Raw genomic sequence first — 57671 nt, forward strand, 5'->3', positions numbered from 1 at the left:
CCCTCATCCCTTCACCCCCCTCATCCCTTCACCCCCCTCATCACTTCCCTTCCGTCACAGCGGGTACCTACCCGCTGTGACATAGGCGCGCCCAGTACGCCGCGTTACAATGTCGCACGATGACAGTGAGAAGGCAATCCGTGAGCACAGCGAAGCAACAGCATCAGTCGAAGAACAACCCGTCCTCGCGCAAGCGACGCGAGGCAGGTTCCGTGAACAACGGCTCGCACGCCGGCGTCACCGTGTCCATCCGCAAGTCCGGCCGGAAGAACGCCACACGCGGCGGCGCGGCATCGCGCAATCGCAACACCACGACCACGCGCAACACCTCGACCTCACGCAACACGGCGGCCAAACGCAACACCACAGCCAAACGCAACACCGCAGACCGCAAGCGTCGCGACGGAGCCGTCACCCGTAACGGCGCACGCCGCCGCATCACGCGCAAACGTTCGTCCAGCAAACGCCCCATGACGCGCGGCAGGCGCATCGCGACGGCGCTGACCATGCTCGTCGCCGCATGCTGCGCGGTCGCGCTCGCCTGGGTGACCACGCAGTTCGTATCCGGCCGCATCGCCCTGGCCGACGCACGCAACCGGCAGAGCCAGCTGTCCTCACGCTACGGCTTCGACCCGGGCGACATCATCTCGGACGGCCAGTTCTTCAACGGTTATGCCATGAGCGAAGCCGAAGTGCAGTCGTTCCTCGACGACCACGGCGAGGCCTGCACCGGCTCGGCGTGCCTGAAGTCACGCACGTTCGACACGACGACCATCAAGGCCGACGCCTACTGCAACGGATACCAGGGCAGGAAGCGCGAGACGGCGGCCGCCATCATCGACAAGTCGGCGAAGTCCTGCAACGTCAGTCAGAAGGTGCTGCTCACCGTCATGCAGAAGGAGCAGCAGCTGGTCACCGCCGCCAAGCCGACCGACTTCCAGTTCAAGGCGGCGATGGGGCTCAGCTGCCCGGACGACGCCGACTGCGACCCTGAATACGCCGGGTTCTTCCGCCAGGTGTACGGCGCCGCGAACCGGTACCAGTACTACGCGCATCATGAGGAGCAGTACGGCTACCATGCCGGCAAGCTCAACTATGTGAAGTTCCATCCGAACGCGAGCTGCGGCGGCGCAAACGTGCTCATCGACAACAAGGCGACCGCGCTGCTGTACATCTACACGCCGTACCAGCCGAACGACGCGGCGCTGGCGGCGGGCGTGGGCGAGGGCGACTCGTGTTCCAGCTACGGCAACCGCAATTTCTCGATCATCTACCGCGGCTGGTTCGGCTCGGCGCGATAGATGACGTCAGCGTTCGACGGACTTGCCGACGTACGGCTTGAGCAGCGTGGTGGTGCCGACCGCCAGCAGTGCGAACAGCGCGCCGAACGGACCGAGCCAGGTCAGGCCGAGACCGTCGTTGACCATGCCGCCGACCGCGGAGCCGACGGCGATGCCGATGTTGAACGACATGGAGTTGAGCGAGGCGGCGAGGTTCATCGAGCCGGGGTGCGACTGGGCGGCGACGTCCATGTACAGCACCTGCGATGCCGAGTTCTGCAGGTACATGAACATGCCGAGCACGACGAGCAGCACGGCGCCGTACACGGGGACGACGCTGGCCAATGCGAGCGAGGCGAGCAGCAGCGCCTGCGCGATGTAGATCGGCCTGATGTGCGTGAGCGGCTCCACACCGCGGCCGCGGTCGGCGAGCTTGCCGCCGTACAGGTTGCTCCACAGGCAGGCGGCGCCGTAGATGACGAGGCCAAGGCTCAGGTACTGCTCGGGCACGTGGATCTCGTCTCGCATGATGGGCGTCAGGTATGTGTAGAACACGTAGCTTGCGGCGGCGCCGAACACCACGTCGAGCACGCCAAGCTGGATGCGGCGGTCGAAGAACAGTCGGAACTGGCGCAGGAAGCCGACTTTCGCGAGATGGCTGTTGCGCGGCAGCACGGTGAGGACAAGCGCGATGACGATGACGGTCATGATGTTCACCAGATGGAACGCCCATCGCCATCCGAACGTGTTCGCCACCCAGGTGCCGACCGGCACTCCGACGACCGAGGCGATGGAGAACCCGGAGAACACCCACGCGATGAACTTGGTGCGGAACCTGTCGACGGTCACGTCGGGCGCGTAGGTCATGGCGATGGCCACGAGCGTGCCGGAGACGAGCGCGATCATGATGCGCGCCACGACGAGCACCGCATAGTTCGGCGCGAACGCGCACAGGATGTTGCCTACCAGGAAAACGGCAAGCAGCGTCAGGTGCGTGGCGAAGCGCGGGAACCGTGCGGAGATGGCCGAGCCGAGCGGCGTGACGGGCGCGTAAACGAACGCGAACAGGGACACGAGATTGCCGACCGTCACCTCGGAGACGCCGAGCCCGTGCGCGATGTCCGGCAGGATGCCGACGACGATGAACTCGCTCATGCCCAGGATGAAGCTGGATGCGATGAGCGTGACGACCGGCAGCGTGAAGAACCGCTCCCCCTTGCCCGCCGGCTGCTGCGGTTTGGCTCCCTGCGACCCGTCGGCCGGGACCGATGACGACATGACCACGCTCTCCTCCATGCACTGTGCCTTCCCTGATGCAAACGATTGATACCTTAGCCGCACCACGTGTCATGACACGCGACGCGAGACGCCATGCGGACACGTGCCGAAGCCCGGCCGCGGCGGCCTGTCCCGTCGCAGTCTGAGAGGATAATCGGTGATACGCCGCGACGTCCGGATCCGGACCGCAGAATCCGAAAGCGGCATACGGCAGTCACACATGGACGAGGGGGCACGGCATGGGGTTATTCGGCAAACACGATGACGGGTACGTATCGCCGTTCGACGTCGACGATGCGCCGGCGTATGTCGACTTCAGTTCCGCGGATGGCGTCAGCGACGACACGCACGACGCCACTCATGCCACCGACGCCGCGTCCCGTCACGGCAGCGTCGACGCAAGCACGTCCGCGCGTCGAGACCGTGCGCAGCAGGCCGCGTCCGTCTCCCCGAACCAGCAGACGTCGGACCATCAGACGCCGTATCAGCAGACGCCGGCCGAACCGTCACGACGCGAACGGCAACGCACGCAACGGCAGTCCAATGTGGCGCAGCAGGCGGTGCAACGCAACCGTCAGGCGGTCAAACAGGCGTCACGGAACCGCACGACCGGGCACGGCGGCACCCGGCAGACTTCAGCCTCGTCCAAGCGTAACGGCAAAGGCGTGTGGATCGTGGCGCTCATCGTCGTCATCATATTCTCCACGAAACTGCCGCAGCTGGTCATCGGCAGCCTGTTCGGCGGCGGCTCGGATTCCGACTCGTCGTCCTTCTCGTCGTCCGCGTGGAACGGGCCTTCGCATGACGACAAGCCGACCAAAGAGAAGACCGGCCGCGTGGCCACCTACGACGGCGACAGCGCAGAGGTCACCATCGCCAAGGCGGCGGCAGGACCGAACGACATCGCCGGGCAACCCACGGTGATCGTCACCTACCATTGGCGAAACACCGGCGAGAAGACGACGACGTTCAGCAGCTTCGTCATGGACCGCAACGTCTTCCAGCATGGCGAGGGGCTGATACCGACGACCCTGTACAACACCAAGGACTCCCCCATCGCCGGCTACGACCCGCGATCCACTGACACCAAGGTGCGGGCGGGCGAGGAGCTCGACACGACCATCGCCTACCGGCTGATCGACAAGACGACCGACCTGTTCGTGGAGGCGAACGAGGCGGATTCGCTCTCGGAGGGCATCGTCTCGGCGTTCGCTATCTCGAACGACGGGACCACGTTCACGCAGATCGATTCGACGCCGCTGCGCAAGGCCCCGCAGGCCAGCGCCGAGGAGCGCAAACCGCTCAAACCGATCCACAGCTACAGCGCCGACGTGCTCGCCTCGATTACCAACGTGACGCGCGGGCCGAACGACTACAACGACAATCCGACCATCATCGTCACCATCGACTGGGTGAACACGTCGGAGGCCTCCGAACAGCTGACCAGCGCCGCGGACCTGACCGTCACCCAGAACGGCAGGGAGCTGGACGCCAACTACTACATGGCGCCTTGGCCGGACGGCTACGAGGAGCTGAGCGACACCCGTCGCGCCCAGCCGGGCGCCCTCGCCCGGTCGACGGTCTCGTACAAGCTCGACGATGCGAACGCGCCGGTGAAGGTGACGCTGAAAAGCCGGTACGGCGGGCACGACACGGTAACGCGGACAATCAAACTGCCGAAGGAGTGAGACTCGGCGAAGAGGGCTGAACGCGGGTGGCCACCCCCAGTCAGCTCCGCTGACAGCCCCCGCCAGCGGGGGCGACCCGGTGCCGCTCCCGCTGGCGGGAGCTGTCGAGCACAGCGAGACTGAGGGTGGTCGGCGCGAGAGCAGTCAGCATAAAGAGTGCAGAGGCCCCGACTCGTCGACCGCCGCCCTCAGCGCAACAAAAAAATGTCACAGCGGGTGAACACCCGCTGTGACATTCCGCTATCCAATATCCTGCGCCAAGCCGCGCGTCACAGCTTCGGCAGGTACTTCTTCAGCTCGTACGGCGTGACCTGACGACGGTACTCGTCCCACTCCTGATGCTTGTTGCGCAGGAAGTACTCGAACGCATGCTCGCCGAGCACGCCGGCCACGAAGTCGGACTTCTCCATGATCTTCAACGCGGCGTCCAGCGAATCCGGCAACGGCTCGATGCCCATCGCCTGACGTTCCGCGTCGGTCAGCTCCCACACGTCGTCGCTGGTCGGCTCGCCGAGCGTCATCTGCTGTTCGATGCCGTCGAGGCCGGCGGCCAGCAGCACCGAGTACGCGAGGTACGGGTTGGCGACAGGGTCGAGCGCACGGAACTCCATGCGCGCCGAATTGCCCTTGCCCGGCTTGTACTGCGGGATGCGCAGCAGCGCGGAGCGGTTGTTGTGGCCCCAGCAAATGTAGCTGGGCGCCTCGTTGCCGCCCCACAGGCGCTTGTACGAGTTGACGTACTGGTCGGTGACCGCGCAGATCTCGGCCGCATGATGCAGGATGCCTGCGGCGAACTGGCGCGCGGTGATCGACATGTTGAACTCCTGGCCGGCCTCATAGAAAGCGTTCGCGTCGCCTTCGAACAGGCTCAGGTGCGTGTGCATGCCCGATCCCGGCGCGTCGGCGAACGGCTTGGGCATGAAGCTCGCATGGATGCCGCGTTCCAGCGAGATCTCCTTGACGACCGTGCGGAACGTCATGATGTTGTCGGCCGTGGTCAGCGCGTCCGCGTAGCGCAGGTCGATCTCGTTCTGGCCGGGGCCCGCCTCGTGGTGCGAGTATTCGACCGAGATGCCCATCTGTTCGAGCATGTTGACGGTCGCGCGGCGGAAGTCCATGCCGGGGCTGCGCGGCACATGGTCGAAGTAGCCGCCTTCGTCGATGGGCGTGGGCGCCTTCGACCAGTCGGTCTGGTTTTCGAACAGGTAGAACTCGATTTCGGGGTGCACGTAGAACGTGAAGCCCTTCTCCTTCGCCTTGGCGAGCGCACGCTTGAGCACGTGCCGCGGATCGCCGAGCGACGGCTCGCCGTCGGGCGTGAGAATGTCGCAGAACATGCGGGCGGTGCCCTGCGGGCCGCCGCGCCACGGCAGGATCTGGAACGTGGTGGGGTCGGGGCGGACGATCATATCGTCCTCCGACACGCGCGTCATGCCCTCGATGGCGGAGCCGTCGAAGCCCAGTCCCTCTTCGAACGCCGCCTCCAGCTCGGCCGGGGCGATGGCGACCGATTTCAGTGTGCCCAGCACATCGGTGAACCACAACCTGATGAAACGCACGTCGCGTTCCTCGACCGTGCGCAGGGCGAACTCTTGCTGCTTATCCATAACATCCCATGGTTTCACGGTCGTGTTACGAGAGTCGTTAACACAGGTGGCTGGCGGACCGCGTAGCCGGCCTCCGGCAGCCGGCGCCAAACCGGCCGGCCGAGGCCACGGTGTCGGCCGGCGCGGCCAAACGCACGCCGTGACACGCATCGGACGCCGGCGTGGCGTGCGCGACGGCAAGGCGTTAAGGTGGTGTTCATGAGCGATAATCACCCAACCATCGATCTGTCTTCGTGGCATCAGGCCGACACCGCACTGGGGCGGGCGCGCGCGGGCATCGCGCTGCGCAAGTCGACGCCGCTGGAGAGCCACGCCCTGTGGAAGATCCGTTCCGGACGCCGTGACGTGATCGCCCTGCTCGAGGAGCAGTCGGCGCAGCGCGTGCCCGACCTGATTCCGCTGCGCTACTACCGGATGAGCGACTCCGCGTTCACGTTCTACCGCGGCACGGCGCTCATCATGGCCAACGACCTGGCCCGCACCCCCACCACGGGCATCCCCGTGCAGGCGGTCGGCGACGCGCACATCGGCAATTTCGGCATGTTCCGCTCCCCCAGCTCGCGCCTGGTCTTCGACATCAACGACTTCGACGAGACGACGACCGGCCCCTGGGAGTGGGACGTGAAACGGCTTGCGGTATCCGTGGAAATCTGCGGGCGCGCGAACGGCATCAAGGAGAAGGACCGCCGTGCCGCGGTGGCGCGTTGCGTGCACTCGTACCGCGACCATATCAAGCAGTTCTCGCAGATGGACTTCCTGGACGTCTGGTACGACCATCTTGACGTGGAGGCGGCGCTCGACCATTACGAGAGTACGGTGAACGGCAAGCGCAACCGCACACTGCGCGACGCGGCGATGCGCGCTTCGGTGCGCGATTCCGACCATGCGGCCGCCAAGCTCACGTATCTGGACAGCAAGGCGGGGCGGCTGCGGTTCCGCGCCAAGCCGCCGGAGCTGGTGCCAATCAGCGACCTGAAGGACTACGCCGACCTGAAGGCGCTTGAGGAGCGGCTGGACACGCTGTACGACAGCTACCGCGACAGCCTGTACGAGGACCGCCGCTACGTGCTGAGCCACTACCGGTATCACGATACGGCCCGCAAGGTGGTTGGCGTCGGCTCGGTGGGCACGCGCGCATGGGTGTCGATCCTGACCGGCCGGGGGCTTGACGACCCGCTGATGCTGCAGATGAAGGAGGCCAACGAGTCGGTGTTCGAACGGTTCGTGGGCCGCTCCCCCTATGCGACGCACGGCGAGCGCGTGGTGCAGGGGCAGAAGCTGATCCAGTCGACGGCCGACGTGCTGCTCGGCTGGGCGAGCTTCATGGCAGAGGACGGCCGCAAGCGCGACTATTACGTGCGTCAGTTCTGGAACGGCAAGGGGTCGATCGACATCGACCATCTCAACGCGCTGGGACTGTCCGATCTGGGCCGCATGTGCGCCTGGTGCCTGGCCCACGCGCATGCGCGCACCGGCGACAGCATCGCCATCGCGAACTACCTGGGCGGCACCGACGAGTTCGACCAGGCGATCGCCACGTTCGCTCAGGCGTATGCGGAGCAGAACGAGGAGGATTACGCGCTGTTCCGCAAGCTCATCAAGAAGGGCGAGCTGCCCTGCTCGAAGAAATGAGCCTCAGACGCTGTTCCGGTTCACGATTTGCGGGCCTGCGCAAATCGTGAACCAGAAACGCACAAAAGGGAACAAGAAGCCCGGAACTCCTTGGCGGAATTCCGGGCTTCTTCCTGTTCATATGAACATCGTCACCGTTCACGATTGGCAAGTCCCCGCAAATCGTGAACGGTCGAGCGCCTTACCGGGCGACCTCCAGCGCCTCCTGAAGCGTGAAGGCGCGCGCATACAGCGACTTGCCGAGGATGGCGGAGTCGACGCCGATCTCGGCCAGCGTCCTGATGTCGCGCAGGTCGTCGAGCTTGCTGATGCCGCCGGACGCGGTGACCTTCGCATCCGTGCGTTCGGCGACCTCCTTGAGCAGCGTGAGGTTCGGGCCGCTCATCATGCCGTCGCGGGCCACGTCGGTGACCACGTAGCGCGAGCAGCCGACCGAGTCGAGGAACTTCATGGTCTCGAACAGGTCGCCGCCTTCGCGCGTCCAGCCGCGGGCCGCGAGCGTATGGCCGCGCACGTCGAGGCCGACGGCCACGCGGTCGCCGTACCGCTTGATGACGGAGGCGGTCCAGTCGGGGTTCTCGAGCGCCGCGGTGCCGATGTTCACGCGGGCGGCACCGGCGTCGAGCGCGGCCTCCAAGCTGGCGTCGTCACGCACGCCGCCGGACATCTCGATGTTCACCTTGTCGCCGAGTTCGCGCACGATCTCGCGCAGCTGGGCGCGGTTGTCGCCCGTGCCGAACGCGGCGTCCAGGTCGACCAGGTGAATCCATTCGGCGCCGGCCTCCACCCACGTGCGGGCGGCCTCCAACGGGCTGCCGTAGTCGGTTTCGGAGCCGGATTCGCCCTGACGCAGGCGCACGGCCTTGCCGTCGCGCACGTCAACGGCGGGAAGAAGGGTCAACGACATGTCAACCTGCCTTTCTGTGATGGTATGTAGAGTTCGGAATATGGTCGTGCCTGATCGCTGACCGCGACGACGCTCCCCCAGTCGGCTCCGCCGATAGCCCCCTCCACCGAGGGGGCCGAGAAAGCACGGCCGGCCAAGCTCGAATCTGTTCTAGAACGTGGCGATCCAGTTGCGCAGCAGCTGCGCGCCGGCTTCTGCCGACTTCTCCGGATGGAACTGCGTGGCGAACAGGGGTCCGCGCTCGTAGGCGGCGACAAATCGGCTGCGCCCGTAATCGCACCAGGTGATGTGCTCGTCCGGACCGAGGTCGACCTGTTCGGCGGTGAGGTCGGCCGGTCGGGCTGCAGTGGCCGCGTAGGAGTGCACGAAGTAGAACCGCTCCCCTTCCACGCCGTGCAGCAGCGTGGAGCCGGACGGCGCATCGACCGTGTCCCAGCCCATGTGCGGCACCACGTCGGCGTCGAGCAGGTCCACCGACCCGTCGATGAGACCGAGGCCGTCGCAGGGCTCGCCATGCTCGGTGCCGTGCGCGAACATGATCTGCTCGCCGACGCACACGCCGAGCACCGGGCGGCCGGCGCGCAGCCGGTCGAGGATGACGCGGTCGCCGGAGACCTGCTTGAGGCCGCTCATGCAGGCGGCGAACGCGCCGACGCCGGGCACGACGAGACCGTCGGCCTCGAGCGCCTGCCGGTAGCTGGAGGTCAGGGTCGTGTCGACGCCGAGGTTGGCGAGTGCGCGGACCATGGACCGGACGTTGCCGAATCCGTAGTCGAATACCACCACCGAGGTCATAACTGCTCCTTCGTTGTCGAATGGGTGACGAGTTTGGTGCCGGGTCTGCCGACGTCAGCCGATGTGTGACGAGCCGCGGCCGAACCGCGTGTGTTTGGCGATGACGGCCATGGCCTGGTCGTGGTCGAGGTCGGCGGACCGGCTGACCGTCATGCCCTGGGCGATGATGCCGTCCTCGTCGGTGATGCCGAGCATCAGGTCCTCGACGAACGGGGCAGTGGACGAGAAGAGCAGCGGCGGCGCGAGCTGCTCGCCCGGCTTGCCTTGCAGATACACGGTCGACTCGAGCTTGTCGGCGCGGTTGACGGCCAGGACCAGCGAGAGTCCGGAGACGACGATGGTGAGGTCGCGCGCGGCGGCTTCCGGACCGTCGCCGTCAAGGTTGTGCAGGATGGCGACTGCGCCTTGGGCGGAGCCGATGCAGTCGGCGGAGATGTCGGACAGCTGGCAGAACGCGGCGAGCAGTTCGGCGGAGGCGAGCCGGGTGATGAGCACCGCGGACTTCGCCTTGTTGCCGAGCAGCCCCTGCAGTTCGTCGTCGAAGCTCATGCCCGGGTCGGCGGCGTCGCTGGACGCCTGCGGCTGGCCGGTGGAACCGTCGGCGTCGGACGGTGTCGCGGCTGTCGAGTCGGCCGACGTGCCGGACGTGACCGTGTTGCCGGATGCGCCGTCGAGCGCGCCGTCCTGGAACTCCTTCTCGAACCCGTCGAGCGCGGCCTGCAGCTCCTCGTCGCTGAAATGCAGGTCATCGTTGTTGGGATCGTCGTTGTTGGAATCGTCGCCGCTGGGGCCGTCGTTATACAGATCGTCGTCGTACAAACCGTCGTACATCACAGCGATCCTTTCGTGCTGGGGATCAGCCCCTGGATGCGCGGATCCGGCTCGATGGCGAACCGCAGTGCGCGAGCCAGGGCCTTGAACTCGGCTTCGGCGATGTGGTGGGGGTCGCGGCCTGCGAGCACCTGCATGTGCAGGCAGATGCCCGCGTGCAGGGCGATGGATTCCATGACGTGGCGCACGAGCGAGCCGGTGAAGTGGCCGCCCATCATGCAGTATTCGTAGCCTGCCGGCTCGCCGGTGCACACCACGTAGGGACGGCCGGAGATGTCGACGACGGCTTTGGCGAGCGCTTCGTCGAGCGGCACGGTGGCATCGGCGAACCGGCGGATGCCGCGCTTGTCGCCGAGCGCCTGCTTGAGCGCCTCGCCGAAGACGATGGCCGTGTCCTCCACGGTGTGGTGCACGTCGATGTCGGTGTCGCCGTGCGCGTGGATCTTCAGGTCGATGAGCGAATGCTTGCCGAGCGCGTTCATCATGTGGTTGTAGAACGGCACGGAGGTGTCGATGTCGGTTTTGCCGGTGCCGTCGAGGTCCAGTTCGAGGTCGATGCGCGATTCGCTGGTCTCGCGGATGATGTGGGCGGTGCGTGCCATGGTTGTGCTCCTTACTGCTGCGGGGGTGGCCGTCGTGCGGGGTGGCAGTAGCGGCCGGCCTCACCCGTTCGTGACGCCGCCGCAGTCGATTCCCTATACCGTTTACTGTAGCGCCTTGCGCGTCATCTCTCCTGTCACAGCGGGTAGGTACCCGCTGTGACAGGAGAAGAAGGCTGTGACGCTGCCGGTGCTTGGCTTATCGGGGCCTACCGTGCTTCCACGGCGCGCATGGATTCGACGAGCGCCTCGCGGAAGCGGGCCATCTCCTCGTCGGTGCCCATGCACACGCGCAGCCAGCCGTCCGGCCCGACGACGCGGATGAGCACGCCGCGTTTCAGCAGCTCGTCGAAGATCGCGTCGCGATTGTCGAAGTGGCCGCCGAACAGCAGGAAGTTGGAGCCGGATTCGGCGACTTCGAGCGGCTGGCCTTTGTAGGTCTGCGTCTTGAGCCATTCGGCGGTGGCTTCGCGGGTCTCGCGCAGGTGGCCGACGCGGCTGAGCTGTTCGTCGGTGTGCTCGAACGCGGCGAGCGCGGCGGCCTGCGTGACGGCGGACAGATGGTACGGCATGCGCACGATGCGCACGCAGTCGATGATGCCTTTGCTGGCGGCGAGGTAGCCGACACGCGCTCCGGCGAAGGCGAACGCCTTGCTCATGGTACGGCTGACCGCCAGGTTCGGGTGGTCCTTGATGAGGCTGACCGCGCTAGGCGTGCCAGGTTTGCGGAACTCGACGTACGCCTCGTCGATGACGAGGATCGGGTGGACGCCCTCCCCTGCCCCCTCGACTTCGGCGGTCTCGCAGGCGGCGAGGATGCGTTCGATGTCCTCCATCGGCAGCGGGGTGCCGGTCGGGTTGTTCGGGCTGGTGAGCAGCACCATGCTCGGCTTGACCTCATGGATCGCCTCGATGGTCTTCTCCACGTTGAGGGTGAAGTCGGCGTTGCGGTGGGCGAGCTTCCAGCCGGTGAACGTGTCGCGCGCGTATTCGGGGTACATCGAGTACGTCGGGTCGGCGCCGAGCGCGGTGCGGCCGGGGCCGCCGAACGCCTGGAAGAGCTGGAGCATGATCTCGTTGGAGCCGTTGGCGCCCCACAGTTCGTCCACGTCGAGTCGTGTGCCCGACTCGCTGGCGAGATAATCGGAGAACGCCTGCCGCAGTTCGATGTGCTCGCGGTCGGGGTACCGGTTGAGCGTGGGCGCGATCTCGCGCACGCGGCGTGCGATCGTGTCGCATACGGCCGGGTCCGGCGCGTACGGGTTCTCGTTGACGTTGAGGCACACGGGCACGTCGAGCTGCGGCGCGCCGTACGGCTCCTCGCCGATCAGGTCGTTGCGCAGCGGCAGGCTTGCGGGGATGGCGCTCACAGCAGACCAGCCTCCTTCTCCTGTTCGCGAAGCGTGGCCTTGTCGTACGGGTCCTTGACGAAGCGGGAGAGGACGCATTCGCCGTGGGCGGGCAGGTCTTCGGAGACGGCGAACGCGTTGATGCGCGCGGCGAGCTCCTTGAGGCCCTCCTCGTCGTATTCGATGACCTCGACCGGCTTCATGAACGTGTGCACGCCGAGGCCGGCGGCGAAGCGCGCGGTGCCGCCGGTGGGCAGCACGTGGTTGGAGCCGGACATGTAGTCGCCGAGCGGCACCGGCGAGTAGGGGCCGCGGAAGATGGCGCCGGCGTTCTTGATGCGGGGCACGACGGCGTCCGCGTCGGCGGTCTGGATCTCGAGGTGCTCGGCGGCGTAGGCGTTGGCCGCGTCGATGGACTGGTCGAGGCCGTCGGTCAGGACGATGGCGGACTGGGTGCCGGACAGCGACGTGTGGACGCGTTCGGCGTGCTCGGTCTTCGGCACACGATAGTTGAGGTTCTCCTGCACCGCGTCGGCGATGTCGGTGGAGTCGGTGAACAGGACGGAGCCGGCGAGCTCGTCGTGCTCGGCCTGGCCGATGAGGTCGGCGGCCAGCAGGCTCGGGTTGGCGGTCTTGTCGGCGATGATGCCGATCTCGGTGGGGCCGGCTACCGCGTCGATGCCCACGAACGCGGACACGAGCGACTTGGCGGTGGCGACGAAGATGTTGCCTGGGCCGGTGATCTTGTCGACCGGATCGCACAGCACGTCGCCGTCCTGCGGCTCGCTGCCCTTGGCGCCGTATGCGAACATGGCGATGGCCTGTGCGCCGCCGACCGCGTACACCTCGGTGACGCCCAGGATGGCGCAGGTGGCGAGGATGGTCTTGTTGGGCAGCCCTTCGGCGTCGTCACGCGCCGGCGGGGTGGCGATGGCGAGCGATTCGACGCCTGCGGCCTGGGCCGGTACGGCGTTCATGATGACGGAGCTCGGGTAGACTGCCTTGCCGCCGGGCACGTACAGGCCGACGCGCTGGATGGGGACCCAGCGTTCGGCGACGCGGGCGCCGGGCGCGAGGTCGGTGTGGAAGTCCTTGGGCACCTGGTTGGCAGCGACTGCGCGGGCGCGGCGCACGGATTCCTCGATGGCGGCGCGCACCTCGGGGTCGAGCGTCTCCAATGCGGCGGTCATGGCCTCGGCGGGCACACGCAGGTGCTTGGGGCGCACGTGGTCGAATTTCTCTTCGAAGTCGCGCAGCGCGGCGGCGCCGCGTTCCTTGACGTCCTCGAGGATCGGACGGACGAGGTCGGTGGCCTCGGACGTGCCCATGGCGGCACGCGGCATGGCGGCCAGCAGTTCGGCGCGCGACAGCTTCTTGCCGCGCAGGTCAATGATTCGCATGATGTGTTCACCCATAGCTTCTCATCGTAACAACGTCGTATGTCGTACATCGAACGGAATCGCCGTATCACCCGCATCGTGAGAAAAATCAGGTTCTCGGACCCACGGCGACCATGATGTTGTCCGCATCGCGGACACTAGCACCGCTCCCCCGTCGTGGTTGCCGACCGCCTGCGACCCTGCGCTGATCGTCGTTTCGCAAGCCTCGTTTCGGATCCCGTCCCGCAATCCCGTCTCAGAATCCCCAGTGGCCCTCATGCGCATCCTGCACGACGTCGAACCGCACTGCCGGCTCGGCAGGCGGCGCGGCGACGAACCGTTCGATGCCGTCCATCTGCTGCCGGCTGATGCCGATGCGCGAGTCCGGGCCTACCGCCAGCACGGGGGCGGCGGGCGCAGCATCGGTGATGTCGAGCCCGGCGTCGTATGTGGTCTCCTCGTCGTCGATCCAGACGATGGGCCGCCCGGTTTTCAGGTGGCTCAGCACGGCCCGGCGTTTGCCGGTCAGCCGGCCTTCGCCCGTGTACGGGTCGTACCAGTTGATGGTGTCCCAGTCCACGTCGAGCGCCATGTTGAGCGCGTTGGTGAACGGCTGCCAGGTGCTCAGCCACATGATCTGCGCCGGCAACGTGCGCAGGCGGTCCACCAGTTCGCTCGACCACAGGATCCGGTAGCTGCCCAGTCTGCCGGCGGACACGTACCGTTTGCTATCGGGCACGAACCAGCGGGCGTGCTCGTAGAGCGCGATGCGTGGGTCGCCCGGTTTCATCCAGTCGGTCGAGTTCTGCCGGCAGCGCACCTTGTCGTCCGGGAACTGGTTGATCACCCCGTCGAAGTCGATGAGCACCAGCGGTGTTACGTCAGGGGCGTGGCGCGGCGCAGGCCTTTGCGCGGCGGTTGCGTCCTGCCTGCCGCTGCTGCTGGCTACGCCCCCGTGATTGTCGTTGGTGACGTGGCCGACGCCGCTGTGCAAGACGTCGCTGTGGCCAACGCCGCCTGCATGTTTGCCGGTCGCCGCCTGTCCGTCGCCGGTCGGTATCCGCTCACCGTTCGCTGTCTGTTCTGCCATGGGATGACCTTACCGCTGTGCCGTAACCGTGTAGTTGCGGTTGGAGGTGACGCTTCCACTGTCCGCATACGTGGCGACGGTCGGACGCCCCTCATTCGCGAACGGATTGTCGCCGCCCAGTTCGGTGACCGGCCTGCGCATGTCCGCATCCTCGTCCTCGAACTCCTGCACGTCCTCAAGCTCCGGCGGAGTGTAGTCCGCGTCCTCGTCCTCGGACGAGCCGACGACCGTAATGAGCATGGGCAGCCCGTAGAAGAGGAGGAACGTGGGGATCAGCCACCAGTTGCTCCAGTCGGGGTAGTCCTGGACCGCGTACATGGCGAACGCGGCGACGGGCATATAAAAAATCAGGCCGACGACGATTCGGACTCCCCTGTCGTCGATCTTGAGGATGCCGTTGACGATGGCAGCCTGCAGCGCGAAGGGGATGCTGGCGAAGAGGCCGAACACGAGGATGCTCCCGACGAGCGCGGGCAGTTCGCTGGTGGTCCAGTTGAACGTGTTGGTAAACGCCTCGCCGAGGGACGAGCTGAAGAAAGCAGCGAGGACGAGGATGACGAGCGTGGCGATGACGCCGAAGGCGTAGAGGACGATTTCGCCGAGTTTTTCGAGGAAGTTCATGGTTGTTGCCTTTCCTGATGTGCGGTTTGCTTTGTTACCTTCTTCAACCGGACAACTCCGCCATCGTCCCCGTCATCGGCGTGTCGCGTTCATCGCCGGCACGTCACCGCGCGTCATCGACTAGTCTCATCCGGTACGGCCGACCAGTCGATGCCATCCTCGACCAGATAGTAAGCGGTCTCGTCGCTGGGCGCCGGCGTCATCGCGAACTCGCTGCCGCCCGGAAGGAAGGCGTTGCGGAATGTGTCGCCGTCCGCTGATGCCGTGCGCGACGGCAGGGCGTCGTTGTCCCGCTTGAGGATGAACGGACGGTCGGTGTCGACGGCCTTGCCGGAACGCGTCTGGGCGAGCGCCTGCGCCGAAAAGTACCCCGACTGTTCCAGACTGTCGATGTCCGCGCCGACCGGGAAGAACATGAAGAAGTAGCCGGCTGTCCACTGCGCCCCGGTGCTGTCGTCGTCACCAGCCATGGTATCCCAGTCGGTGAGATACTTGCCGTGGTCACAGATACTGCCCACGCCCGGCCGGAACATGCGCGTGGTCCCGCACATCGGGGTCTCCGAATCGATATCGTGCATCTCGATCACTCCGGACGGTTGGTTGTATTGGAAGTCCTTGGAGAAATCATCGGTAGAATCATGCTCGACGGGGCAGCCGAACTCGCCTGCATAGCACATGCTCCACCACCGAGTCTCCGCCGTCGCCTTGTCGTCCGTATCCTCGATTCGCAAATAGGTATATTCATGATCTCCGGCGACCTGCTGCAGGGTCAGGCAGTGTTCGTCGTCGGCCGTGCAGTACTTGCCGGCAAGTCCGATGGGATCCTGCTCATACGCGTTCATCTCCGGAACGAAGCCGCTTTCGGCCAGCACGTCGCTGCGTCCGGTGACGTCCACGCCCTGATACAGGGTCACCTTCTGCCCGTCGTCGAGCGAGGCGCCGAGCGCCGGTTCGCTGCCGCTGACCTTGCCGACGTACCGGCGTGACGAGAACCGTTTGACGACGGTCACCGTATGGCCGTGGGATTCAAGCGCCTTGCGCACGGTGTCGACGTCCTTGCCGAGGATGTCGACGGGGATGGCCGACCCGTCGTCCGGTTGCGCGACGCCGACGTGGATGCCGGCGTTGGTGTCCTTCACCGGTTCGCCGTCGGCAGGCGAGGTGGAGATGACGGTTCCGGCTTTGACGGTTGAGTCTTTGCTTACCGTGACCTTGCCGTAGTGGACCGGCACGCCCATGTCGTCGAGTCGTTTGCGCACGGTCGAGACGTTACTGCCGTTGGTGCCTGCCGGCACGCCTGGGCCTTTTGATTCGCGGACGTGCACGGTGACGCCTTTGCCGATGCGCTGCCCGGATTGCGCGTTGCGCAGGCCGAGGTACGTGCCGCTGGGCTTGCCGGAGAACTCTTGCACGGTCTGCGTTGCAATGCCTTTCTGCCGGAGCCGTTCCACCACGCCGCTCGCCTTGGCGGTGCCTTTCGGCGACGGCAGTTCGGGGACGGTCACACCTCCCCACAGCTCGTTGCGGTACGTGACGTACGCGGTCAGGCCTCCGGCCGAAAGGACAAGCAGGACCGTCAGTATCGCGGCGATGACGACCTTCGCCCGTTTGCGTTGCGGAGCTGCCGCAGTGGCATTGCTGGCCGGCGTGGATGGAGGTGTCGGAAGAGGAGGCATCACAGGAGACATCGATGCAGACGGCACAGGAACCGTCGAAATCTGCGTAGGAGACATCATCGCGGGCGGCACCGGATCCTGCAGCGTCGCATCCCACGCTGCCGGCATGGCGGACGGCGGCAGGGGAACCTGCGGGTGAGCACCCGGCATTGCGTGGGCGTTTGAAGACGACGGCGGCATCGGCACTTGACCCTGCGTCATTGTCACGCGAGGCTTTCCGCAGCGTGCGCAGAATCTCGCGTCGGCTGGATTGCCGTTTCCGCAGTATTGGCAGAGCCACATTGTCGTCTCCTCTCCTCACCTTCGGATTCTCACGCCACGAATCCGCCACTATTCATGCCGCGGAAACGGGCGGGACCGCTCACGTTCACATCGTAGAACGGTTCCGCCCGTCACACGCTGCCGGATTATCGGCTCGGCTGCGCCAAGCTGTCAGAGCTCAGGCTCGTGACCGTTCGCGACGATCATGCACCCTGACGAACACGCATCCGGCTCCTGCCAGTGCCGCGATCGCCATGACGCTGAGCGGCAGCGTCGCGTCGGCGCCGGTGCGGGCGAGGCCGCGGCCGTTCGCCGCCTGCTTCTTCGTGTCGCTCTTGGTCGCCGACTTGTCGGTTCCGAGCGTCGTACCGCCCTTCGCTGCGGCTTCGAGCCGGGCCGCCGCGGCCTTGGCGTCCGCGAGCACCCGGTCGGCGTCAGCCTTCGCCTTGCTGGCCGCATCGTAGTCGCGCTGCGCCTTGTCGAGCGCGGCCTTGGCGGCGTCGTCCGCCGACTTTCTGTCAGCGAGCGCCGTTTCGGCCTGCCGGTAGGCGTCTTCCGCATCCTTGAGTTCGGCGTTCGCCTTGTCGAGCGCGGCCTTGGCCGTCTCGGGGTCGAGCGCCTGCTGCGCGGCGACCGCCTGGTCGTATCGCTGCTGCGCCTGCTTCACGGCGGCTTCGGACTGCTCGGCCGTCTTCTGCTTGTCGGAGAGCGTCTTGGCGGCAGCGTCCGCGGACTGTTGCGCCGCGTCGAGGGCCTGCGTGGTCTTGGCGAGCGCGGCCTGGGCGTCGGCGAGCGCCTGCTGCGCCTGCTTGAGCGCTTCGGACTTGTCGGCGTTTGCGGCCACTGCGTCGTCGTAGGCCTTTTGGGCGGCGGCGAGCCGCTTGTCGGCTGCGGCGAGTGCGTTGTCCGCTGACTCGCGTTCCTTGGTCGCGGCGGCTGCGGCGGTCTTGGCTTTGGCGAGTTCGTCGGCGGCGGTCTTGGCCGTTGCCGCGGCTTCGTCCGCCTTCTTCTTGGCTGTCTGGTAGATGGATCCGGCGTTCTTCAGCGAGCTGATATACGCGGCGAGCTTCGTGTTGTACTCGTCGACGGTCATATCGGCGTTCAGGCGGAAGCTGAAGTTCTGCGAGTCGACGCGTATGATGCCGGTTCCGGAGGCGACGGCGTTGCCGATGGCCGTGCTGTTCGGGTTGATGATGTTCTGGTAGTGGCCGGTTTCCATGTAGTCGTGGTTGCCGGAATCCCAGATCTTCTTCTCCTCGTAGTACCAGCCGTCGAGCGGATCGTCGTAGCCCCATGCGAGGTTCTGCGAGCCGGGGCTGGGCACGAAGTCGTGGCCGAACCCACCGTCGAATGCGTTGTAGTCGGCGATGACCTGCGCCCATGCGGCGATCTCGGCGTTGTAGCCGAGCTCCTTGAGGCCGATGCTCTTGCGGATGTCGTTGGTCTCCTTCATGACCGCGCCCGCCTTGACCATGTTGTCGAGGGAGGTGGCGGAGCTGGCTTCGCCGAGTTTCATCCAGCTTTTGCCGGCGACCTTACTGTCGGAGTAGACGGCCACGGCGGAGTCAAGTCCCAGTGACTTGAAGAATCCGGGGGCGCCTTGCTTTTGGCGTTCGGCGGCGGTGTCGGCGTCCTGCTTCTTGGCGTCGGCGTCCTGCTTCGCCGCAGTCGCCGCGGCCGCGGCCTTGTCCGAGGCGGTCTGCTTGCTCGCGACCTCCTTGTTGGCCGCCTGTTCCTTTGCCCCGGCCTGCTGCTGACGCTGCTTCGCCTGGGCTTGCGCCTGCTTGGCGGCGTCGAGCTCCTTGGTGAGGCCTTCGGGGATGCCGAGCGCCTTCTGCGCGTCATCGACCGCCTTCTGTGCCTTGTCGCGGTCGGCTTGCGCTTGGGCCTGAGCGGCCTGGGCGGCGGCGAGACGGGTCGCCGCGTTTTCGGCCTGCTGACGGGCCTCGTCCACGGCGGCCTGCGCCCGGCTCAGCTTGTCCTTCGCGGCCTTCACCGCAGCCGCGGCGTCGTCCACGGCCTTCTGGGCCTGCTCCTTGGCCTGCGGGTCGGAGGACTTGTCATAGTTCTCCTGCGCCTTGCGCTGTGCCTCCTGCGCGGCGTCGAGACGTCGCTTCGCCGCGTCGTGACGCTGCTGCTCGTCGCGCAGCGCCTGTGCGGTCTTCTGCCGTTCCGCCTTGGCCTTGTCCAACGCCTGCCGTGCCTGCTGCAATGTTGCCGCCGCCGCGTCGGCCTTCTGCTGTGCCGCGGGCACGCCGGCCAGCTTCTGCGCGTCTCCGGCTGTCGTGATGCTGCGCGACAACGTGGCCTGGCTGCCGGTATCGGCATGGTTCGTTTCGCCTTCCGCAGCCAACGCGGTCTGCGGCATCATGATGCTGCCTGCGACGATGGCTCCGGCGATCAGCGTCGTGCCGATGGTGCTTCGGCCTGTCCTGTTCGTCGCTCCTGACTTGTTCATCGCTCCTGACTTATTCATCATTGTGTGCTCCTTGCTCTGCTCCGGGACGTCATATTGTCCAGAGCGGGGCCGCCGTCCCGTCTCTCACGGCCCCGCCTGCACAGGGTTCAACCGGACAACTTGCCAACACCGCCGAAAACCGTTGGAAACATCGGCGTGTCGCACTATCCAGCGTACTGTACTGGAGGCGTTTATCAGATCGTGCCGTGACCGGCGTAGATCACATCGCCCACCTGTTCGGCGGCCTGCTGCCGGTCCGGGAACCAGACCCCACCGTCTATGCTGCACTCGCCTCGGAGTCCCTTGACCTCGAAGGTGCGTTCCACGAACCGTGCGCATTGCACGCTTTTGTCGCTGACGTACATGCAGGTCCATTCGTCATCGGTGCGGCCGCCCCGGCGGAATTCGGCGACGGTTCCGGTGACCTTCGCATCGTAGGTGATCAAGAAGCGTCCGTCATCGTCCGGGGACTTCTCATAGGAGGTGATGGTCGGCTGAACGTCCGACACCTGATATCGGCAGGCGTAGGGAATGCTGTCTCCGACGATCAGCGCATAGGATTCGCCGTCGAGATACAGCTTGTTCAGCTGATTGCACATATCCAGATCGTCAATGTCCTTGGCGATGCCTTTGTGTATGTCCCCGTCGGTCTTGATGCGGTCGTCCGCCGTGAAATCGCCGAGGTGCTCGGCGATCGTCTCGTCCAGATAGTCGGCCGATGCATCGCTGGCGGTCACCGTGAACTTCCACGAGCCGGAATACCAGTTCCCGCTTGTGTGCGCCCGGTAGACGCCGGGTGCCAGAAGATACCCTTGACGGTTGACGTCGGTCTTTTTCCCGCCGACGGTCACCCCATCCGTCATCACTTTGCGGAACAGCTTCGGATTGATCGCCTTCCATGTGCCGTCCGCATCGCGGCTCATGTTCAGATCGGTGCGGTACTGCTTGCCGGCGAGCGTGTACGAGACAGGGACCGTGCGCATGTCCCGGTCGCCTTCGGATTTGCCGACGACGACATCGGCGATCGGAATCTCCGGCTTCGCGTCGAGAAAGTCGTGCTCGGCTCCTCTGTTCAACGCGCTGGTGTCGAGTCTCGCCTTGACGCTGCCGACGTTGCCCGATTGCGCGGCGTCCATGATCATGCGGGCGCTCGCCTGTGCATCGTCGCTGCCGCATCCGGCAAGCGGCATCACCATGGCGAACGCCGCAGCGGCGGCGACGATCATCTTGCGAATGTTCATGACAGTCTCCTTCCCTCGTGCCACTGCACTGTGTAATAGTGTGTGTTGTGCAGTGGTGTGTGCTGTCATCAGGTTCAACCGGACAACTCACACCGCGACACGCCGATGGCCACAAGAAGGAAACGGAAGGTCGGCTACAGGCGTCCGCCGCCGCGGCCCAGATCCTGGGAGTAGCGGCACAGCGGGAAGCCGGTGCACCCGTAGAAGCGGCGTTCCGGGTCATTGTGCGCGGCACGCACGGCCAGCGCCTCGCCGCAGAGCGGGCATTGCGGCTGCAACGCCACACGGCGGAAGATGTTCGGGCACACGTCATCGCGCAGCTCGTACATGAACCGTGACGGCCGATGCTGGTCCACCACGATGAACAGCTTCTTGACGCACCGGGTCATGGCCACGTAGAACAGGCGACGCTCTTCGGCGTGCGGGTAGCTTTCGGATTCGGGCAGCAGCAACGTCAGCAACGGCTCGTCGGGGATCATGCTGGGGAAGCCCTTCACACCGCCCGACGTGCATAGCAGGAACACGTAGTCGCGCTGCAGTCCCTTGGCCGCGTGCACGGTCATGAACACGATGTCCATCTCCGGTTTCTCGCGGAACGTGACGCTCATGCCCTTGCCGTCGGCCGCCTTACGGATGTCGAACAGGCCGCCGCCGTATCGCGCGATGAGTTCGAGGTCGCTGCGGTAGCGGCCGAGCAGCATGACCGACGCGGCCTTCGGCAGTTTGCGCAGCTGCTCGACGACCGCGTTGAACCGGTCTTCATCGGTTTTGCCGGCGAGCGCCTTGATGGAATGGTCGGTCTTGTCGCTCGTGCTGACAAGCCGCTTGCGGTAAAGGTGCGGGTCCTTCATGATGAACGCGCCGCTCGCCTCGATGAGGCTGGTCTTGAACCGTCTGGTGGTGGTGATGCGGAACATCGTCGTGGCGCCCCACTGCGACCAGATACGGTCGAAGCCGAGGATGAGGCTGATGTCGCTGCCGGCGAACCGGTAGATCGACTGCCAGTCGTCGCCCACGCAGAACAGCGAGAAGTCGTGCTGCTCGCGCAGCGCGCGGATCAGCTCGTAGCGCGGGCGAGACATGTCCTGGTATTCGTCGATGAGCACGTAACGGAACCGGTGATCGTAGCGGCCTTCGCGCACGCATTGCGCGGCCTGCGTGATCATGCCGGGGAAGTCGATGCCCTGCGTCTGCGCCATGCGCTGCAGGTACGCGTGGTAGAGCGGTTCGACGAGGTCGAGCATGTCGCAGTTGCGGCCGGTGTGCTCCGCTCCGTAGCGGCGGTTGAGCTCGCGCATGGCGGCGATGTCCAGCCCGTTCGAGCGCATGTGCCGGATGATGGTCAGCGCCGTGGACGTCAGCTGTTGCACGCACTGTTCGTACGCGCCGCCGGCGAGGTGCTCCGGCTGGGACCTGCCGTCGCGCTGGCTGTCGGCGTGCAATTGCTCGCCCATGTGCTTGAGCGCGCGCAGGCGGTATCGCAGGTCGTTATGGCACTGCGCGTCGAACGCCTGCCTGATGACCTGGTTGGCGTCGCCGTCGCTTATCACGTTCGTCTTGGCGAGGGACGCGCTGCGGCAGATTTCGAGGCCGAGGCTGTGGAACGTGCCGGAATGGACGTCCTCGCCGGTCTGTTTGCGGATGCGCGCCGACATTTCGTCCGCCGAGGCGCGTGTGAACGAGAGCACGAGGATCTCTTCGGGTTTGGCGCGTTTCGTGGCGAGCAACCATGCGACGTATCCGGTGATGGTGGTGGTCTTGCCGGTTCCGGCGCCGGCGAGCACCAGCGTGTTGTGTCCGGCGCCGACGATGGCCGACAGCTGTTCGTCGCTCAGCTCGTGGCCTTCGACCTTGCCGAGGATGCCGCGCGCCGTGGCGAGCACGTTCGTCGGCAGTTGCGGCTGCGACTGCAGCGTGGGCGTATCGACGTCGGCCATGCGCTGCCGATGGAACCGTTCGGCTGCTGCCGCTGCGGCTTGCAAGGCTTGAGCGGACCTCGCGGAGGAGCCGGCGTTGCGACTCGCCGTTGTCTGCGCGGTGGGACGCCTTGGTCGCCACGCCGCGTCTGCAGTGTGCTGCGGCTTCGGTGAAGGCGTTGTGGTCCGTGGCGCTGCCGCTGTAGGGAATGTCGTGGCGAGAAACGCGGCATCGGACGGCGCCATATCCGCCGACGTCCGCACGACCGGCGTTGCCGACGTCCTTTGACGGGACCTCTGGGCCGTGGGTTCGGAAGCCGACGCCGCTTGCTTGGGAACATCCTGCGGTTGTGCGGAGAACAACCCTCGCAGCCGATCGAACAGTCCCATGCCCACGCCTCCCTGACTTCCCGTCGCCGAGCTCATTGCCGGAGGCCATTGTACCCGACCGCAGGCCGGGCGCAGGCGACGCCGTACCCTGCGGTCAGCCCCACAGGTGCACGGGGTCGGCGATGTGCATGGTGCCGCCGTCGGCCTTCTGCTGGGCGCGGTTGACCTTCTCCCACGCCTTCTCCCAGTTGTTCTCCTCCGCGGCGTAACCGGGGTACGGTTCCCTGCCGTAGGCTTCCCAGTCGAAGATTTCGTCTACGCTGACCGGCCGGGACGGCTGGAACGTCTCGGTGAGGCCCTCGGGGATGGGGACGGTGTAGGTATCAAGATCGCTTTCCATTTCGGTCGGATCATCGAAGATCACCGTCGACTTCTTGGGCGCCCGCTTCCCGTTCTCGGCCTGACGCGACATCGCCCTCTCCAGTGATTCCCGTGACATGACAGTCTCCTTTCGCTGTGCCGGCCGCCCGTTGCGCCCGGATCGTTTTCGCTGTCACCAGGTTCAACCGGACAAGTCGCTCCGCGACACGCCGAAGACGGGAATCAGTTGCGCACCATGACGAATTTGGCGGTGCCGAAACGTCCGCTGGCGCTGCTCGCGGCGCTGACATACGTCGGCAGACCATCGGTATCCTCGACAAGATCCTCCACCTTGCAGGTATACGAGGAGCAGCCTCCCCCGACGGTATTCAGCGCCGCCCGTTCGACCGGCATCGTCGAGACATCGTATTCCACGCGGCCATCCCAGTATGCGCGCAGCCTCGGCACATCCTTGGTGTCGTAATACATCATCCAGCTGCCTGGCTCCAGCAACGGCGCCAATCGACGTACGATGACCGCCCTCGACGCACGAGAATGCCTGTACAGTCGTTGCGCCCATCGGGCATTGGCGTTGTTATCCCGCGTGTCTTCCAGCAGGGAATCCGGCAGCAGGGCCTTGGACGCGAACATGTTGCACGCGGTCTCCTCGGCCTCCTTGGCCTCTCCCCGGTCGGTGAACAGGCACAGTTCAACGCGCAGATCGTCTCGCTCACGTTGCAGGTAGTGGCCCAGCTCGTGCAGCAGCGTGAATGTCATGCGCCGATAGAAGGCGTAGGCCACGACGAGTGTGGCGCGGCCGTCCGCCCTTGCCTTGCACGGCAGATACAGGCCGGACAGATCGCCGCCTTCATCCACTTGCGCACTATCGCTCGTATACCCTTCGCTGTCGCTCAGCCGCTCCACCTTCTGCACTACAAGACGGCCTCGCCAGTGGCTGGCGATTCTCGAAATGCAGTTTTCACTCAGGCAATCGGCCTCAAACGTCTTGGGATGCGAGGAGCGGGCAGCCTCCAGCATCCTATCCGACTGCTCCGCCGCCCATTGTCCAATCATCTCGGTCTCAAATGCCATGCGCCGCCTTACTTCCGTCCGGTGTCGCCGTCAGCCGCCTGCATCAGGGCGCCACGCCACGACTCCCGTCCATGCCCCGTGCGTCGCGCGGCAAGCGCGAAGGCGGACTGCGCGAGGTTGAGCCGTGCGTCGCCTTCCATCCTGGCCGCGTACTGGTCCGCTTCGGCACGCCACCTTGGCTGCTCCACTTCGATGAGCAGATCCTTGGGCAACGTGGACGTGCGCGCAGGGATGTCGTCCAGACTGATGCCGATTCCGGCGAGCGTGCGACGCTGCTTGTCCGTGGCAGGCGTCGTGCGGTCGACGACCGCGGCCGCATCTTCCAGGCTCATGCCCATTTTGCGCATCAGCTCCTTCATGGCGGCGACGCGATCCAACGACACTCCGGCTGAAGCCTTCTGCGGCTCCAGCTGCGGCAGCTCGGCGCACATGTCATGCCAACGGCGAATATGCGCGACCATCTCGTCGTATATGGCCTCATCCATGGAGAAGCGCGGCGACGCTCCCTGCTGCACACGAATCCCATCTGGATGGCCCGAAACGAATATGCGCATGTCGGACTCGGCGAATTCACCGGCCGGCTTGGCCAGCAAGCGTACCGGAATCTCGGTGGTCAGCGCCGGCCACGCGACCATCGGCAGCCCGAGGGGCGTATCATGCAGCATGATGAGCGAATCCCGTGTCTGCACATCCAGGTCGCCATCCATCGGCATGGCGACAACGGTGCGCTCATCGGCGCCGACACTCACGATCGCGACGTATGCCGCATACCCTTCGTGCCGTGCGACCCACAGCTGGTTCGGTCTGACGCCCTCTTCGAATACCTGCCGTCGATAATCGTCGGAGTTGTTGCGGATCATCTGCTTGGGGATGACGAAATCGCCCGCGATCGCGCGGAAACGCTCGTATGCCTGTTGTTCCTGTGCTGTACGTGTCATCATGTCCTCACTCGTCATCCTCGCCGGAGACGCCTTGCAGGGCGCCCCATCCGGTTCCGTCACTGTTCATCAACGCTTCCCATCCGTCCCCGGACACCGTGGTCTCCGAGACGACGTATCCTTTGCGTCTGGCGACTATCCGGGTCAGATCCATGAGCGTCAGCGTGCCCTGTGCCGCAAGCAGCACTTCGTGGAGCAGATGCTCGACCTCGCCGGGCGCCCCGATGTTGGGAGCCCTCTTCGACCCGTACCGTTCCTTGTACTCCTTGAGCGGGCATTGCGCCGCCACCTGCTCCAATCGCAATTCGGGCGCAGTGGAGGGTGATGTTCCGCCGCCGGTAAGTCCCCACACGTTGTTGCCGTGCAGCACGAACCTGTCATCGTCCTTCAGACGGCGTCTGACGGATTCTGACAGCGGCTGCAACGGATTGCCCGCCATCAGGTGGCCGTGCATCCATTTGATCATCATCGTCTTCAGGTAGGCGAACAGCTCCTCGTCCGTTTCGCACTTCTTGTCGATGATGGCGTTCACTCGAGGCGTGGGATCGATGACCGTTCCGTCCTCGCCAAGGGTGGGGCCTAGCTTGTCCGCCCAAAACTCGCCGATGCAGTCCTCGGCGTATTCCGCCGGAGTCCGCCCATGCAGCTCGATGACCTGCTTCTTCACCACGGAAGTCATGAGTCGAAGCAACGCAAAATAGAGTTCTTCCTGGAAACGAGCTTCCTTGCCGCTACGCCACAGTTCATGCAGTGTCATGTCGTCCCCTGCCAATGCCCCTCCTTCGTGAGCCCATATGCCCTCGAGTGTAGCACGGGAGTTGGCGGCGGATCCGACATGGCCGCATGACACCGCGGCCTGGCGCGTCAGGCGCGAAATCGCCGGTCGTCTGCGCAGACCATGACCATGCAGCGTATCTGTCATCGCGGCTCCTTTCCAAGTCGGCTGTCAGGTTCGCGTGGCATCGATGATGCCGCGCCTGTCTCATGGTGTTCACTGATATCAACCGGACAAGTCACCGCGCGACACGCGGTAGGAGCCGCCGTCTCACACAGCCAGCACCCAGTACAGCAAGAGGGCCGGCCCTTTCGGGAGCCGACCCTCTTGTCCGTCATGCAACGATCTGGCTGAGCCGCCCTCGGCTTGTCAGCCCGTCAGCCCTTGACGTAGCCGCCGTCGACGATGAGGTTCTGGCCGGAGACCGCGCGGGAGAGCGGGGAGAGGAAGAACAGGGCGGCGTCGGCGAGCTCCTGCGGCGTGGTGACGTGGCCCAGCGGCGTGGACTGGGCGATGATGTCGAACACGGCGTCGGGCGTGGCGCTGCTCGCGTCCGTGGTGCGCAGCAGGCCGCCGGAGACCATGTTGACGGTCACGTTCCTCGCGCCGAGCTCCTGGGCGAACGTGCGGGTGACGGCGAGCAGCGCGCCCTTGGCGGCCGTGTAGTCGTGGTAGGGCACGACCGGGTTCTGGAACAGGTTGGTGCCGATGTTCAGCACACGGCCGTAGCCGGCCTCCTCGAAGCCGGGCAGTGCCTGCTGGATGACCGTGACCGAGCCTTTGACGGCGCCGAGCAGCTGGTGCTCGAAGTCGCTCCACGTGATGGTGTCGGCCTTCGGGCGGTCGTCGCCGTTGAACGAGAAGCTGACGAGCGCGTTGTTGACCACGCCGGTGATCGGACGGCCGAGCGCGGCGCGGGCGTCGGCGAACAGCCGCTTGACGTCCGCCTCGTCGGTCACGTCGGCCTGGATGGCGGTGATCTGGCCGGGGAACTCGGCTTCCAGCGCCTTGGCTCGCGATTCGCTGTGCAGGTAGTCGACGACCACGTGGGCGCCGGCCTGCACGGCGGCGCGCGTGATGGCCTCGCCCAGTCCGCGGGCGCCGCCGGTGACGAGGATGGTCTCGCCGTTCAGGAAGCCGTTGATGGCGCTGCTGGTGTTCGGATCGGTCATGGTCATTCCTCCAATGGGCCGTACGGCCCGGCCGGTTCGTTGTGTTCCGCTGGCGGGAGGGATGGCGTGCGTCTGGACCGTTCCGTCGAATCTGGCGGTGGCTCGCGGTGTCGCGCATCGCTTCCCTACGCGAGCATTGCCTCACAGGTTCGAAGGGTCCCACCACGTGGTCTCAGCGATCGCATCGCTCCCCCAGCTGCCGCCCAGTCTATCGAAGGACGCGGCGGAAAGGAAGAGCCGGGAACACAATGAGACATGCGTCACATGGCCAAACGGCAGGTGGCAGCCGGCCATTGACATCGTCTGGTACCGTCGCGAGGAATGGCTGCCACGTAGTTATGGGCATTCGCTCACTCGCCGATGCGACCCCATTCCTGGATGGCGAAGCGGGGCGGGATCTCGCCGTTGTTGAGGTAGCGTTCCATCTCGTCCTCCGGGCTCATGCCGGTCATCTCGTCGACGAGGAAGCCGAGGTTGAGCGCGAAATGACGCGGGCAGTAATAATACGTGTCCACCTCAAGGTTGCCCGGATCTTTCGGCAGCGCCTTGATGTAGTACTCCGGCTGTTCGCGGCACCCGTAGTCACGCCGCTTGCCCACGCCGTACACGTTGGCGAAGTCGTCGTCTTCGTCCGCGTAGCCGCCCTCCTCGTACACGCAGTGGATGCCGTCGCCGTGGTCATCGTCGTCATCGTCGATGGGCGGCAGTCCGGTACCGTCGTCGGAGAACGTCTGCAGCACGTCGTCCAGATAGACGACGCCCGGCAGTTTCATCTCGAGCGGCGCATGGTCGCCGAATCCGGTCGCGCGGCGGCGAGTGACCGCGGTCGGACCGCCGAACATCGCGGTGTCCGTCAGTCCAGCGTCCGCCGGCATGACGTCCAGTGCGGTCAGCGTGTTGCTCATCAGCGTGGTGCTCATCATCGTAGTGCCCATCAGTGCAGCGCTCATCGTTATCGTGTCCTTTGCTTGTGTGTGATTGTGTGTGATATGGAATGTGATGTTGGTCGTCTCGGCTCAGTCGTTCCAGCTGTCCTCTTCGGCGGTGATCGCGCGCAGCCGTTCGATCACCTTGCGTTCGCGGTCGAACTGCGGGGAGTCGCGGATGCCGATCTGCTGCTCCAGGTCGGCGCTCCACCGTTCGATGTCGGCCTGCAGCCGTCGCTCGTCGATGCCGTCCGGAGTGTCGTAGCGTTCGTATCCGGTCGAGCTAGGCGCATCGTCCGTCGGCAGCGTGGGCATGGACCTGTTGGTCGGCGTCACGCGGATCATCATGGCGTCCTCCCCACCGTCGACGATGAACTCGATCGTCGCGCCGGGGCACGCGGGCAGCACAATGCCTGTCGTATGTTCGACGAGCGCGTAGCCGCCGCGCAGCGACTCGTCCATGTCGTCGGTGAGCAGATTGTCGCGGCGCAGGGTCTCCAGGTCGAGCACATCCCACAGCTTGGCGATGCGCGTGACAACCGGCGAATCCTCCATGCCGTCGAACGCGTCACGGAACTCCACCTTCATCAGCGGACGAATCAGCCCCGCGCTGAGCCGGTACTGCAGGAACCGCAGGTTGAACTGCAGCCGCTTCGGATACCGCTCGTCACGCACGCGGCATCCCGACAGGTCGGTGTATTCGAACCGTTCCATCGAACGGTTGCTCCACGTGCCGTCGGCTGCCTGCCGCGGGAAGCGGTAGTACATCACCGAAAAGTCGAGCGGCGTCTCGGCGGTGCGCGCGTGGATCATCTTCTCGATTCCCGTCGCGTTGTTCGGATGTCCGATGTGAATCTTCGCGTACATGCGATCCACGCCCGTGGGGACCTCGCCAAAACGCCAGTTCTTCGAAATGTCCATGATGATGCCTCCTGCATTCGTTCTCTTCGGCCTTCTGTTCAATGCCGTTCTTGCTTACACCCGTTTCAACCGGACAACTCCATGGAGTGCGGGCGATATCGGTGTCTTCGGCGTGTCGTGCTGAGCTGCACCGGCCAACCGTAGGCCCCGGACTCCGCTCTCTGACCCGCTTTCGACTGCCGAAACGGGCCCATTCCCGGAGTAACCGGCGAACTCGGCGGCAGTCGGCGGCGGGTGACAATCTGATGCACAGCAATCCGGCGCACCCGGACCAGAACCGATGAAGGAGGCCGTCATGCCCGCATCCCGCAAGCCGTTGATCGGTGTGACCCCGCTGTGGGACGACAAGCTGGAGAGCCTGTGGATGTTGCCCGGCTATTTCGACGGCATCACGGAGGCGGGCGGCATTCCGGTGATGCTGCCGCTGACCGACGACGAGGCGTCCATCGAGCAGCTCGTCGGCTCGCTGGACGGCGTGCTGGTCGCCGGCGGGCACGACATGGGCCCGGACCTGTACGGCGAGGAGCCGGGACCGAAGACCGTGGAGCTGTGCCCCGCGCGCGACCGCATGGAGATGCGGCTGATTCCGGCTGCGTTACGCCACGACAAGCCGTTGCTCGGCATCTGCCGCGGCATCCAGTCGCTGAACGTCGCGCTCGGCGGTACGCTGTGGCAGGATCTGCCGTCCCAGCATCCCGGTGACGTGGAGCATCACGGCAAGCCGCCGTACGACGAACCGGTGCACACCGTGCGCGTGGAACCGAACTCGCCGCTGGCCGCCGCACTGTGGCCGGACGGGGACGGCGATGAACGTTTCGACCGGTTCCACCCGGCAGCCGACACGCTTGCAGTGAACAGCTTCCACCATCAGGCAATCCGCCTGCTCGGCGACGGGCTGAAACCAATGGCCATCGCCCCGGACGGCATCGTCGAGGCCGTCTATGCGCCGGATCGTCGCTTTGTGTGGGCGGTGCAGTGGCATCCCGAGTTCGCGCACAAGGTCGATGCCAACCAGCGGGCCATCTTCTCGGCCTTCGTCGAGGCGGCCGCCAATCAGACACGCTGACGAGAGGAGCCGCGTACGCCCAACGCATCGCGTACCATGGAACGCACGACGGCACACATACCGACACGACGCACATACCGACGACGAGGTGACCGATGAGCGTTCCCCAGCATATTCTCGACATCATGCACTCCACCGACCTGTACATGTGGGAGAGCGGCGAGATCGACGAGGCGCAGACCGCGCAGATGCGGCTGCTGCACCGGCTCAACCTGAGCGAACCGGGCAGCGAGGAGCGTGAACGCCTCATGCATGAGTTCTTCGCCGAGGTGGGCGAAGGCACGCACATCGAGCTGCCGATGCACGCGAACTGGGGGTGCAGCACGCATTGGGGCGCGCACTGCTACGCGAACTTCAACCTCACGCTCGTGGATGACGGAGAGATCCATATCGGCGACCATGTGATGATCGGCCCGAACGTGATCCTGTGCACGACTGGACATCCGATCCGCGCAGACCTGCGCGACCGGTACGCGCAGTTCTCCGCGCCGATCAGCATCGGCCGCAGCGCCTGGCTAGGTGCGAACGTGACTGTGATGCCGGGTGTGACGATCGGCGAGCGCGCGGTGATCGGCGCGTGCAGCCTCGTCACGCATGACATTCCCGCCGACACGGTCGCGTACGGCACGCCATGCCGGCCGGTTCGTGAGATCGGCGAGCGTGACCGGGAGTACTACCGGCCGGGCATGCGGATTCCTGAAGGGATGTAAGGGTGTAGGAGTCGATTCCCCTGGCGGGTGACGCTCCCCCAGTCGGCTCCGCCGACAGCCCCCCTCCACCGAGGGGGCCAAGGAAGCGGGACAGCCGGACCCGCCGACAGCGTCCTGCAATTGCGGACGACCTCGGCCGGCTTAATGCCGGCACTGTTGGGACCGTCATACAGCCGAATCATTGCGGTGCGACAATATCCGGCATGACCACAGCACAGCAGAACACCAACCCCGCACGCTCCACGGAACCGTCCGGCTCGCAGCCGCATCGTCGCACCGTCGCCGACCTTTTCGTCGAGTGCCTCGTCAACGAGGGCGTCGACGTGATGTACGGCATTCCCGGCGAGGAGAACATTTCGCTCATGGAGGCGATCGCCCGCGACGGACGCATCCGGTTCGTGCTCACGCGCCACGAGCAGGGCGCCGGGTTCATGGCCGCCACGCACGGCCATCTGACCGGCCGTCCCGGCGTCTGCCTGGCCACGCTGGGACCGGGCGCCCTGAATCTGACGCTGCCGGTGGCGCAGGCGAACGCGAGCACCACGCCGCTCGTCGCCATCTGCGCGCAGGGCAACGTGGGCCGGCTCTACAAGGAGTCGCATCAGATCGTCGACCTGGTCTCCGTGTTCCGTCCGCTCACGCAGTGGACGTCGATGGTGCTCAAGCCGGAGGCGGTGCCGGAGATGGTCCGCAAGGCGTTCTCCATCGCGCAGCGCAAGCGGCCGGGCGCCACCTGCCTGGTCCTGCCGGAGGATGTCGCCGAAATGCCGGCCCCTGAGGGCGCCCATCCGCTGCCGTTGCCGAAGCCGGTGCATATCATGCCCGCGGACGACACGATCGAGGAGGCGGTCTCGCTGATCCGTGCGGCCAAGCGGCCGATCATCCTGGCCGGCAACGGCGTGACCCGCGCACATGCGGCCGACCGTCTGCGTGAGCTGGCCGAACAGCTGAACGTGCCGGTGGCCACCACGTTCGAAGGCAAGGGAGTGTTCTCCGACAAGCTGGACAACGCGCTCGGCGTGGTCGGGTTCATGCATAAGGATTATGAGAACTTCGCGTTCGACATGGCGGACCTCATCATCGCGGTCGGCTTCTCGATCCAGCAGTTCGACCCGCGCAAGATCAACCCGAACGACGACAAGACGATCATCCACATCAACACGTTCGTCGAGGACACGGACGCGCATTATTCGACGGCGCTCAACATCATGGCGGACATCGACCATACGCTCGCCGCGCTGATCGCACGGCTGCGCGACGAGAAAATCAGCTTCAACGCGGTCGAACCGCAGATCCGCGCGCTGCTGCGTGACGAGCTGGAGTCCTGCGCGCACGATGACGCGTTCCCGATGAAGCCGCAGCGCATCGTGTACGACACGCGCCGTGCGGTGGACGACACGGACGTGACACTGGTCGACACGGGCGCGCTCAAGATGTGGATGGCCCGGCTCTACCCTACGTACGCGCCGAACACGTGCGTGATCGACAATTCGCTGTCCACGATGGCCTGGACGCTGCCGGGCGCGGTCGCCGCATCGTTGGACAATCCCGGCCGTCCGGTGCTGGCGGTGATGGGCGACGGCTCGTTCATGATGAACGTGCAGGAGATCGAGACCGCCGTGCGCGTCGGCGCGCGCATCGTGATCCTCGTGTGGGTGGATGAGGCGTACGGCCTGATCAAATGGAAGATGGACATCCATGACGGCCGGCACGAGTACGTGGACTTCGGCAACCCCGACGTGGTCGCGTTGAGCGCGAGCTTCGGCGCGAAGGGCCACGAAATCGAGAGCGCGGACGAACTGTATCCGATCCTGCATCACGCACTGCGTTCCGGCAGCGGCGTGGACGTGATCGCCTGCCCGGTGGATTACCGGGAGAACATGAAGCTGATCGACAAGCTGGGCGACATCGAGTTCTCGGCGTGAGCGGCGGCATGGCGCATGAATCGGCGGCGCAAGGATGCCCGAACGGCGGAGACATTGCCCGCATGTCCTTGCGCTGGGGGCGCAGTCAGACGAGCACTCCCCCGCGAGCTGACCATTGTCGTAACCGAAGGATGTCCGACGGCCGCCGCCGCATCAGACCGGTCACGATGCCGGCTTCGATGTCGGACCGGCGTCAGTCTCATCGTCCGGCCGGATGGTTCGTCAGGTCGCGTTCGATCCATGCCATGACCAGGTCGGCGAGCCGGTCCACCTCCGTTTCGGTGAGCTCGCGCCCCTGCGGGATGCGATGCCACTTGGCGATGCAGCCACGGCAACAGGTCGCGGTTGCATGCTGCGCGGTGAACACGGGGTGCCCGCGCCACGGTGTCTGCCGGCCGTCATTGCGCGGCTGCGCGTCCCCGACCCGGGCGCGCAGCATGTCGCGGGCGTGCCGGTCGATGGTCTCGCGGCCTTTGGCCCGGGCGTAGGCGCGATCCTTGTCGGTCAGCGCGAACTTCGCGCGGAACGCCGAGTGCGACAGCCGTTCCAGCGTCTCGGCTATCCAACGGCGTTCGTCATCAGTCATGGTTTCGCCGTGCCTCTGCCGCAACGTCGCCGTCTCACGCGCCGGCGTCTCAGGCGTCTCAGATGTTGCCGCGCACATGCTGGTCGGCCCACGACTGCGAGTGCGTGAACGTCGCCGGGTCGGCGCTCACGTTGGCGTGCGGGTCGTCAAGCGCGTCGATGGCGGCGAGCTCGGCGGCGGTCAGGTCGAAGTCGCCGCTGGCGAGGTTCGCCTTCATGCGTTCCACATGCTTCGACTTGGGGATGATGATGCGTCCCTCCTGCGTATGCCAGCGCAGCACCACCTGCGCGGGAGTCACGCCGTGCGCTGCCGCCGCGGCGACGACCGGCTCGGATTCGATGTCCTTGCCGTGGCCGAGCGGGCTGTATGCTTCGACCGCCACGCCGTGCACCTCACAGAACGCGCGGTTGCCCGGCTGGTTGAACCGCGGGTGCACCTCGATCTGGTTGACGGCCGGAGTCTCGCCGGAATCCTCGATGACCGCGCGCAGATGCTCGGGCAGGAAGTTGCTCACGCCGGGCACGCGAATCGCGCCCTCGTCGCGCAGCTTGAGCAGCGCACGCCACGTCTCCTTGAAGAAGCCGGCCGCGGCGAACGGCCAGTGAATCAGGTACAGGTCGATCCGGTCGACGCCGAGGTTGCGCCGCGACCGGTCGAAGGCGACCATCGCGGAATCGTATCCCTGGTCGCAGTTGCGCAGCTTGGTGGTCACCCACACCTTGCCGGCCATGCCGGTCGCCTTCAGCGCGTCGCCGACCTCCTTCTCGTTGTAGTAGGCGGCGGCGGTGTCGATGTGCCGGTAGCCGATCTCGAGCGCCTCTTCGACGGCGCGCTGCGTGTCCTCGGGCGGAATCTGGAACGTGCCGAACCCGATCTGCGGAATCACCGACCCCGCCTTGTCATGCAGTTTGACCTCCAGCGCTCCCCCTGTCGTCTGTTCAACCATCGCAATCCCCTTTCATGCGTCCGTAACGTCACCGTGTGCCGGTGTCGCCATCCATCGTAATACCGGATGGCGCAGGGGGAATATATGGTTCACTTTTTTGCGGCATCCGTTTTTCGGCTTTCGGCACTCCCGAAACGAAAAACCGCTTCAAGTCACGTCCGCACAGTGCCTGCACGGCACGAAACGGGACTTGAAGCGGATTTACGGACGCGGGCGCGCGTCATGGCAGAGCGCTTGAGCCGCGTGTCAGATCACGTGATACTCCTTGAGCAGCGTGGCGATGTCGGTGCCGTCGAGCTTCTTCAGCACCTTGCCCAGCACGGCACGCTCCACGAAGTTGAGCTTCATGTCCGTGACCGGCTTGCCGTCGCGCAGCTTGACGGTCGCGTTGAGCAGGTTGCGCACGTCGTAGACGCTGCCCCACACCTCGGGCACGCCGCGGTCCACGTCGAGCAGCGTGTAGACCGCCTCCATGCCGGTGCGCATGGAATACTCGGTCGTGAAGATCGTGTCGCGCGGGGTTTCGGCGAACTGGCCGAGGAACGCAAAGTTCACGGCGCCGTCGGGCACCACGTCCGGACGGTCGCCGGCGGCGCGCGGCATGAAGAACGCCGTGATGTACGGCATCATGACCGGTACCGTGTTGGCGTGGTTCTTGGAGAGCGCCTCGATCTTGTCGGTCGGCACGCCCATGTGGTAGAGCCACTCCTGGCAGATCTCCTCGCCGGTGCATTCGGTCATCGGCTTCTTCACGTAGTTGCCGGGCTTGTCGGGGAACAGGCCGTACACCCATACGCACAGCTGGTCCTTGGGCTGGTCGCGGAACTGCTGCTGGCGGTTGAGCGTCCAGCTGAGCAGCCAGTTGGAGTCGGTGACGGTGACGATGCCGCCGGTGACCACGTGGCCGGTGAACGGGTCGCGCTTGCAGATGCGCTGGATGTAGGGCGGGATCTCCTTGTCCAAGGTGGTTACGGTGGCGCTCATCCACTTGGTGGCCTGCGGGTCGGAGCAGAACGTGTCGGGGTGCCCGAAGCTCGGATCTTGCTTGGCGATGCGCCGCCACATGTCCCAGCCGCCGCCGGGCTTGATGTCCGGGTTCCACGCGGCCGGCGAATGCTGCGAGCCCATGGTGGAGTTCTCGACGCAGCCGCCGTTGGTGATGAACACGTAGTCGTTCTCGGTCAGGTCGATCGAGGACTTTTCGCCTTCATGGTCGATGTCGATGCGTACGGCGAGCTTCTTGGTGGGCGTGGAGTACGGGTTGCGCTTGAACACGCCGGACGTCGCCTGGATCTTGAGGATCGTGTCCTGGCCGACGCCGGTGTGCTCGCGCTTGGGGCCGTCGCCGCCGCCGACCGCGAATTCGACGTTCTCGACCTTGGTGTTGTAGTGGAATTGGACGCCGTGGCCTTCGAGGTAGGTGACCATCGGCAGGATCATGGATTCGTACTGGTTGTAGCGGGTGAAGCGCAGCGCGCTGAAGTCGGGCAGGCCGCCGATGTGGTGGATGTAGCGCTTGATGTACAGCTTCATCTCGAGGGCGGAATGCCAGTTCTCGAAGGCGAACATGGTGCGCCAGTACATCCAGAAGTTGGAGTTCAGCACCTCGTCGTCGAAGAAGTCGGTGATCGGCTTGTCGTAGAGCTCCTCGTCGGGGGTGAAGAAGAGCTTCATGATCTCCTGCGAGGCCTTGTCCGACAGGCCGAACTTGCCGTTGGTGCCGGCGTCCTTGCCAAGCTCCTTGGTGGCGCGGCACAGCGAATAGTTCGGGTCCTCCTTGTTGAGCCAGTAGTATTCGTCGAGCACGGAGACGTCGGGGTTCTCGATGGAGGGGATGGAGCGGAACAGGTCCCACATGACTTCGAAGTGGTTGTCCATTTCGCGGCCGCCGCGCATCACGTAGCCGAGGCCGGGGATTTCGGCGCCGTCGCACGCGCCGCCGGGTACGGGGTCCTTTTCGAGGATGTGGATGTGCTCGCCGGGCATCTGCGCGTCTCGTACGAGATAGCAGGCCGCGGACAGCGCCGCCAGTCCGGTGCCGATGATGTAGGCCGACTTGCCGTCGACTCCTGCAGGCTTCTTCGGGCGGGCGAACGCCTCGTAGTTGCCGTTGGAATAGTACATGTGCCGCCTCCTTGTGGGTGTGCCGACCGTTTTGCGGGCCGGCAGTCGGGTGCGACGCCCCTGGCGTCGTTTAATAGACATGTTGTCGCATTCTTCTCTTCTCCGCTATAGACAGTACTCGCGGTGTTGGGGAATTACCAGAGTGTCGTCGGAAAGCGGGCCTCGGGACGAACGGCGCTGTCGTTCATCTGCACGCTCCGGTATCCTCGTAAGGCACTGGTTTTGTATGATTCCCAAGGAAAGAAGTGACATCATGGCGTTGACGAAGAAGCAGGTCAAGCAGCTGCGCGCACTGGCCAACCAGCTCAAGCCGCTGCTGTACATCGGCAAGAACGATCTGACGGACGCGGCGGTCAAGCAGGCGTCGGAGACCATGGACAGCCACGAGCTGCTCAAGGTCGCCGTGCAGGATGGTTCAGGCCTGACCGCCAAGGAGGCGGCGGAGAAGCTCGCCGGCCAGATCGGCGCGCAGGTGGTGCAGTCCATCGGCAACCGTTTCGTGCTCTACCGTCGCAGCAACCGCAAGGATATCGAGCACATCGAGCTTGTGCGCGAGTAGCGCACAGCATGCCGGACCGCTACGCTCAGGCGCCGCTCAGGCGGCCCCAACTAGGCGGCTCCGTCCAAGCGACGATGCGGCACCACCCCGATGGCGCCGCTGCATGCCCGCCTGACTCGCATCGCCCGCCCCTCCCCTCGCGTTGCCCTCTCCCTGTCACAGCGGGTAGGTACCCGCTGTGACAGGGAGAGGGCAACGCGGCAGCATCAGCAGCAAGAGCAATGAGCGAAGCTGCATCGAAGCAATCCATTCGATGCCTGGCTGGAACCGGCTATCGCTGTATGGTGAAGGTGCCGGCGTCCCAGCCGTCGGTGCCGGTGATGGCATAGGAGTTCGTATCACGTTGCGTCCACTTGCCGTTCCATCTGGATGACAAGCTACGCATGGCCGATGCACTGGCGGTCAACGAGCCGTCAGCGTTGAACGTGACCGTGGCATCGGCAGAGGCGCCGAACGCGGAGCAGGATATCGACCATGTGCCGACCGGAGACCCTTTATCAAATCCTGCCGGCACGCTCAGCACCGGGTTGAGCGACTGAAGGGTGGATTTCACCGCGCTATCGCTCATGTCATAGTCAAGGAAGTATAGATAGTACCGTACGTTTTCTACGACATCCGAAGAGATTTGCAGACCGCCAAGCGTGTAGTCATAACCGCCATTGACGTTCTTCGACGTCTTGCTGATGGTCGCGGTCACGGTGCCGAGGTATGGAAAAGTCAACGTCATGTTCTTGCCGTGGACGACCAGCGAGGCGTTTTTCCCATCCGAAGAGAACGCGTACGTGCCGTCGAGCTTGGGTTTGGACAGTGTCAGGAACAGGAACGTGCCGCCGGCGATCAACGCCACGACCAACACCGAGATGAGCGTGATAATGAGCGGCTTCTTCGATTTGACGGCAGCAGCTCCCGGAGCGCCGGGAACAGGCAACGGCGCCGGCACCGCATACGCGGGCCCCGGCTGCGGAGCCGACGAAACGCCGGACGGCAACGGCGCCGCAGGCACGGCGGAGACCGGTTTGGGGGCAGCAGCAGGAATCGGGACGTTGACCGCCGCGGCACCGTTGAGCGGCGAACCGCACCCTTTGCAGAACCTGCTGCCATCGGCATTCGCCGTACCACATCGCGAGCAATACATCAGTACCGACCTTTCCCGAGATCATTCTCGGCGAAGCTGCATATGCAAGCCGAGCTTCACAACCCAGCCTGTTTTCTTACACATTGTTGATTCTATACAACGTCAGCTACAAATATGACTGTTTTTCACGCTTGTAGAGAAGCACTGGCAACGCTGCGCACAACCGCCGATCATATCTGTGTCACGCTGCCCGCCCTTGCAGCGTGACACAGATGCGAAACCCTTGGAAACACTGGGGTTTGAGCGGTCCGTCACGCTGCAAGGGCGAGCAGAGTGACGCAGTGCGGCTGACCGACACAACGCCGGCGCAGTGCGACCATGCGTCGGCACCACGCAACATTCACGCAGGGGCCGCGACGCTCACGCAGGGGCCGAGACACGCTCACGCAGGTACCACGACGCTCATGGCGGCGGCGCAGCACCCACGCGCCGGTACCGTAACGCTCACGCGCCTGGCAGGCAGCTGGGCCCGAAGAGGATCTTGATTTCGGCAAAGAGGCTGGTGTCGCGTTTGACGCGGAACCGGTCGCCGAACGTCAGTACCTGCGTGTTGCCCTTGTCGTCCACGATGGCGAGCTTCACCTCGCAGTATCCGGGGTGCCGTTGGATGACCTGCGCGAGCTGCTGCACGTTGCTCTGCCCTAGCGCGTCCTTCGGCAGCATGACGACGAGCGGCCGCTCGTCCGCGGCTTCCAATGTGGGCACCTGCATTTCGGTGGCGCGCAGGCTGACGGTCTCGTCGCGCACTTCGACCTGGCCGCGGATCTGCACCACGGAGTCGACGGCGAGTTCGGCGGCGGCAGCCTCGTACACCTTGCCGAAGAACATGCATTGGATGGAGCTTTCCATGTCCTCGATGGTGACGATGGCCCACGGGTTGCCCTTCTTCGACACGCGACGGTCCACGCCGGTGATCATGCCGGCGAGCGTGACCTGCTGGCCGTCGGGCATGGTGGCGGCGCGGTCGATGAGGTGCGCGATGGACATCTCGCGCAAGCCGGCGAGCACGGCCTGCATGCCGCTGAGCGGATGGTCGGACACGTACAGGCCGAGCATCTCGCGTTCGAAGCCGAGTTTGGTCTTCTTGTCCCATTCCTCGATGTCGGGCACGGAGACGGAGGCGTCGCCCATGGCTTCCGCTCCCCCGTCCTCATCATCGGCGAACAGGTCGAACTGGCCTTCGGCCTGCTTGCGTTTGAGTGCCACCACGGAGTCGATGGCCGCCTGATGCACGGTGAACAGGGCGCGACGGTTCGGGTCGATGGAATCGAACGCGCCGGCCTTGATGAGCGATTCCACGAGGCGCCGGTTGAGTGCGCTCAGGGGCACGCGGCGGATGAAGTCCATGAAGTTGACGTACTTGCCGTGCGAGCCGTTGCGTTCGGCGATGATGTCCTTCACCGCGTTCTCGCCGACGTTGCGGATGGCGCCGAGGCCGAAGCGGACGACGTCGCCGACTGCCGAATACTCGTACACGGATTCGTTGACGTCCGGCGAAAGCACCTGGATGCCCATGCGGCGGGCCTCGCCAAGGTACAGTGCGGTCTTGTCCTTGTTGGTGGCCGCGCCCTGCAGCAGGGCGGCCATGAATTCGACCGGGTAGTGGGTCTTGAGGTAGGCGGTCCAGTAGGAGATCAGACCGTAGGCGGCGGAGTGCGCCTTGTTGAACGCGTAGCCGGAGAACGGGACCAGGATCTCCCAGATCGCCTCGGCCGCCTCCTCGGAGTAGCCGTGCTCCTTCATGCCGGCGAAGAACGGCACCTTCTCCTTGGCCAGCACCTCGGGCTTCTTCTTGCCCATAGCTCGTCGCAGCACGTCTGCCTTGCCCAGCGAGTAGCCGGCGAGGATTCGCGCTGCGGACTGCACCTGCTCCTGGTAGATGATCAGGCCGTACGTTTCGTCAAGCACCTGCTTCAGCGGCTCGTCGAGCTCCGGATGGATCGGCGTGATCTTCTGCAGCCCGTTCTTGCGTTTCGCATAGTTGGTGTGCGAGTCCATCGACATGGGGCCCGGTCGGTACAGGGCGATCAGTGCGGAGATGTCGTTGAAGTTGTCGGGCTTCAGGGTCTTCAGCAGCGAGCGCATGCCGTCGGAATCGAGCTGGAACACGCCGAGCGTGTCGCCGCGTGACAGCAGCTCGTAGGTCGCCTTGTCGTCGAGCGGGATCTTCGTGTACTCGATCGGCTCCTTGCCGTTGTTCCTGATGTTGTTGAGCGTGTCACGGATGACCGTCAAGTTGGAGAGGCCGAGGAAGTCCATCTTGACCAGGCCGAGCGTTTCGCACGTATGGTATTCGAACGTGGTGGTGACGGTGCCGTCGGTGCGTTCCAGCAACGGGGACGTGTCGGTGATCGGCTCGCTACCCATGATGGTGGCGCAGGCGTGCACACCGGTCTGGCGGATCAGGCCCTCGATGCCCTTCGCCTCTTCGGTGATGCGGCGCACGTCCGGGTCGGATTCGTACAGTTCGCGGTATTCGCGGGCTTCGGCGTACCGTTTGGCGGTCGGGTCGAAGATGTCGTGGACGCTGATGTCCTTGCCGCCCGTGGCCGCAGGCGGCAAGGCCTTGGTGATCCGCTCGCCCATGGAGAACTCGTAGCCCATGATGCGCGCCGAGTCCTTGAGCGCCTGCTTGGTTTTGATGGTGCCGTAGATCACGCACTGGGCGACCTTGTCATGACCGTACTTGTCGGCCACGTATTCGAGCACCTTCATGCGGCCTTCGGGGTCGAAGTCCACGTCGATATCAGGCAGGGAGACTCGTTCCGGGTTGAGGAACCTCTCGAAGATCAGACCGTGCTTGAGCGGGTCGAGTTCGGTGATGCCCATCGCGTAGGCGACCATCGCACCTGCGGCGGAGCCTCGGCCGGGGCCGACCATCACACCATGGGACTTTGCCCAGTTGATGTAGTCGGCGACGACGAGGAAGTAGCCGCAGAACTGCATCTGGCAGATCACGCCGCACTCGTAGTCGGCCTGTTTGAGGACCTCCATCGGCGGATTGCCGTCGTAACGCTGCTCCAGGCCCTCTTCGACCTTCTTGAGGAACAGGGAGGTCTCGTCCCAGCCTTCGGGGCAGTCGAACTGCGGCATGAACGCGCCGTCCTCGTGGTCGTCGAAGATCACGTTGCAGCGTTCCGCGATTTCAAGCGTGTTGTCGCACGCCTCGGGCAGGTCGCGGAACAGTTCGCGCATCTCCTCGGCGGATTTGATGTAGTAGCCGGAGCCTTCGAACTTGAATCGGTCCGGGTTGTCGAGCGTGTCGCCGGAGTTGATGCATAGCATCGCGTCCTGCGCGTCCTTGTCCGCCTCCATGACGTAGTGGGAGTCGTTGGTGGCGAGCAGGGGCGCGTTGAGCTTCTTCGCGATGGTCAGCAGGTCGTCCGTGACCTTCTTCTCGATCTCGAGTCCGTGGTCCATGAGTTCGATGAAGAAGTTGTCGCGGCCGAAGATGTCCTGGAATTCACCTGCCGCACGCAGCGCCTCGTCGAACTGGCCGAGGCGCAGTCGTGTCTGGATGATGCCCGAGGGACAGCCGGACGAGGCGATCACGCCTTTCGAGTAGGTGGCGAGCACCTCCTTGTCCATACGCGGATAGCGCATGACGCGGCCTTCGAGGTTGGCGACCGACGACGCCTTGATAAGATTGACGAGGCCTTCGTCGTTCTCCGCCCACATGGTCAGGTGGGTGATCAGGCCGCCGCCGGAGACGTCGTCGCGCTTCTGCGCTTCGGTGCCCCAGTGCACGCGGGACTTGTCCTGTCGCGCGGTCTCGGGCGTCACGTACGCCTCGATGCCGATGATCGGCTTGACTCCCGCATCCACCGCGTTGCGCCACAGCTCGTAGGCGCCGTGCATGTTGCCGTGGTCGGTGATGCCGACCGCCGGCATGCCCAGCTCCTTGACGCGTTTCACCAGGTTGGGGATCTTCGACGCCCCGTCCAGCAGCGAATAATGCGTGTGGTTGTGCAGTTGTACGAAGTTTCCCGTTCCAGTCATGCTCTCCACCCTACCTTATGTCCTGTTCACCGTTCCGATTGCGCGGTGTCATGCGGCTCCTCCCATCTGCATCATGGCGAAGCGCGGTTGCGTCATGAATGATTCGGCGGCCCGTTCGTCGATCGTCCCGCCGTTGATCCTGGCGTATTCGATGATGCAGGCGAGCCCGGTCTTCATCTCGCGCACGCTGCGATGGCAGTGGCGGGCGATGACGTCGAGCACGTCGTCCGTCAGCCGGTACCCGGCGTTGTGCGCCATCATCCGCGCAATCGCCAGACGGGAGCCGTAGTCGGGCATCCCCACGACGACGGTCAGGCCTGCGTCGAGTCGCGAGCGGAGCCGCGGGTCAAGACCGGTCAGACGCCCCGGCATGGTGTCGGACGAGATGATGACCGGGCTTGAACACATCAGGCCCATCAGCATATGCTGCGCCTCCTCATGGCCGCACATGTCCTGCAAGCCGTCGACGAGCAGCAGGTCGCAGCTATCGTACTGCTGGAGCGCCGCGGTTTCGCCACGGTCCGCGACTTCGGCGGCGAGCCTGCGCCCGGTGACGTATCGCACGCGGGTATCCGGATTGCGGGAGAGCATCTGGTTGCCCGCCGCCTGCAGCAGATGCGTCTTGCCAAGACCCGATGACCCATAGACGCACAGCGGACTGAACATCCCGCACGGCCCCTCCGCAAGCGCCAGGGCCGCGGTCCGCGCGAACCGGTTGGCGGTGCACGGCACGAACGTGTCGAATGTCATCGTCGAATCAAGCCCCGCGCAAGCCGCTTTGGAACCGGCTGCCGGCGTACATGCCTCGCCGCGTGCAGCAGATCCGGTTTCGCTGATGCCGCTGGCTCCGGCAGGTCCCGACGTTTCAGCGGCAGCGTATCCCCTGTTTCCGTCGTCCACGGCGTCCCTTCGCGAGCCGTCAAGGAACCGCGAGTATGCCGCCTTCCATTCGTCCAAGCTCCATGAGTCCCCGCCCGGTACGGTTCTTCCACCAGTCATAGCGCCCTCCGATGTCGTTGCAGCGACCCGATGCCGCCGCCTGTATCACCAGTGTCAGGGCGTATGAAAAAACCGGTAGATATCTACCGGTTTTGTTCGGGCACGGCGTGTCGCAGCCCAGGCGTCAATTGATCGTGGCGGGTGACGCTCCCCCAGTCAGCCTACGGCTGACAGCCCCCTCCACCGAGGGGGCCGAGGGGCGGGACAGCCAGTCATGACTGACAGCGATCTGAACCGAAGGGGCCGAGGGCACAGTCAGCGTGGCTGACGGGCTACGCCAACGGGAGCATAACTATCGCCCCCGCCGGCGGGGCTGTCGGTGAGGCTGACTGGGGGTGGTCAACAACCGAAAGCGGGTGCCCACCCTCAGTCCGGCTTGCGCCGGCCAGCTCCCGCCAGCGGGAGCGGACGCCACCTTACTTGGAGGTGCTCGCCCGGTATAGTGCCCCCAGAGTGAGCGACAATGGAAGGCCGGACTTCTAGGAAGCCGTCAGCGCTTGGATTCGGACCAGCCGTTGGCGTGCTTGGCGTAGCGCCGGTGCGTCATGACGCATCCTGCTCCGGCGATTGCCATGACTGCCATGACGCTCAGCGGTGCCGCATCCTCGGCTCCGGTGGCGGCCAGTGAGGTCGACTTGCGCTGTGCACTCGGCTTACGCTGTGCACTCGGCTTGTTTGCCTCGGATCCCTGCACGCCCGGCTTCGGCTTGCTGCCGGGACGACGTGCCTCCTCAAGGGCGGCGGCGTACGCCTTGGCCTTCGCCAGCTGCTTGTCCGCCTTCGTCTTCGCGGCCAGCGCCTGCTGATAGCCGGATTGCGCGGCCTTCAACACTGTCGCGGCATCGGCGTCCGTCTTGGTGGCCGTGTCGAGCGTGGTCTTCGCGTCCGTGGCGGTCTGCTGGGCGGCGGTGAGCTTCGCGTTGGCTTCGTCGAGCGCCTGCTGGGCGGCGGCCAACTGGGTTTCCGCGTCCTTGACCGTCTGGGCGGCGGCTTCGGGGTCGAGCGCGTCCAACGCCTTCTGTGCGGCGTCGAGCGTGGTCTTGGCTTCGTCCACGGGCTTCCGAGCGGCGGCGACCTGCTGTTCGGCGGCGACCTGCTTCGCCTGAGCCTGCTTGAGCGTGTTCTGGGCGTCCTTGACGGCCTGCTGGGCGTCTGCATACGCGGCCTTCGCCTCGTCAAGCTGCTTCTGCGCCTGCTCGATCGCGTGCGCCTTGTCCTTGTTCGCCGCGACCGCATCCTCATAGGCTTTCTTCGCGGCCGTCAGCTTCGCGTCGGCGACGGTGAGCTGCTGTTCCGCGTTCTCACGCGCGGTGGTGGCCTGAGCGGCCTTGGCGTTCGCATCATTGTAGGCGGCGACGGCCGTGTTGTATGCGGCCTGCGCCTGCTGGGCTTCGGCCGCCTTCTGGTCGGCCTCCTGCTGGGCGGTCTGGTAGATGCTGGCGGCGTTCTTCAGCGAGTTGTAGTAGGTGCCGAACGCGGCCTCGTACGAGTCAACAGACTCACCGGAATCGAAGTTGAACACCTGACCATGAGTAATCACTCCGATAGCGCCGTTGTTGGAAATGGCGAAACCGGTGGCCTTGTAGTTCTTGTTCACGACATTCTCATAATGACCGGTCTGGCAGGAGCCGCTGATCAAGTGCGGGCACGGTTTGCCGGCCTTCAGTGCGTCGTAGTTCTCCTTCTCGACCGTGTACCAGCCGTCAAACGGGTCTTCATAGCCCCATGCGAGGTTCTCCCCCACATGGAACTGGTTGGCGTGAGAACCATTGTCGTCGGACCAGTCCACGTCGGCCTGCGCCATCGCCATCATCGCGTCGTTCACCGTCAACGGGGCCAGCCCCTCGCCGGCACGAAGACGGTTGCACTCGCGGATGAACGCCAACGCCGCCTTCATGTTGTCCAAGCTCGTCGCATCCCCAGCCACACCCAGCTTGATGCTCGACAGGTACTTCGTGGTCGACGCGTCCGTGAGCACCTTCACCGCCTGCGTGCTGCCACGAGACTCGAAGAAGCCCAAGGAGCCCTTCGCGATGTTCGCCTGCGCGGAATCAGCCGCCGCCTTCTTCGCGGCCGCGTCCTTCGCCGCCGCGTCAGCCGCGGCCTTCGCACTGTCAGCCGCCTGCTTGGCGTTGTCGGCCTGCGTCTTCGCCGCCGCCGTCGCGTTCGCCGCCGCCGTCTCCGCCGTCTTGGCCTCGTCCAGCGTCTTGGCGGCCTTGTCACGCTCCGACTGGGCCTTGTCGACCGCCTCCTGCAGTTCGGTCAGGCCGCCGCCGTCCTTCGACAGGTCGTCCAGCTTCTTCTGCGCCGCGTCGACCGCGTTCTTCGCGTCCTGTTCGGCCTTCTGCTTGGCCGTCACGGCGGCCTTCGCGTCGGCCACGGTCTGCTTTGCGGCCGTCAGATTGTCCTGCGCCGTCTTCAACGCGGCTTCGGCCTTGGCGAGCTGGGTCTTCGCGTCCGCGACCTTCTTCTCGGCGGCCGCGCGCACCTGCGGGTCGTTGGCGTGATCGTACGCCTCACGCGCCGCGTCCAGCGTCTTCTCCGCCGCGCCGACGTTCGCCTGCGCCTTCGCCACCGTGGCTTCGGCCGTCTTCTGGTCTTTGACGGCGGTGTCGTATGCGGCCTGCGCGTCCGACTTCGCCTTAGCGGTCTTCGCGGCCTCCTGCTTCGCCTCGTCCAGCTTCGTCTTCGCGTCGGAGACCCTCTCGGCGGCCTCGTCAACGGCCTTCTGCGCCTGCGGGACGCCGGCCACCTTCTCGATGTCCGTGTACGACGATTCGTTGACGTTGCCGGCCGGATCCTGCGCCGCATCGGCATCCTGAAGGCTCGGCGTCTCGGCAGCCATGGCGGAGAGCGGCGACAGCAACGTGGCCGCGGCCATCGTGCCCACCAATCCCGTCCTCATGATCTTTTCGGAATTCCCCACAGGCTGCGACTTGATATGACGTCCCTGTACCATAACAGCTCCCTAATCTCTCCGTTGGAACCTCATCACATGAAACAGCAATGCAACAGCTGCATCTTCAACGGATACCCCCCCCCGATGGACATTGTTTCACGATGCGGGAACCACCCTCAGTCCGGCTTGCGCCGGCCAGCTCCCGCCAGCGGGGGCGAACGACGGCACGCCCAGCGAGCATCACAGCTCATATCGCAAGGCATCCCCCTATAATCGCTGGTACACGAACGGCGAGGAACACCGGCGACACAATGACGGCATCAAGGAGGGAACATGGCAAGGCAGCATCAGACATCACATGGCAACGACGATGCCGCAGTTAGCGCAACAGCCACCCCCACGCCAGTCGTCCCCTCAGCCACCCCATCCACCGCGCAGATCATCGTCGAACTGCTGGAAATGCTCAACGCGCACACCGATCGCGAACACGGGCTCACCGCCGCGCAGATCAGCGAACGGCTCGGCATCAGCGTGAAGACCGTGCGCACGCACCTGAAGACCCTGCAGCAGCTCAAACCGTTCGGCCGCAACGTGGGCCGACTGGAACGCAAGGACATCGAGCACGCCGAAAGCGCCGACCCCAGCGTCGGCTGGTACATCGAGCCGATCCTCGACACCGCGCAGATGCGGCTGCTCAGCGACGGCGCGCTCATCTCGCGCTCGGACGGCGAATACCTGCGCGACCTCATCGCCACCATCTACTCGTTCGCCGGCCGCTCCGGCCAGCTGCGCGGCCTGCAGCAGCTCGACACGCCACGGAACTACAATACGGAGTTCCTCAGCAACATCGAACTGCTCAACGACGCCATCGACCACGAACGTTCCATCACCTTCCACTACTGCACGTACGATGTCGACGGCAACCTCGTGCCGCGTCGCAACCGCGACGGCACCATACGCCGGTATGAGGCGGACCCCTACCACCTCATGTACAAGAACGACAAATACTATCTGATCTGCCACATGCGACAGTACGACCGTCTGTCGTACCTTCACGTGGAACGGTTCCGCGACCTTGCCATGAATGAGGCCGACCATACGCTCTCCCGGCCGCTCGACAGCTTCAGCGACCATCCCGGCACCCCGTTCGACGTGACGCGGCACATGAACGAGCGGCCCTACCCGATGAGCGGCCCGGCGGTGCCGATCCGCATGCGGCTGAACGGGCCGCTGGAGCCGATCTACGACTGGTTCGACGAGGCCGACGTGACCGAGACCGGCGACCGGCAATACGAGGTGAAGGTCACGGCAAACGAAACGTCCGTCCTGTGGTGGGCGTTGCAGTATTCGGACTCCGGCAGCATCGAGATACTCGAGCCGCAGTCGCTGCGCGACCGGCTGAGGGACAACGGACGGCGGCTGGTCGAAACATACGGCGCCGCGCACGCCGTCACACCGCCCGACGCCGCGCAACACGGCACCAACCCTTCACCAATCGCGTAATCGAAACGCGGTTCATGCTGCTACTGTTACAAACGAAGCGATGATCTGACAACAACGGAGAATCTCATGGGACTGCTGGATAAACTGTTCGGCCGTGACACCCCTTCCGAGGAGGTCGTAAGAAAAGTGGCGGAGGAAGGGCCGCGCAATCCCATCGACCAGCTGGGCGTGACCGGACGGCTCCAGCGCAACGCCGCCTACGAAGACACCGCGCACATCCCCAAGCTCACCGACTACGTGGCCGAAAAACTCGCCCAACTGTTGCGCTACTCCACCGAAATGCCCGTGCTGCGGCTCACCGCCACCGACGAGCCCACCACGCCGACCGACAGCAAGCTCGGCGGCGCGTTCTACGTGCCCGAAGGCATGCGGCCGCCGCGCAACCTCGACACCGGCGACCAGCTGTATCTGCTCGCGCAGATCAACTTCAGCCAGATGCCGCATCTCGCCGGATTCCCCGCGAACGGCCTGCTCCAGTTCTTCATCGACGGCGAAGACACGCTCTACGGCGCGGACTACGACCATCCGCAATCCCAGCGGTCATGGCGGGTGCGCTACATCCCGCAGGTGCCGGTCACGGCGTTGCATCCGGGGCGCGTGGTACGGCCGGCGTGGCATGACGACACGACGCTGCCCTTCGAGGGACCGGACACGGAGCTCAAGCTCACCGCGCAACTTGGCAAGCAGACGATCACGCCGTCGGATTACCGGTTCGAGGACCGGCTGCAGCGGTGCATCGGCACGATGAACGAATACGACCGCGGGTTCTTCCGCGACCATGAGGCGGAGATCCGCGACGCGCTCGACTCGCTGTTGGAGTCCGGCGGACATCAGATGGGCGGCTATCCGCTGTTCACGCAAAGCGACCCGCATGACACGCGCGACCCGATGTGGGCGAAGGCGAGCGTGCTGCTGCTGCAGGTCGACTCGATCGGGGATGTGATATTCGGCGATTCGGGTGTAGCGAACTTCTTCATAGCGCCGGGCGATCTGGAACGGCTGGACTTCTCTCAGACCCTGTACACGTGGGACTGCTACTGAGTTTCAGTTTAGACGGGGTGGGATGTGAGACCACCCCCAGTCAGCTCCGCTGACAGCCCCCGCCAGCGGGGGCGAGGGGCGGGATGCCCCCACTGGCGCCCCGCGTTCGTGCCGGCATCCCGCCAGCGGGGGCGATCGATATGACCGACCGTACTCGTAGCGCATTGTTCGAGTACGGTCGGTTGTGTTTTTCGACGGAACGTACTGGAAGCGGGTGGTACGAGTACGGTTCGTTGATTGTTTATTGACGAACCGTACTCGAGACGGACCGTACGAGTACGGTTTGTTGGGGGATGATACGGATAGCGGGGTGACGCTCCCCCAGTCACGGCCAAAGGCCGCGACAGCCCCCTCCACCGAGGGGGCCAAGCAGCGGGCTGGATGCAAACAGCGGGTGACGCTCCGGTGACTCCCGAATTTCTCCCATTTCGAGACCACAAAATGGGAGAAAAGCAGGAGTTACCAGATCAGACTCCCGGATTCCTCCCATATCGAGACCACGGAATGGGAGAAAACCGGGAGTTCGGCGTTGCGAAGGGCTGTCCGCTTATCGCGTCACGTCCTGCAATCAAGGACTGCCTGCGGCAGGCTCAATATTACCGGACTGGCTGCCGCCAGTCCGGCGTGACCAAGTCGGAAGCCCACTGGGCTTCCTTTTACTTGGTCACGCCCCCAAACCTACGATCCCTGTGGATGTAGTGGTCGATGGAGCGCCACAGGACTTCGCGGCCGCAGTCGGGGAACAGTTCGGGTACGAAATCCAGCTCCGCGTAGGCGGCCTGCCATGGCAGGAAGTTCGACGTGCGCTGTTCGCCGGACGTGCGGATCACCAGGTCGCAGTCGGGCACGTCGGGCAGGTACAGGTGGTCGGCGATCATCTTCTCGGTGACACGGTCGCCCGAAATCCTCCCGTCACGCACCTCGCGGGCGATGGCGGCGCAGGCGTCCGCGATCTCGGCACGCCCGCCGTAGTTGATGCAGAACACCACGTCGATGACCTTGTTGTTCTTGGTGCGCTCCTGCGCCACCTCAAGCTCGTCGATGACCGACTTCCACAGCTTGGGCCGCCGTCCCGACCAGCGCACGCGCACGCCCCACTCGTCCATCTGCGCCACACGCCGGTGGATGATCTCACGCGAGAAGCCCATGAGGAAGCGCACCTCCTGCGGGCTGCGCTTCCAGTTCTCCGTCGAGAACGTGTACAGGCTCAGGTACCGTACGCCGGCCTCGATGGCACCGGCGATCGTGTCGAAGACGACCGGCTCGGCGGCCTGATGGCCGTTCGTGCGGATCATGCCGCGCTGCTTGGCCCACCGGCCGTTGCCGTCCATGATGACGCCGACGTGACGCGGCACCTTGTTCTTCGGAAAGTCCGGGATGATATCGGGATTGCTGAACGGCGCCGCGGGAATGTTCAGCGACGTGTAGTCGACGTTCTCAAAAGCCATACCCGCTAATCTAGCAAGCGCAGTGAACGAATGGGCCGCTCGAGATAGTATTCTCCCCATTCCTCGACGATTCGCGTCACCTGCGGGTCGTCGGGCGCATGGTCGAGCACGCTCCAGTCGCCGTGCAGGGCGGCGGCAAGCCGGCCCACCTGACCGGCGTCGACCCGTTTGGCGTCGGGCGTACGGTCCGCAGCGCACATGACACCGCCGCCGGCCACCGAAAGATACATCGCGCCGCCGGCGCAACCCAAACCGCCGGCACCGTCCGCACCGTCCGCGCCACCAGCCAGCCGCCGGCCGCACACCACGCACGACTCCAGCCGCGGCGCCCAGCCGGCCGCCATCAGTGCGCGCATCACGTAGGACTGGCCGATGGCCTTCGCCGGGTGCATCCGTTTCGCCAACGCGTTGAGCGCGCCGCGCAGCAGCGTGTACTGGGCTGCCGCGCGCTCGCCCTCGGCGGTGACGATCTTGTCGGCGGTCTCCACGATGACGTTGGCGACGCCGTACGCCTCATAGTCTGCGCAGATCGCGGCCGCATAGGCGGTGATCGACTCGGCCTGCGAGATCACGTCGAGCGAATGGCCGGTGGCGACGAGCACGTCGACGCGCATGAACGGCTCGAGACGGCCGCCGAACCGTGATTTCACGCGGCGCACGCCTTTGGCCACGGCACGGATCTTGCCATGGTCGCGAGTCAGCATCGTGATGATCCGGTCAGCCTCGCCGAGCTTGGCGGTGCGCAGCACCACCCCTTCGTCATGGAACAGCGGCATCAGTAGATGAACAACCCCCAGAACGCGAACACGAGCAGCACGCTGAACATCGCAATCGACGTCACCCAGAACAGCACGCGGCCGAGCCTGGTGGATGCGAGCACCGGCTCCCGTCCGCTCACCACGGCCCTGATCGAGCCACGCCTGGGCGGGAACTGCAGCACGCCGCGGTTCATCGCCACTTCGATCAGTCGGGCGACCACGCGCGACCACGCCCAGACGACCAGCGTGCACACCACCTGGATGACCGGCCAGCTCCATACCATGAGCCCCGGCTCGTCGTCGGGCGCACCGCCCCACGCGATCTTCACAACGGCCATGACCACCTGGCCGAGCCCTGCGGCGAACAGGGCGAGCGTCGCCATGGTGGTGATGGTCAGGGTCAGCAGCTGATTGCCGAACCCGTGCGAGAAGCCGAGCAGCGGCCCCTTGCGCCGTCGCACGGCCGCATGGATGCGCAAGGCGAACGCCACGAGCGCCACGATGAGCGCGAGCAGCAGCATGACGAGCATGAACACGTGCACGAGCACGCCGTACACGGTGAGCCCCCGGTTCGCGTGCAGGTCCTTCGGCACGGTAATCGACTGATAGAGCCTTATGCCTGCGACCCGTTCGCTGGTCTGTTTCAGGCCGCGCGTCTGCCCGACCGCCCAGTCAATGACGTCGCTGACGTACCGGTCGGCGAACCCGGTGCCGGCGGTGGACTCGTCGCCGAGCCGCAGCACGTGGTTGGCGACCGGATAGCTGCGGATGGTCATGTCCCAGTTGCCGGCACGGTGGGCCATGGCGAGCATGGCCTCGGTGCCTTCGACCTGCGCGGTCATCACGTCCTTCGACCCGTAGGCGACCAGCGTGGGGATGGAGTAGGTCTGCGGCTCGAGCGTGCGGATGTCGGGATTGGTTACGCCGAACATGGCCGAGTCAGCGTTGAATGCGCGGCGCACGATCGACTGGTATCCCTCGTGCGCGCCGGCGAGCGCGAAGTCCTGCGCTGCGAGGAATCCGACGGCTTCGCGCGGCGAGAACACCATGGGGCTGAGCAGGATCTGGAATGCGACCTTGCGGTCCATGCGAAGCAGGTACGCGGACACCCAGGTCGATTCGGAGGTTGCGTAGATGCCGACCTTGCCGGCGTCGACGTCGTTGCGGCCGCGCAGCATGTCGATCACCTGGTCGTAGACGGCCGCCGAGCCGGGATAGTCGCGTGTCACGTCGTTGGTGCTCCATGCCGGCTTGTCGATGACGGCGGTCACGAAGCCGGCGGACGCCATGGCTTCGGCCACGTCGCCGAACGAGTTCTTGGCGGTCCCGTAGCCGGCGCCGTGCATGAACACGACCGCCGGCAGTCCCTTGCCTGCGCCGATCGGCTCGCGCACGATCATGTTGGTGCGTTGCACCTCACCGGTGGACGGCCGTTTCGCGTTGAACCAAGTGGAGGTCTCCTTGACCTGATAGGTGCCGTTTTCCGGCAGGCTGACATGGTCCGGATTGGCGAAGGTGACGGACGTGTCCGCGGTCAGCGTGCTGATGGTCTGCCCGGTCGGCTCGTTGTTCCACGGCACCGCGGTGGCGTTCGAGACGAACACGAGGACGCCGAGCATCATGATGAAGATGGGGATGTTGAGCCGCAGCCGATGCCAGCGCGACCATGCGGCCGGTGCGGCGGCATGGTCGACGGGTTCCGGCACGTCCGCTGACCTGCCGGAACCGTTGCGCTGTTGTTCGCTACGTTCCCGATTCGACACGCCACCATCCTAACCGGACGGTCGGTCTTCGCCGGGTGCGGTCACGCTCTCGGCGTATCGGATGGGCGAGCGGCGGCGCCTGCCCGGCCGTTCAGGCGGCTTTGTTGGGATGCTGGATGGGGATGACGACCGGTCCGGTGGCGTTCACCGGCACCTGGCCGTCCGCCTCCATCTGTTCGGCGATCTCGTTGGCCTTGGTGAGCAGCGTTTCGACGATCCGGTCCTCGGGCACGGTCTCGACGACCTTGCCTTTGATGAAGATCTGGCCTTTGCCATTGCCGGAGGCGACGCCGAGGTCGGCTTCGCGCGCCTCGCCGGGGCCGTTGACGATGCAGCCCATGACGGCGACGCGGATGGGCGCGGTGATGGACTTGAGCCCGTCGGTCACGGCGTTGGCGAGCTGGATGACGTCCACCTGCGCGCGCCCGCAGCTCGGGCAGGAGATGATGTCGAACTTGCGTTTGCGCAGGCCCATGTATTCGAGCAGCTTGCAGCCGACCTTCACCTCTTCGACGGGCGGCGCCGACAGCGACACGCGGATCGTGTCGCCGATGCCTTCGGCGAGCAGCGCGCCGAACGCGAGGCACGACTTGATGGTGCCTTGCCAGGCGGGGCCGGCTTCGGTGACGCCCAAATGCAACGGCCAGTCGCCTTTGGAGGCGAGCAGACGGTAGGTCTGCACCATGGTGATCACGTCATGGTGCTTGACGGAGATCTTGAAGTCGTGGAAGCCGACGTCCTCGAACATGTGGGCTTCCTTCAACGCGCTGGCGACCAAGGCTTCAGGCGTGGGGCCGCCGTATTTCGCGTACAGCTCCTTGTCGAGCGAGCCGGCGTTGACGCCGATGCGCAGGCTGATGCCCGCGTCGGTGGCGGCCTTGCAGATGTCGGGGCCGACCTGGTCGAACTTGCGGATGTTGCCGGGGTTCACGCGCACTGCCGCGCAGCCGGCGTCGATGGCCTGGAACACGTACTTCGACTGGAAGTGGATGTCGGCGATGACCGGGATCGGCGACTTGCGTACGATTTCGGGCAGCGCGTCGGCATCGTCCTGGCTGGGGACGGCCACGCGCACGATGTCGCAACCGGCGGCGGTCAGCTCGGCGATCTGCTGGAGCGTGGCGGGGACGTCGGCGGTGAGCGTGTTGGTCATCGACTGCACGCTGATGGGCGCTCCCCCGCCGACCGGCACCGGGCCGACCATGATGCGGCGGGATTTGCGGCGAGGATGCAACGGGCTTTCGCTGATATCGGCGACGCCGGTCTTGCGGAACGGCTTTTCAGCGGTGTTCAGCGACTGTGGTTCAGTGTTCAACGAGTTCATGCTCCTGCCTGTTTATCAGATCGTCGGCACGCCGACGGGCTTCATGCTCGATCTGCCCCATTTCCTCCACAGATGCGAACAGCGGGTTGCCGCGCAGCTCGGCGTCCATCTCGTCGATCACGGCCTTGACCGTGTCCACGATGCCGAGGTACGGCAGGCGATGGTCGAGGAACGCGTGCACGGCCTGCTCGTTGGCGGCGTTGAGCACGGCGGTATGCTTCTCGGATGCGGCGAGGCACTGCCGGGCCAGGTCGACGGCGGGGAACGCCTCGTCGTCCAGCGGCTCGAACGTCCACTGCGCGGCCTTCGTCCAGTCGCAGGCGGCGGCGACATCATCCATGCGGTCGGGAGCGGACAGGCCGAGCGCGATCGGCAGGCGCATGTCGGGCGGCGACATCTGGCCGATGGTCGCGCCGTCGACGAACTCGACCATCGAATGCACGATGGACTGCGGGTGCACGGTCACGCTGATGCGGTCGGGGCCGATGTCGAACAGCCGGCTCGCCTCGATGACCTCAAGGCCTTTGTTCATCAGCGTGGACGAGTTGATGGTGACGACCGGGCCCATATGCCAGGTCGGGTGGTGCAGGGCCTGCTCGGGCGTGATGTCACGCATATCCTCGCGCTTCCAGCCGCGGAACGGACCGCCCGACGCGGTGATGACCAGGCGGCTCACCTCGCCGTGCGTGCCGGAACGCAGCGACTGCCAGATGGCGGAGTGCTCGGAGTCGACGGGGTTGATCTGGTCGTCGCGCACCTGGGCGCGGAACAGCAGATGGCCGCCGGCGACCACGGACTCCTTGTTCGCCAAGGCGAGCTGGGAGCCGGCCTGCAGCGCGGCGATGGACGGTTCGAGGCCGACCGAGCCGGTGATGCCGTTGAGCACCACGTCGGCGCCCGAACCGGCGATGGCGTTGACCGCCTGCGCTCCGGCCTGCACCTGCGTGTAGTGCGCTCCAGCCTGTTCGAGCGCCTGCTTGAGCGCCGGGACAGCCTGCTCGTCGTAGACCGCGACCTGCGGAACATGGTAGCGGACCGCCTGCTGTGCGAGCAGGTCGACGTGGGCGCCGCCGGCGACGAGACCGGTGATGACGAACCGGTCGGTGTGACGGTCGATGACGTCGAGCGCCTGCGTGCCGATCGAACCGGTCGAGCCGAGTATGACCAACGTGTTCCTATGATGACTCATCTGTGATGATGCTTCTTCCCTGATGATGCTCAATGGATATGGATGCGGCCACCGTCATCGGCCATCGGCGACCAACGGCCGTGCGGGTCTCAACGGCCGCCGTCCTGGCTTTCGTTCGACTTCGTTTTGTCGGCAGGCGCGTTGGCGAACAGGTCGTGCGTCTCGCCGACGTTCAGCGTGGGGAACGACAGGTCGGGGATGTCGAAGTCGGCCTTCGACTCCGGGTTGAAATACAGGCCGGAGAACAGGTCGCCGGGGACATCGGACTTGGAGTGTTCCGTCGCGGCGGGTGCGGGGGCCGCGACCGCCGGCTCCTGGACCGGAGGCTGAACGGCAGGCTGGACGATTGGCTGTGCCGGTTGCGCGGCGACGGGCGCCGCGGCGCCGGATTCCTCTTCGGCCAGCGCGGCGAGCGGATCGAATGCGGCGGTGGCTTCGCCGGGCTTCACCTCGTCCTGCTGCATGCGACGCGGCTTGACCGCGGGCGCGAACGAGACCGGCATCGGCTCGACGGCAGGCGCGGCGGTCTGCGCCGGAGCTGCCACTGGAAGGTCGGATACCGGGGCGCCGGCCGTGGGCGTCGGCTGGGGCGCCGGCACTGCGGGAGCCGCTTGCACCGCCGGGGAAACGGACGGCGCCGCTGCCGGCTGGACCGGCGCAGGTGCGGGGATGGCTGGCGCCGCCGCAGGGACGGATGCACCTGCGGCAGGCGTCTGCTTGCCGGATTGGGCATCCTGCTGGGCTGACGGCTGATCAGCCGGCTGGCTTTCCGCCTGACCGGTGCTGCGCGCCAGTGCGGCGAGCGACGACACCGGCTGCCCGGCGGCCTGCGCGTTGGCGAGCGACGCGCCCGCGGCGGACGGCGACGCGAACAGGGCCTCCTCCGCCTGATGCAGGGCGTGGAACGATTCGCCGGACTGTGCAACGGTCTGCTTGGCCGGCGCGAACGACTGCGGCAGCGCCTCATCGGAGTGCGCGTTCTGCGCGGGCATCGGCGCATACGCATTGTCGGACCCGAACAGCGGGGTGACGCCGTCGGCGGGCTTACGCGACGGCACCGGCTCATGCACACCTGACACGTAATCGGCGACGCGCGCGAACGATTCGAGCCGGCTGAGCAGCTGCACGCACGAGTTGAGGTAGAAGTCCACCTGACGCTCGTCATAGCCGCGCTTGCCCTTGCGCTGGGTGAACACGATGTTGGACACGAACGAGGAGTTCACGTCGGCGAGCTTGCGGGCGTCCTTGTCGTCGGTGCCGTCAGCGCCGAGCCCCACGGCGGCCTTGTCCACAATCTGGTCGATGAGACGGTCGACCTGCTTGCGGTCGTACGACGGCTTGCGATCGCGGCCTCGCGCGAACCGTTCGCCGGCGTCGCGGTCGGCATGCTCGCACACCTGACGGTACAGCTCTTCGGTCTGCGCCTTCCATGCCACCCGGCCATGCTCGGTGATCTCACGCGTCGTCTGCTTGTCGACCACCGCCTGCTCCAGACGGGCGAGCGCGGCGTCGACCTGAGTGATGTCGTAGCCGCCCTTGCTCAGGTCGAACGATACGTTCTGGATGTCCTGCTGCGTGAGCTGAGCGTCCTCGCTCTCATACAGGGCGTGCGCACGGTCGAGGAACGCATCGACCTGATCGGCGTCATACCCCCATTTGCGCTTCCCCACTCGCGCGATTCTCGACGCGCTTTTTTCCGTCCCGTCATGATGCGCCATCGGTTGATCGACCTCCTACAGTAAAACTTCTCCCGTCCACTTTACGTGGGCGCAACGACTCAGGGCGCCATGCGGACGCCCCGCCTACCTGATTGCGGCGGCATACGGCCGTCGGCTCCCGCGCGACGCGCCGGCGCCGCCGATACACGCTTTACGCTACAGTATGTCAATGCGGGCAATTAGCTCAGTTGGTTAGAGCGCCACCTTTACACGGTGGATGTCGGGGGTTCGAATCCCTCATTGCCCACCGTCAGACACCATCACCCAGTGGTACCCGCGACACGAACCGGCGTTCCTCGCCGCTGACCGGATCCACGAACCGCAACGAACGCGCCACCAGTTCCAGCGGCTGCGAGAAATCATCATACTGCCGCTCCACGATGCTCGGATAGAAGTCATCTCCGGCGATCGGCAACCCCAGCGAGTTCATGTGCACGCGCAGCTGGTGCGTCTTGCCGGTGCGCGGATGCAGCGTGTACGGCCGCAATCCCCCCGCAGGCGCGCCCGGCTTCCCCGCCGAAGCCGCAGCCCCGCCGTCGCGCCACCTGCCCAGCTCGATCACCGTTTCGGCGTTGACCGCGCCCGGCTCCTCGAACGCCTGGAGCACGCCGCGCAGCTTGGTGATATGCGAACGGCGTCGCAACGGGAACACGCGCGGCGCCTCCAGCCGCTCGACCGTCCCGTATCGTGGGCGTCGTATCGGCCGGCTGGGCGCCAGGCATTCGTAGACCTTCGTCGCCCGATGCTCCTGGAAGAGCGTCTGATAGGCGCCGCGCAGCGCCGGGTCGCGCACGAACACGACGACGCCGGCGGTGAGGCGGTCCAGCCGGTGCGCGGGGGTGATGGCAGGCTCGCCA

At 65.3% G+C, this 57671-nt stretch carries 44 protein-coding genes and 1 tRNA gene (1 of these 45 running past the window's edge); 10 read left to right on the forward strand and 35 right to left on the reverse strand.

Annotation, left to right across the window (positions count from 1 at the left end):
• The first annotated feature begins 470 nt into the window (after positions 1-470).
• Positions 471-1301 (forward strand): hemagglutinin, encoded by an 831-nt coding sequence (locus F7D09_RS04995; RefSeq protein ID WP_376863026.1) that lies wholly within the window; start codon positions 471-473, stop codon positions 1299-1301.
• Between the two features lie 6 nt (positions 1302-1307).
• Here F7D09_RS04995 and F7D09_RS05000 read toward each other — a convergent pair whose 3' ends face one another.
• The gene (locus F7D09_RS05000) at positions 1308-2558 is read right to left on the reverse strand and encodes an MFS transporter (protein ID WP_152234317.1); all 1251 of its coding nucleotides are present in this window, start codon (positions 2556-2558) and stop codon (positions 1308-1310) included.
• A 239-nt stretch (positions 2559-2797) separates the two neighbouring features.
• On the opposite strand from F7D09_RS05000, the gene F7D09_RS05005 reads away from it, so the two are divergent.
• On the forward strand, positions 2798-4246 hold the full coding sequence (locus F7D09_RS05005) for a DUF5067 domain-containing protein (RefSeq protein ID WP_152234318.1): 1449 nt from the start codon (positions 2798-2800) through the stop codon (positions 4244-4246).
• A 269-nt stretch (positions 4247-4515) separates the two neighbouring features.
• Here F7D09_RS05005 and glnA read toward each other — a convergent pair whose 3' ends face one another.
• On the reverse strand, positions 4516-5853 hold the full coding sequence (gene glnA, locus F7D09_RS05010) for a type I glutamate--ammonia ligase (protein WP_152234319.1): 1338 nt from the start codon (positions 5851-5853) through the stop codon (positions 4516-4518).
• Between the two features lie 198 nt (positions 5854-6051).
• Between glnA and F7D09_RS05015 the strand changes: the two genes are divergently transcribed.
• Positions 6052-7485: a DUF2252 domain-containing protein gene (locus F7D09_RS05015; protein WP_152234320.1), complete on the forward strand. Its 1434-nt coding sequence runs from the start codon at positions 6052-6054 to the stop codon at positions 7483-7485.
• Between the two features lie 181 nt (positions 7486-7666).
• On the opposite strand, the gene priA is transcribed toward F7D09_RS05015, so the two are convergent.
• The 19 genes from priA to F7D09_RS05110 all read right to left on the reverse strand — a co-directional run bounded on the left by priA (position 7667) and on the right by F7D09_RS05110 (position 29122).
• Positions 7667-8392 (reverse strand): bifunctional 1-(5-phosphoribosyl)-5-((5-phosphoribosylamino)methylideneamino)imidazole-4-carboxamide isomerase/phosphoribosylanthranilate isomerase PriA, encoded by a 726-nt coding sequence (gene priA / locus F7D09_RS05020; RefSeq protein WP_152234321.1) that lies wholly within the window; start codon positions 8390-8392, stop codon positions 7667-7669.
• Between the two features lie 150 nt (positions 8393-8542).
• Entirely contained in the window at positions 8543-9187 is a 645-nt protein-coding gene (gene hisH / locus F7D09_RS05025) for an imidazole glycerol phosphate synthase subunit HisH (protein ID WP_152234322.1), read from the reverse strand.
• Between the two features lie 54 nt (positions 9188-9241).
• Positions 9242-10018 (reverse strand): hypothetical protein, encoded by a 777-nt coding sequence (locus tag F7D09_RS05030; protein WP_152234323.1) that lies wholly within the window; start codon positions 10016-10018, stop codon positions 9242-9244.
• Entirely contained in the window at positions 10018-10620 is a 603-nt protein-coding gene (gene hisB / locus F7D09_RS05035) for an imidazoleglycerol-phosphate dehydratase HisB (RefSeq protein WP_152234324.1), read from the reverse strand. Before hisB ends, F7D09_RS05030 begins: the two co-directional genes overlap by 1 nt.
• Positions 10621-10826: 206 nt before the next feature.
• Complete coding sequence (locus F7D09_RS05040; protein ID WP_152234325.1) at positions 10827-11987, reverse strand: histidinol-phosphate transaminase; 1161 nt, start codon at positions 11985-11987, stop codon at positions 10827-10829.
• Positions 11984-13381, reverse strand: a complete 1398-nt coding sequence (gene hisD, locus F7D09_RS05045) for a histidinol dehydrogenase (protein WP_193312336.1) — start codon at positions 13379-13381, stop codon at positions 11984-11986. The genes F7D09_RS05040 and hisD overlap by 4 nt, the downstream gene beginning before the upstream one ends.
• Positions 13382-13601: 220 nt before the next feature.
• On the reverse strand, positions 13602-14435 hold the full coding sequence (locus F7D09_RS05050) for a hypothetical protein (protein ID WP_152234326.1): 834 nt from the start codon (positions 14433-14435) through the stop codon (positions 13602-13604).
• Between the two features lie 9 nt (positions 14436-14444).
• A complete protein-coding gene (locus tag F7D09_RS05055) occupies positions 14445-15056 on the reverse strand; it encodes a hypothetical protein (RefSeq protein WP_152234327.1) in 612 nt (203 codons plus the stop codon).
• A gap of 113 nt (positions 15057-15169) precedes the next feature.
• On the reverse strand, positions 15170-16732 hold the full coding sequence (locus F7D09_RS05060) for a PASTA domain-containing protein (RefSeq protein ID WP_226835974.1): 1563 nt from the start codon (positions 16730-16732) through the stop codon (positions 15170-15172).
• Between the two features lie 439 nt (positions 16733-17171).
• Entirely contained in the window at positions 17172-19472 is a 2301-nt protein-coding gene (locus tag F7D09_RS05065; protein WP_152234329.1) for a CAP domain-containing protein, read from the reverse strand.
• Between the two features lie 173 nt (positions 19473-19645).
• Positions 19646-20692: a hypothetical protein gene (locus tag F7D09_RS05070; protein ID WP_152234330.1), complete on the reverse strand. Its 1047-nt coding sequence runs from the start codon at positions 20690-20692 to the stop codon at positions 19646-19648.
• 134 nt (positions 20693-20826) lie between these two features.
• Entirely contained in the window at positions 20827-22629 is a 1803-nt protein-coding gene (locus F7D09_RS05075; RefSeq protein WP_226835972.1) for a UvrD-helicase domain-containing protein, read from the reverse strand.
• A 463-nt stretch (positions 22630-23092) separates the two neighbouring features.
• Positions 23093-23437, reverse strand: coding sequence for a hypothetical protein (locus F7D09_RS05080; protein WP_152234332.1), 345 nt, complete (start codon positions 23435-23437; stop codon positions 23093-23095).
• Positions 23438-23541: 104 nt separating this feature from the next.
• On the reverse strand, positions 23542-24390 hold the full coding sequence (locus tag F7D09_RS05085) for an ImmA/IrrE family metallo-endopeptidase (protein WP_152234333.1): 849 nt from the start codon (positions 24388-24390) through the stop codon (positions 23542-23544).
• 8 nt (positions 24391-24398) lie between these two features.
• Positions 24399-25331 carry a hypothetical protein gene (locus F7D09_RS05090; RefSeq protein ID WP_152234334.1) on the reverse strand — a complete coding sequence of 311 codons (933 nt, stop codon included), beginning with the start codon at positions 25329-25331 and terminating at the stop codon, positions 24399-24401.
• A gap of 4 nt (positions 25332-25335) precedes the next feature.
• Positions 25336-26085 carry a hypothetical protein gene (locus F7D09_RS05095; protein WP_152234335.1) on the reverse strand — a complete coding sequence of 250 codons (750 nt, stop codon included), beginning with the start codon at positions 26083-26085 and terminating at the stop codon, positions 25336-25338.
• 395 nt (positions 26086-26480) lie between these two features.
• The gene (locus tag F7D09_RS05100; protein ID WP_152234336.1) at positions 26481-27275 is read right to left on the reverse strand and encodes a 3-oxoacyl-ACP reductase; all 795 of its coding nucleotides are present in this window, start codon (positions 27273-27275) and stop codon (positions 26481-26483) included.
• Between the two features lie 350 nt (positions 27276-27625).
• Positions 27626-28225 (reverse strand): hypothetical protein, encoded by a 600-nt coding sequence (locus F7D09_RS05105; protein ID WP_152234337.1) that lies wholly within the window; start codon positions 28223-28225, stop codon positions 27626-27628.
• A gap of 66 nt (positions 28226-28291) precedes the next feature.
• Positions 28292-29122, reverse strand: a complete 831-nt coding sequence (locus F7D09_RS05110) for a hypothetical protein (protein WP_152234338.1) — start codon at positions 29120-29122, stop codon at positions 28292-28294.
• Between the two features lie 295 nt (positions 29123-29417).
• Between F7D09_RS05110 and F7D09_RS05115 the strand changes: the two genes are divergently transcribed.
• From F7D09_RS05115 to F7D09_RS05125, 3 genes are all read left to right on the forward strand, one after another.
• Entirely contained in the window at positions 29418-30188 is a 771-nt protein-coding gene (locus F7D09_RS05115) for a gamma-glutamyl-gamma-aminobutyrate hydrolase family protein (protein ID WP_152234339.1), read from the forward strand.
• A 95-nt stretch (positions 30189-30283) separates the two neighbouring features.
• The gene (locus F7D09_RS05120; protein WP_152234340.1) at positions 30284-30898 is read left to right on the forward strand and encodes a sugar O-acetyltransferase; all 615 of its coding nucleotides are present in this window, start codon (positions 30284-30286) and stop codon (positions 30896-30898) included.
• 203 nt (positions 30899-31101) lie between these two features.
• The gene (locus tag F7D09_RS05125; protein WP_152234341.1) at positions 31102-32823 is read left to right on the forward strand and encodes an acetolactate synthase large subunit; all 1722 of its coding nucleotides are present in this window, start codon (positions 31102-31104) and stop codon (positions 32821-32823) included.
• A gap of 199 nt (positions 32824-33022) precedes the next feature.
• Here F7D09_RS05125 and F7D09_RS05130 read toward each other — a convergent pair whose 3' ends face one another.
• The 3 genes from F7D09_RS05130 to F7D09_RS05140 form a co-directional block, all read right to left on the reverse strand.
• On the reverse strand, positions 33023-33409 hold the full coding sequence (locus tag F7D09_RS05130; protein ID WP_152234342.1) for a DUF4186 domain-containing protein: 387 nt from the start codon (positions 33407-33409) through the stop codon (positions 33023-33025).
• Positions 33410-33467: 58 nt separating this feature from the next.
• Positions 33468-34355, reverse strand: a complete 888-nt coding sequence (locus tag F7D09_RS05135) for an aldo/keto reductase (RefSeq protein ID WP_152234343.1) — start codon at positions 34353-34355, stop codon at positions 33468-33470.
• 246 nt (positions 34356-34601) lie between these two features.
• Positions 34602-36479 carry an oleate hydratase gene (locus F7D09_RS05140; protein ID WP_152234344.1) on the reverse strand — a complete coding sequence of 626 codons (1878 nt, stop codon included), beginning with the start codon at positions 36477-36479 and terminating at the stop codon, positions 34602-34604.
• 253 nt (positions 36480-36732) lie between these two features.
• On the opposite strand from F7D09_RS05140, the gene F7D09_RS05145 reads away from it, so the two are divergent.
• Positions 36733-37038 carry a YhbY family RNA-binding protein gene (locus F7D09_RS05145; protein WP_152234345.1) on the forward strand — a complete coding sequence of 102 codons (306 nt, stop codon included), beginning with the start codon at positions 36733-36735 and terminating at the stop codon, positions 37036-37038.
• 271 nt (positions 37039-37309) lie between these two features.
• Here F7D09_RS05145 and F7D09_RS05150 read toward each other — a convergent pair whose 3' ends face one another.
• The 4 genes from F7D09_RS05150 to F7D09_RS05165 all read right to left on the reverse strand — a co-directional run bounded on the left by F7D09_RS05150 (position 37310) and on the right by F7D09_RS05165 (position 46076).
• Positions 37310-38173: a zinc ribbon domain-containing protein gene (locus tag F7D09_RS05150; RefSeq protein WP_152234346.1), complete on the reverse strand. Its 864-nt coding sequence runs from the start codon at positions 38171-38173 to the stop codon at positions 37310-37312.
• 444 nt (positions 38174-38617) lie between these two features.
• Positions 38618-42172 carry a DNA polymerase III subunit alpha gene (gene dnaE, locus F7D09_RS05155; protein WP_152234347.1) on the reverse strand — a complete coding sequence of 1185 codons (3555 nt, stop codon included), beginning with the start codon at positions 42170-42172 and terminating at the stop codon, positions 38618-38620.
• A 48-nt stretch (positions 42173-42220) separates the two neighbouring features.
• Positions 42221-43129 carry a DnaA/Hda family protein gene (locus F7D09_RS05160; RefSeq protein WP_193312338.1) on the reverse strand — a complete coding sequence of 303 codons (909 nt, stop codon included), beginning with the start codon at positions 43127-43129 and terminating at the stop codon, positions 42221-42223.
• 532 nt (positions 43130-43661) lie between these two features.
• Positions 43662-46076, reverse strand: coding sequence for a CAP domain-containing protein (locus tag F7D09_RS05165; RefSeq protein WP_193312339.1), 2415 nt, complete (start codon positions 46074-46076; stop codon positions 43662-43664).
• A 327-nt stretch (positions 46077-46403) separates the two neighbouring features.
• Here F7D09_RS05165 and F7D09_RS05170 point away from each other — a divergent pair, with 327 nt between their 5' ends.
• A complete protein-coding gene (locus F7D09_RS05170; RefSeq protein WP_152234350.1) occupies positions 46404-47573 on the forward strand; it encodes a helix-turn-helix transcriptional regulator in 1170 nt (389 codons plus the stop codon).
• Between the two features lie 66 nt (positions 47574-47639).
• The gene (locus tag F7D09_RS05175) at positions 47640-48614 is read left to right on the forward strand and encodes a YwqG family protein (protein WP_152234351.1); all 975 of its coding nucleotides are present in this window, start codon (positions 47640-47642) and stop codon (positions 48612-48614) included.
• Between the two features lie 656 nt (positions 48615-49270).
• Here F7D09_RS05175 and F7D09_RS05180 read toward each other — a convergent pair.
• The 6 genes from F7D09_RS05180 to F7D09_RS05205 all read right to left on the reverse strand — a co-directional run bounded on the left by F7D09_RS05180 (position 49271) and on the right by F7D09_RS05205 (position 56814).
• A complete protein-coding gene (locus F7D09_RS05180; RefSeq protein WP_152234352.1) occupies positions 49271-50062 on the reverse strand; it encodes an isoprenyl transferase in 792 nt (263 codons plus the stop codon).
• A gap of 5 nt (positions 50063-50067) precedes the next feature.
• Positions 50068-50838, reverse strand: a complete 771-nt coding sequence (gene recO, locus F7D09_RS05185; protein WP_152234353.1) for a DNA repair protein RecO — start codon at positions 50836-50838, stop codon at positions 50068-50070.
• Positions 50838-52442, reverse strand: a complete 1605-nt coding sequence (locus F7D09_RS05190) for an alpha/beta hydrolase family protein (protein ID WP_152234374.1) — start codon at positions 52440-52442, stop codon at positions 50838-50840. The genes recO and F7D09_RS05190 overlap by 1 nt, the downstream gene beginning before the upstream one ends.
• A 232-nt stretch (positions 52443-52674) precedes the next feature.
• On the reverse strand, positions 52675-53907 hold the full coding sequence (gene ispG, locus F7D09_RS05195) for a flavodoxin-dependent (E)-4-hydroxy-3-methylbut-2-enyl-diphosphate synthase (RefSeq protein ID WP_152234354.1): 1233 nt from the start codon (positions 53905-53907) through the stop codon (positions 52675-52677).
• Positions 53888-55096 carry a 1-deoxy-D-xylulose-5-phosphate reductoisomerase gene (gene dxr / locus F7D09_RS05200; RefSeq protein WP_152234355.1) on the reverse strand — a complete coding sequence of 403 codons (1209 nt, stop codon included), beginning with the start codon at positions 55094-55096 and terminating at the stop codon, positions 53888-53890. The genes ispG and dxr overlap by 20 nt, the downstream gene beginning before the upstream one ends.
• An 89-nt stretch (positions 55097-55185) precedes the next feature.
• Positions 55186-56814, reverse strand: coding sequence for a DivIVA domain-containing protein (locus F7D09_RS05205; RefSeq protein WP_152234356.1), 1629 nt, complete (start codon positions 56812-56814; stop codon positions 55186-55188).
• A 173-nt stretch (positions 56815-56987) separates the two neighbouring features.
• Here F7D09_RS05205 and F7D09_RS05210 point away from each other — a divergent pair.
• Positions 56988-57061, forward strand: a tRNA-Val gene (locus F7D09_RS05210).
• 3 nt (positions 57062-57064) lie between these two features.
• Here F7D09_RS05210 and F7D09_RS05215 read toward each other — a convergent pair.
• Positions 57065-57671 carry the 3' portion of a pseudouridine synthase gene (locus tag F7D09_RS05215; protein WP_152234357.1) on the reverse strand. Its footprint extends 149 nt past the window's final position, so 607 of the gene's 756 nt are visible here — the last part of the coding sequence; its start codon lies beyond the right edge, outside the window — the gene reads right to left on this strand; it ends in the stop codon at positions 57065-57067.

Source organism: Bifidobacterium leontopitheci (assembly GCF_009193355.1).
Taxonomy (GTDB): domain Bacteria; phylum Actinomycetota; class Actinomycetes; order Actinomycetales; family Bifidobacteriaceae; genus Bifidobacterium; species Bifidobacterium leontopitheci.

Bases quoted from the DNA above. Each gene is read 5' to 3' on its own strand.
- F7D09_RS05170 (WP_152234350.1), top strand. From the start codon at position 46,404: ATGGCAAGGCAGCATCAGACATCACATGGCAACGACGATGCCGCAGTT.
- F7D09_RS05165 (WP_193312339.1), bottom strand. From the start codon at position 46,076: ATGAGGACGGGATTGGTGGGCACGATGGCCGCGGCCACGTTGCTGTCG.
- hisD (WP_193312336.1), bottom strand. From the start codon at position 13,381: ATGGGTGAACACATCATGCGAATCATTGACCTGCGCGGCAAGAAGCTG.
- F7D09_RS05190 (WP_152234374.1), bottom strand. From the start codon at position 52,442: ATGATGCTCGGCGTCCTCGTGTTCGTCTCGAACGCCACCGCGGTGCCG.
- F7D09_RS05090 (WP_152234334.1), bottom strand. From the start codon at position 25,331: ATGATGACACGTACAGCACAGGAACAACAGGCATACGAGCGTTTCCGC.
- F7D09_RS05015 (WP_152234320.1), top strand. From the start codon at position 6,052: ATGAGCGATAATCACCCAACCATCGATCTGTCTTCGTGGCATCAGGCC.
- recO (WP_152234353.1), bottom strand. From the start codon at position 50,838: ATGCCGCTGTTCCATGACGAAGGGGTGGTGCTGCGCACCGCCAAGCTC.
- F7D09_RS05180 (WP_152234352.1), bottom strand. From the start codon at position 50,062: ATGGCTTTTGAGAACGTCGACTACACGTCGCTGAACATTCCCGCGGCG.
- F7D09_RS05055 (WP_152234327.1), bottom strand. From the start codon at position 15,056: ATGAACTTCCTCGAAAAACTCGGCGAAATCGTCCTCTACGCCTTCGGC.
- F7D09_RS05030 (WP_152234323.1), bottom strand. From the start codon at position 10,018: ATGTACGACGGTTTGTACGACGACGATCTGTATAACGACGGCCCCAGC.
- F7D09_RS05130 (WP_152234342.1), bottom strand. From the start codon at position 33,409: ATGACTGATGACGAACGCCGTTGGATAGCCGAGACGCTGGAACGGCTG.
- ispG (WP_152234354.1), bottom strand. From the start codon at position 53,907: ATGAACTCGTTGAACACTGAACCACAGTCGCTGAACACCGCTGAAAAG.
- F7D09_RS05150 (WP_152234346.1), bottom strand. From the start codon at position 38,173: ATGTATTGCTCGCGATGTGGTACGGCGAATGCCGATGGCAGCAGGTTC.
- F7D09_RS05175 (WP_152234351.1), top strand. From the start codon at position 47,640: ATGGGACTGCTGGATAAACTGTTCGGCCGTGACACCCCTTCCGAGGAG.
- F7D09_RS05135 (WP_152234343.1), bottom strand. From the start codon at position 34,355: ATGGTTGAACAGACGACAGGGGGAGCGCTGGAGGTCAAACTGCATGAC.
- F7D09_RS05005 (WP_152234318.1), top strand. From the start codon at position 2,798: ATGGGGTTATTCGGCAAACACGATGACGGGTACGTATCGCCGTTCGAC.
- F7D09_RS05115 (WP_152234339.1), top strand. From the start codon at position 29,418: ATGCCCGCATCCCGCAAGCCGTTGATCGGTGTGACCCCGCTGTGGGAC.
- F7D09_RS05120 (WP_152234340.1), top strand. From the start codon at position 30,284: ATGAGCGTTCCCCAGCATATTCTCGACATCATGCACTCCACCGACCTG.
- hisH (WP_152234322.1), bottom strand. From the start codon at position 9,187: ATGACCTCGGTGGTGGTATTCGACTACGGATTCGGCAACGTCCGGTCC.
- F7D09_RS05000 (WP_152234317.1), bottom strand. From the start codon at position 2,558: ATGTCGTCATCGGTCCCGGCCGACGGGTCGCAGGGAGCCAAACCGCAG.
- F7D09_RS05095 (WP_152234335.1), bottom strand. From the start codon at position 26,085: ATGACACTGCATGAACTGTGGCGTAGCGGCAAGGAAGCTCGTTTCCAG.
- F7D09_RS04995 (WP_376863026.1), top strand. From the start codon at position 471: ATGACGCGCGGCAGGCGCATCGCGACGGCGCTGACCATGCTCGTCGCC.
- F7D09_RS05100 (WP_152234336.1), bottom strand. From the start codon at position 27,275: ATGACCGATCCGAACACCAGCAGCGCCATCAACGGCTTCCTGAACGGC.
- F7D09_RS05205 (WP_152234356.1), bottom strand. From the start codon at position 56,814: ATGGCGCATCATGACGGGACGGAAAAAAGCGCGTCGAGAATCGCGCGA.
- priA (WP_152234321.1), bottom strand. From the start codon at position 8,392: ATGTCGTTGACCCTTCTTCCCGCCGTTGACGTGCGCGACGGCAAGGCC.
- F7D09_RS05125 (WP_152234341.1), top strand. From the start codon at position 31,102: ATGACCACAGCACAGCAGAACACCAACCCCGCACGCTCCACGGAACCG.
- F7D09_RS05060 (WP_226835974.1), bottom strand. From the start codon at position 16,732: ATGCCTCCTCTTCCGACACCTCCATCCACGCCGGCCAGCAATGCCACT.
- F7D09_RS05070 (WP_152234330.1), bottom strand. From the start codon at position 20,692: ATGAACATTCGCAAGATGATCGTCGCCGCCGCTGCGGCGTTCGCCATG.
- hisB (WP_152234324.1), bottom strand. From the start codon at position 10,620: ATGGCACGCACCGCCCACATCATCCGCGAGACCAGCGAATCGCGCATC.
- glnA (WP_152234319.1), bottom strand. From the start codon at position 5,853: ATGGATAAGCAGCAAGAGTTCGCCCTGCGCACGGTCGAGGAACGCGAC.
- F7D09_RS05105 (WP_152234337.1), bottom strand. From the start codon at position 28,225: ATGAGCGCTGCACTGATGGGCACTACGATGATGAGCACCACGCTGATG.
- F7D09_RS05140 (WP_152234344.1), bottom strand. From the start codon at position 36,479: ATGTACTATTCCAACGGCAACTACGAGGCGTTCGCCCGCCCGAAGAAG.
- F7D09_RS05075 (WP_226835972.1), bottom strand. From the start codon at position 22,629: ATGGCCGACGTCGATACGCCCACGCTGCAGTCGCAGCCGCAACTGCCG.
- dnaE (WP_152234347.1), bottom strand. From the start codon at position 42,172: ATGACTGGAACGGGAAACTTCGTACAACTGCACAACCACACGCATTAT.
- dxr (WP_152234355.1), bottom strand. From the start codon at position 55,096: ATGAGTCATCATAGGAACACGTTGGTCATACTCGGCTCGACCGGTTCG.
- F7D09_RS05080 (WP_152234332.1), bottom strand. From the start codon at position 23,437: ATGTCACGGGAATCACTGGAGAGGGCGATGTCGCGTCAGGCCGAGAAC.
- F7D09_RS05050 (WP_152234326.1), bottom strand. From the start codon at position 14,435: ATGGCAGAACAGACAGCGAACGGTGAGCGGATACCGACCGGCGACGGA.
- F7D09_RS05065 (WP_152234329.1), bottom strand. From the start codon at position 19,472: ATGATGAATAAGTCAGGAGCGATGAACAAGTCAGGAGCGACGAACAGG.
- F7D09_RS05085 (WP_152234333.1), bottom strand. From the start codon at position 24,390: ATGGCATTTGAGACCGAGATGATTGGACAATGGGCGGCGGAGCAGTCG.
- F7D09_RS05110 (WP_152234338.1), bottom strand. From the start codon at position 29,122: ATGGACATTTCGAAGAACTGGCGTTTTGGCGAGGTCCCCACGGGCGTG.
- F7D09_RS05145 (WP_152234345.1), top strand. From the start codon at position 36,733: ATGGCGTTGACGAAGAAGCAGGTCAAGCAGCTGCGCGCACTGGCCAAC.